Raw genomic sequence first — 55,856 nt, 5'->3', positions numbered from 1 at the left:
ATCCTAATTTAAGTTTAAAAAGTGGCATATCTTCAACCGGAATCCGTACCTCTTTTTTACTGGAAAGAGTGGCACATCATCAACTGGTTTATCCATTTCATAATTTAGTTCATAAAGTTAAGCTTTTATCATCTCCAATTATTGAAATTAAAGACTATAAATTTCAAGAAATTAATTTTGAATTATAAAGAAATTAAACAAGTGATATTTTCTACTCTTTAATTTACTTCTTAAAATTCTCTGCTTGTTCAAAAATCTCTTTGTAGATTTCATCAAGATCCACAGGTGGATAGCCGCTCTAAGTAAGTAAAATAATTAAATCCACTTTTAACTATGCTTTCATATCCTCTCTTTTACTCCAATCGAAATAGTTGGTTTTGTCGTCTAATACAAGCTTCACCTTTTGGGCTAAAACGATTAATATATCTTCAAATTAACTAAGTCGTATTAAACTACTAGATTCTTTAAAATGTCGTAAAAGGCTTTTTTACAAAATCAATACTAATATGCTTAAAGGATTTTTTTTCCTTTTTCAAAGAATAATACAAATCAATAATTTCATCTGTTGCCCTTATCTACTGATTTATTGACAATTCTTTCGTAGATGTTTTTAATATTTTTTGGTAAATCCTTTTCTTTAAACCAATCATCGTTTGTTGGTTGTTGATTAGAAGCAATCATGAATCTAAGGCATTCAACAATTATATACCAAGCCATATTTTTGTTATCAAAATCACAAACTGGCTTTGCTGTATAGGGTAAAGCTGTAAATTTGCTTAAATCATTATTTAAGGTACTCCAACTACAAAAATCTAAAATAATTGGAACTATCTTAAAGCTATCGTCCTTTTTCTTCTTTTCGAAAGCTTTGGTTATTTCATATTTATGAATATAATCAGTTCGCATTAGATTAGAACTTACCATAAAACAAACAATATCTGCCTCTTCAAAATGTTTTGTAATATCTTTATCCCACTCACCACCAGCAATTAATTCTGTGCAATACCAAGTTGAAATAATACCATCTCTTTTTAAAGATGATAGATGATCTTGAAATTCATTGACTAACCATAAGTCATCTTTTGAATACGATATAAATATTTTTTTCAATTTTCTTAAATTTTGATTGGTGAAATTTTGGAATTTATAAATGGGTAATTCTTTTGAATGAATATTTGATAGTGTTCTAATGATATAACTTTCGCCAGTTTCGGGACTTTTTTGTGTTGGCTCTGCTTTTGTTGATATAGAAGAGATTCTAAATTCATCTTTGACAGAATTCAACATAGTGCCCTTTACAAAATATTCATTGTCAAGTGATATATATAAATCATCTGGAAGTTTGTTAATAATACCAATGAAATTAACGGTTAACGAATTTCTAACTAATGGCTTTTTCTTTAATAAAACATTATCACTTTCAGTATTTGTTGTTATACTCATTTGGTCATTCTGATAATCTCTGAATGCTAGCAATGGAACATCATGGTAAATTGCAATTAAGCAATTAAAAATATATCTTTCGACAATTTGTAAATCTCTGTTTGCTAGGTTTTTATTACTTAAAAAAACGAATATCTCTAAATTATTAAAGTCTAATTTGATCAAAACTTTAACTGAATTATTCAAAGTAAATATTAATTGATCTCTCCAGAAATTTTTACTGTCTGGATTATTTCCGAAATGGCAAATTAACTGATTTACAATACCAAAGGGTATAAAGTTTTCAAATTTTAATGTGAAGGCGGGTTCATCAAGTCCAAAAGTCAAAATGTCGTAATTGTTTTTCACTTTAATATCATTTGCTAGTGGTAAAAAACTAGGAATAATATATTTTTTATTTTCCTTATTGTGAAATATGACCTTTTGCAGTTGAAGTAATTTAATGATTTTAAGATCGTTATTAGCGATATCAAGGAATTTTTCTTCACTTATTTCACCTCTATTTATAATTAAATCCTCTTTAGTTAAAATTTTAGAATGTATGAAAGTGGTAAGTAATGAAGGGTTTAACCATACCACATCTTTTAATTCGTTAAAATTTTTATAGTATAAAATCAAACCTTGCTTGTGCAATTGATCTAGATCTTCAATTAAAAAGTTCAAAATATCTGCGTAGGTTTCATTCTTTTCTGGCTTGCGTTTGTAGTTTTTTAATAATTCATTAAGATGAATACATTTTTCGGATGGAAAGCTAAAAATAAAATTTAAAAAAACTCCATACCATTTCGGTTGAAGTATATTATAATTACTCTGACTTTTCTTTTCCTCTATTTCATTATTAAGATTTGACTCAAGAAAATCTAAATTAATTTTATGAATGTTTTTTGCATCTATAGAATCTTGATTCAAAGAGATATGGAATTCATTCTTTATATTGATGCCTTTAATATTTGTGTTTTCTGTAATTCTAAGATCTTCATCAGCATGAGTTTGTGCAATTAACACCACCTCATCTTTTAATATTTCATCATTGCTTATAACATTTGCTTTATCACTATATTGATGCTTTAATTGATGCAACCAATAATTTTTTGTAAAATCCCTGGTAAGAATATTGTTTATCTTGTCTATTCGAATTTTATTTTCATTTGTTTTTGAATTCCATAATAAAATATTAATAGCGTCATTTGTTAAAAATGCTTTATAAATTCCATGATAATAATCTTGACCTCCAAAATCAAAGTATATTATCTCAGGCAGTTTTTTAGTTTTTGTTCTAGGATATTTTTCAATCCTCACAATATGTGTGCTATCACTTTGTTCTATTATTTTTCTGACTCTTTTATTGGGTGCTATTAAGTAATTTAGTAAAGTAGACTTTCCAGCACCATGATTCCCCAATAATAAAACTTTCACTGGAAGTTTATAGTTTATAGTTTCTTTAGCATTCTTTTTACTAAAATAATTCTCAACAGTACTAAGATGGTTTTCATATTTTGAAAGCTTCCAGTTTTGTTCACTTAAAAAAGGATTATGATCAATGACTAGCTTTTTGAGTAAGGATAAAATAGTTTCTAAATCATTAATGTTTTTTATTTTATTGGAATGTAAATCCAACATTTCTATCGATTTTAAATCTTTTAAAAAGCTAATATTTGTTAAAATATTATTGCTAGCATTTAATGACTTTAAAGTCTTAAAATGCGCTAAAAAAAAGATTGAACTTATTTTATTATTATTAATATGAAAATGTTTGAGTTTGTCTAATTTTTTAAGACTTGTAATAGAACAAATTTTATTATTACTAATATTTAAGTATTCGAGATTAGTTAACTTATCAAGGTTTTTAACGTCACGAATTCTCCAACTATTTTTTCTTTTGTCATTTTTCCAATCACCACCAATCACTAGCCTTTTTAATTTTTTTAATTTCGATATTTGAGCTGGTATTTCGTATAAATTATTCTCCAAAGCATAATCTTGGCTACTTACTTTTATCCAGTCATTATCAATATATTCGGCCCAATCATTACTTAATATTAATTCTTCGAGCTGAATACATTTAAATAAATTAGGTAATAAAGTGAGATCTGTGATTCCACAATTACTTAGGCATAATGTTGTCTCATTAGTTTTTAAACATTCTGTGATTCGTATGTTTGCTTTTTCACACATTACCTCAAACCACTTGGATATTGGATAATCACCTCTTAAATAAACTTCTGTAGGAGGATATATTAATGGATTTTCAAAAAAATTATATGTTCTTGTAAAATCTTCATTATTAATTAAATTAAGTATGGGGCTTAAGTCAAAAATAAGGTTATTGGAAAATATAAATTCTTGTAAATATTTTAGTTTTTTTAAACTTGAAATATCGGTAATTTTATTTTTTGCTAAATATATTCGCTCTAAATTTATAAGATTCGATATACAATTTACATCTAAAATAGAGTTATTATCAGCGTATAAAACTTTTAAACTTTTAAAGTTCTTAATTATAGAAATATCAGTAATGTAGTTGCTACCAATATTTAAGTGTTCAATTTTTGCTAGTTTACTTAGCGTAGAAATGTTTAAAATTTTATTTTCACTTAAATTTAATATTTCTAAATTAATCAAACCCGATAAAGGATTCACCTCTGAAATACTATTTCCATTTAAACTTAAATTTTTTAAATTTTTTAAATTTTTAATAAAACTTAAATCACCAATTATGTTACGATCTAAAAAAAGAGATTGCAAATTTTTAAGGTCAGGTAGAAATTTTAAATCTGAGATTTGCAGATCTGAAAGGTTTAGAGCTATAATATTATTGTTTTCATCTAAACTTACTGATCTGTTTATGTTTAAAAACCTTCCGTCTATGTAGTCAGTAAGGTACAATTCAGTATTTAAAATCTCTTGCAACTTTAAAACTACATTTGGTTTTTCCATCTATTGTAATTTAAATTTAGTACTTAATTAACTATTGTATTTCTTAAAATTCTCCGCCTGTTCAAAAATCTCTTTATAAATTTCATCTCTATCTACGGGAGGATAACCATTTTCAGCAAGGAGAACTATAAGGTCTGCTTTAAGCTCTGCTTTGATGTCTTCCCGCTTACTCCAGTCGGTGTATTTTGTTAAATCGTCAACAACGTCTTTTACTCTTTGTGCAAGTACGATTAGTTTGTCCTCTGCATATACAAAATCGTATTTTTTGGCTAAGGCTTTTAAGATGTCATAAAAAGCTTTTTCTTCAATGTCGATACCCAAATCTTTGAAAGATTCTTTCTCTTTTTTAAGAGCGTAGTAAAGATCAATAATTTCATCGGTGAATTCTTCTAGTACTTCACTATTTAATACATCGCTCTCTTTGCGTTCGTTATAACGGTCAACTATTGCTTGTAATCTTTTAGAAAAATCAATGCCTGTGATTTTATTAATTTTTTTAATATCATCAATTGCTTTGGCGAGTAGTTTTTGAAGTAGTTTGATTTTGGTATTTGGCAATTTGATTTTGTTAATCTTAGCCATGTAATCATCCGAAAAAATATCTACTTCCGTTTGATTGTCTTCACCCAATTTAAAAATTTCTTCTACACCATTACTTTCAATAGCTTCCTGTAGCATTTGGCGTACTCGGCTGTTCATTTGAGCTGTGTCTGGTGCTACGCCTTTGGTTAATTTGAATACAATGGAACGCACGGCCAAATAGAAATGAATCGTATCACGTTCAATTTCTTGAAAAGCGCCACTTCCGCAACAAATATCGTAAGCTGATTTTAGTCGTTTTACGATGTACATGAATCGTTTTTCTAAATCTTGTGTAAGCTGTACGAACTCAACGGCTTTATTAAGCGTGTGTAATTGTTCTAATGGAGAACCAACAAAGTATTTTGCTTTGTCTAACTTGTGAAACAATTTATTTAGTAAATCTAATTGATCTTTGACAACCACAATAGATTGTTCAATGTCTTCAATATTATTTGAATCCCCATTGCTGTAAAGTGCCAAGGCTAAATTTAACTGTTTTTTAATCCCGATATAATCCACTACAAGTCCTTTTTCTTTTCCTGCAAATTTTCTATTCACACGTGAAATAGTTTGAATAAGATTATGTCTTTGTATCGGTTTGTCAATGTACATCGTGTCTAAAAAAGGAACATCAAAACCTGTTAACCACATATCAACTACAATGGCGATTTTAAAATTGGACTTCTCATTCTTGAACTGGCGATCCATTTCTTTACGGTCGTCTTTAGTGCCAAGAAGTTGATACATTTCCTCTTCATCATCTTTCCCTCTGGTCATGACCATTTTGATGCGTTCAGAAGGTTTAATTTCTTTCTTTTCTTTTTCGGTTAATTCAGCTGAGCCATCAGAGATTTTAATTTCTGCCCATTCAGGTCTAAGAGCAATAATATTTTTATAAAGTTCATAGGCAATCGGACGACTGCTACAAACAAACATCGCTTTACCCTTTACAGTTGCACCTTCTGCAATCCTGTTTTCGTAGTGGTTTACAAAATCTTCTGCAACACTTTTTAATCGAGTAGGATCACCAATGATCGCATTCATTTGGGTCATGGCTTTTTTACTCTCTTCAATCTGGTTTTCGTTACTTCCGCTTTCTGCACATTGACTATAATAATTTTCAATGTCCTGGAGTTTATGATTGTTCAATAATACTTTGGCTGCACGTCCTTCATAAACAATACGCACTGTAATTTCATCTGCTACTGATTCTGTCATGGTGTACGCATCGACAATTTCACCAAAAACATCTATTGTAGCATCAATAGGTGTTCCCGTAAAACCAACGTAGGTTGCATTGGGCAAGGAGTCGTGTAAATATTTAGCAAAACCAAAGGTTTTAGATACCCCTTTTTCGGTTACTTTTATTTTCTGATCTAAATTGGTTTGACTTCGGTGCGCTTCGTCCGAAATACAAATAACATTCGTTCGATTTGTTAAGAGCTTAGTGTCTTCTGTAAATTTGTGAATGGTAGTCAAAAACACACCACCACTATTTCTACCCTGTAACAATTCACGTAAATTAGATCGGCTTTCCACGCTCACAATCGTATCATCTCCAACAAAACCTTTGGCGTTGGTAAATTGTCCAGATAACTGATCGTCTAAATCAGTTCTATCTGTAATTAGAATAATGGTAGGACTGCCAAAATAAGTGCTTTTCATTAATAAGCGACTTAAAAATAACATCGTATAGCTTTTACCGCACCCTGTGGTTCCAAAATAAGTTCCGCCTTTTCCGTCGCCTTCTGGACGTTGGTGTTTTTTTATGTTCTCAAACAGTTTAGTTGCTGCATAATATTGGGGATAGCGACAGACAATTTTTTCGTTTTTCTTGGAACTATCGGGGATATAAATAAAATTTTGAATAATGTCTCGCAGTCTATTGTGCTGAAACATTCCTTGAATCATGGTGAACATAGCATCAATACCGTCAACTTCTTTTTGCATGCCCTCAATTTTTCGCCAAGCATAAAAGAATTCATAGGGAGCGAAGAAAGAGCCCGCTTTGGTGTTTACCCCATCACTAATAACACAAAAAGCATTGTACTTAAATAATTCAGGAATATCTCTTTTGTACCGTGTCGTTAACTGTACGTATGCGTCGTGTATAGTGGTGTTCTCCTGAATAGCGGTTTTGAATTCGAAAACGACTAATGGCAAGCCATTGATGTACAAAATCAAATCAGGAATGCGCATTTCATAGCCTTTGATCGCTAGTTGATTGACAATTTTATAAATGTTCTTATCTTCCTCAGAATAGTCGATGAGTTGCACATAAAAATCTTTTTGGTTGCGGTCTTCCCGTTTTAATAAAAAACCATCACATACCATTTTCATGATAACTTTGTTCGTTTCATATAAGTCAGAAGAGGGGAGACGTTCTAAGTCTCTAACGATGGACTCGATTTCATTTTCGGTAATACTTTCGGTAGCATAGTTAGTTCTTAAGTAGGATTTTAAATCTTCGATAATAAGCACTTTTTCACTTACGATATGCCCGTACGCAGTTTCAGGCTCTGACGTGCCTTGATATTCTGTTTGTCGTATTTGCGCACCCACAAGATGAATTATTTTTTCTTCTTTTAGTAAACTTATAAACGCTTCCTCTAATTTTGATTCGGTAAATTTCATAATTTAAAATTGATCCAACTTGCGATGCCTTAGTTTGTTTTGAAATTTTGCATTACTTCTTTCATCTTTTCTAAAAGATTAGGAAAGGACTTAGATTCACCTATAATCATGTTTTCCTGCATCGTTTTATAATCTTGTTCCCAATTATTATAAACTTCAACAGGCGGGATTATTTGTAAAGTATCTCTTTTGTGGAATTCATAACTTATATTTCTTAGTGGTGTTACGGCTTTTCTGTGTGCTACAATTTGATCAAAAAGTGAATGATCTGAATATGCCCTTTGTGCAAATTCAGAATCCGCTAACCTATCTATATCATACAAATGACGAGACAACCGCTCGCTTCTTATTTGATCAATTGGTTTCAAAAATTCCTCATGCAGCAACAATACTTTTTCAATAAAAGTCCTTGTTGGCACAACCACATTCACCTTTGTTGCTTTTTGTGCAAAAGGAAGATGAGCGTATTCGGTATCTATAAATGAAATTATTTCCCTTTCCTCAACAGGTTCTGTTAAAGAACGGGCTCCCATTTCGATTAATACTCTAGGCTGAATATAGCTGTTATTACTTTCTATCAGTGGATCATAATAAAACTCCAAAGTGTTGGGATCGCTGGTATCATCTACTTTGTCATTGTATTTGATAGTATAAGTATTGGCTGCGATATTTAGTTGTGTTAATTGATTAATCAACTCTTCACGAAACTCATTTATAATGAAAGAACCCGAAGCTGTTCTTAGCCTCTTGATCGCCATTTTTGAAGGTAATGCTTCAAAACCTAGAAAACTTTTATCAATTATTAGATCAATATCTTCAGAGAACCGATTGATAATTTGATATGCCTTGCTAAGCGAAGTTCCTCCCTTAAAAATAATATGAGAGGCATACTTTGACTGAAAAACAGCTTGCAAAACAATACAAACCCACGCATCTTTCTCAACTGCATAGTCAGGCAAGCCTGTTTTTACTGCTGTTTGTTTAATTATATTTTGTTTTTGCTCTTTAGTAAGGTGTACCCACATAGCTTAATTTCTTAGTTTACTAATTATTTTTTGCACCCAAACTGGCGCAAACTTAAATTGAGATTTTAGGGACTCAGGATCTAGTTGTAAAATAAAGGGCTTTAGTTTTTCTAAATGAGTATCGGTTGTTTTATGCTGACCAATTTCTTTTAAGGCTTGAACAATTAGCATCAGTAAATGATCTTTGATGGCTAGATTGCGGGGGGCTGTATTTTTAAATTGAATAGAACGATTGCCAATATTGATGGTTCTTTGCGCTCCATCTGTTAAATAAACTGCTTTAAGCGGAATTTGAGTTGATAATCCCAATTGGTATAAAGCCAATGTACCTGTTGGGGCAATACGTGCTTTGTCTCGCTTGGCAATCTCTATCGCAATTTCCTCTGTGGTAGGATACAATGTACCTAGCAGTTCATCTTTTTTAGGTAGCAAATAAATACCGTGGGACAAACGCTCCAGTAAACCATCCTTTTCTAAACGCGACAATACCTTACGGATATTCTCTGACGAGCCGAATTTTACAAAATCATCTGCGAAAAATATTTTACCCTTAGATGACTTTTTAATCTTTAATTCTACCTGATTATGTGAGGATTGCACGGTATTTTATTTAGTTATGTGTCACAAATTTAGTGAATATTTGTGACAAAATATATTTGTTGCTTTGTCATTTTTTTTAGAACACCTTATAATAAGCAGATTCAAATCTATCTATTCGCTATATATTTGTATAAATAAGGTTTTGTTGTGTTTTAAAATTGCTTATTTGTTCTTTTTATACCATTTTCCGGACGCTAGGAAAATGGTATGATTTAATTTGTATCGTTTTACCAACGTCGGCAGAATGATGCTCAATACCTTCTCCAGAAATTTCACAAGCTGTTTTGCTTTAAAATTACCGCTAAAAAATTATCTCATTTGGTATAATATAGTAAGTATTGAATATCTCTTGCCATTCAAAACTCAATTCCTTCTTCAGTTTGATGTGATTGGAATTCAAAATTTGCGGTAAGCGTATTTATAATCTCTTTTTTTATCTTGTTTTATTCCTATCCTATTTCGCTTAAAGTTACTTGATGATTTATATGTTTTTTTTATAATATTTCTATGTTTTAGATTGTCTTCTTAAGGCTTCAACAGACAAATCTAAATTGACACTAGTTTTATCTTTAGACCATTCATCCCAAAAATCAATAGTAGCACTTTTTGGTTTGATAGTTGGTTTGTCAATTTGAACCCTACTAGGAAGTAATGATGCATCACCAACAATTAAGGCTTCTCCAATATCTAGAATTGGCAATAAATTTGCGAAGTCTCCTAAATTATCTGGAAATAATCTTTTGATTACATTTTGATCATCAGGGTTTGTTAGTCGCATAGCTATGAAATTCCCACACTGACTTAAAATTGTTTTACTTACATCTGAAGGTCGTTGACTAATCACAACTAATGATACCCCATACTTCCTTCCTTCTTTACTAATCCTCTCAAAACTTTGTAAGCCTTTTTCTTCAATTGACCCTTTTGCATTCGCTGGAAGATATAAATGTGCTTCATCACAAAAAATGGAAATTGGATGTCTATTGTCTTCATCTGTCCATTGCTGAATTGAAAAAACTAACCTTGCTAGCAATCCTGTTATAAGCGGTAAAATATCAGAAGGAACTTCTGAAAAATCTATAATTTTAATTCCACTTCCTTTGCCAAAATCAAGTAATTTCTTAATTAATTCACTAAACCAATCATACTTTAAAAGAATTGGGTCTTCATTGAAAAGAAAATTTAATCGTTTATCATCTTTTTTACTTGATAATCGCTGAACAAATCTGGTAAGTTTTCCAAAAAGAGGACCTTGTTTTTCTGTATTTGCTCGTGCTCCTTCAATCATTTTTTGATCTTCTTCATCCAATTCTTGAAGCAGTTGGGATATTGAGAAAGGAATAGGACTTTCAACCGTGAAATTATTTAGAACGTCCTGTTTATTCTCAACCTCTAATTTTTCTTTTTTCAATTTAATGATTAAATCAAAAAGAGCTCTTGATTGATTTGGAGCATTACTATCACTTCTATCCAATAATAAAGATTCAATTTCTTCATAAGATAAAAGCCAATAAGGCAGAAAAATATTATTTGGATTTGAACAATCATCTGATGGCCCTGCAATTTTTAAAAGAGAAACATTATCCAAAGCACTTAATGGAGAATATTCTCCATGTAAATCAAGGACTATACTATTTACAGATTTTAGCTTAGATGCACTTTCAAGAACATTTGCTACTGTCCAAGATTTACCAGAACCAGTTCCTCCAACTATTACAGCATGCCTTTGAAAAAATTTGTTTCCATCAAGATTTACATCTGATTCTTCTGCAATTGTGTAAGTACCAACTTTAAGTGGGTTTTCGCTACTTGAAGAGATCGTTCTCATAAACTCTGTTAATTCAGCTCCGATAAGTAAAAAACAATCAGCATTAATACTCGGGACAGTATTCAATGTTCTTTTAAAAAGGTTTTTAGCAGTTCCTTGTGTTTCTATAAAAGTACCTACTAAATTTACTTTAATAACATTTTCAATAACAAAATCAGCATCAGCACTTTCATCAATTTTATCTGATAAAGCTTTTCTAAGTATTTTAGAAATTAATCCTATAATTTTTTCACCAGTTTTTGTCGAACGAATTTGGATTATCTGATTTACTTGTACACTATTTAATAATTCTTCACTTTCAACCTTAACAGTGATATTTCCTGTATCAACACTTTGAACTTTACCTAATTGCATAATTTTTATTTTTTTTATATTATTTCAATAAAATTATTTAAAGACCAATAGTTGCCTTCCAGAATAATTATTTGCTTCTCTAAATTTCTCTCTTTAACTGTTACTCTAGTACTATCCTTGTCATGTTCTTCAATAAGTAAATATTTTTCAGCTCCTTCAATTTCTTGTAAACAAGTTTCTGAAATTATTTTTGTTATCACAACAATTGGAACTCCTTTCCTAATTTTTGTTTTAATTCTGGGTGTAAGATGTTCATCATTAAATCCAAAACCAACAACTAAAAAACTATTAGCAGAATTAATGTACAAATCAGACTTTTGAATTAATTCTCTATATGGGCTTTTATATGTTTCTTGGTATTTATTTTTCCCTGGACAGATAATTTGCGGAACTGAATTTTTAATATTATTTTGTAAATAACGAATATCCCCATCTAAATCAAACCAGTTAAGAGAGCCATGAACTTTAACAATATTAACGATGTTTTTATCCGAAAATAAATTTTCATCGAACATAGAAAGGTCTTTTCCTAAAAAACCATCCGTAAAAGGTATGCCATAAAATGAAAGTACATTTTCAATTATTCTATCATAATTTGTCGTAATAATGTTTGTGACTTTTGGATGTGCATCACTAATTTTTTCTACTAATTTTTTTATGCCATGAAATTCTACATTGTTTGAAATTAAAACTTTTTGTAGAACTTCTTGATCAACTTCAGAAATAGCATCCCAAATTATATTTCTAATTTGAGGCATTATTTCTATATACTTTTCCTTTCCAAGCTCAATTTCTAGGTTATCACAATCTTGATCAAACTCTCGAATATCAGTTTTAATAATTTCATTTAATTTCCACATACTCGGTAATCCAAATGGAACCGTAGCACCTGAACCCCAAATAACAACAGGAGGCATTTTTAAATAATTCTGAATTATTGTAAATACTTTTTCTTTTTCATCTTCCATATTCAGGATATTTATCTAAAATATTATTTTATCACAATATTTAGTTGCTTCAGGACAATGAACAAGTATTCCATTTTGGATTTCAACCTCTGAAAACCATAATAATCTGTGTTCATCTTGATGTTCATATTTCTTATGTTTCATAAACATTTCAACTCCCAAAGTTAATTGAGTGATTTCCTCCCTTATCATTGTTGGATTTTGAAAATCAATATTTTGAAAAATTTTATTTTGTTCCTCTTTTAATGTTTGTGTTTTAGAATCTCCATATATACAATCTCCTTCAATTCCTGTAGTAACATAAGGCATTTTTCTTGCAATTTCTTTACCAAAATTAACAGGATCATTTATTTTGATTGCTCCAACACCTTTAAAATCCTTTTTCACATTTTCATTGAGAGAATTTGTTGCGCATAAAACATAGGCTTTAAAACCCCCTTCATAAGAGATATAATGAGAAGCATTATTTCCGTTAAATCCTCCAACTAAATTATGGCCTTCAGTTTTATCTCCTTGCATCTCATCTTCATACTTCTTGAAATTATTAAAACTAGACAGATAAATATTTCCATTTTCAAAGAAATCTTCAATGTATTTTATATCACTTAATAATCGGTAAACTGGATTGATCTTTCTTAACCAAGTTACGTGAAAAGCTGATGTACTTTGAATATAATTCATAATGTTTAAATTGTATTTTAACTCTTTGTCATTTTTGCTAATGGCAAATTATTAAAAGGTAAAATTGTATGTTTTTTTTGACCTTTAACTGTAGATGCAGACCTCTTAGGCGCTGCATCAATAATTACTATGTTTTCTTGATTTAATAAATTTAATCTTGTCAAAGCTCTATTGACACTCTTTATGTCTCCTTCTGTATAACATAAAATCACCTTTATATCATTGGCAGATTTTGATGCTTTTTTATAAATATTCGTTTGATTTTCTAGGTTTCTAGTTAATGATGACGATTTACCAAGCTTGAATTCAACTATCGTTGAATCTTCTCCACCGAAAGAAACTTTATAGTCAGCTGGGCCACGTCCATTATTTACTTCAGCATTTACATCAAATGGAGTAGCATACCATGTTAATCTAAATATTCTTTGAATTGTATCTTCCTTGCTAATTGCTTTTCCATCATTATAAAAAATCCTATACCCATCATTATCTTCAATTACACTTTTTAAGAACATGACCCTCTTCAAGGATTCATCATAACTATTGGTAGGGACAATTGAATAAAAATCACTGTGTTTTAAGAGATAATCACATAACGGGGTTAATGAATCTATTAATTCATCTAAGATTTCTTGAATTTTTTCTTTGGATAATTTAGTAGCTGCTTCTTTATTTTCCTCTTTTAATCTAATATAGTAGTCAATAATTTCAGGAAAAAGGAGTGATGTCTTTTTGATAGCATAATTAACATCATCCTTCTTAGGTTTTTTCGGTAGTTGAGATCTGAAATATTGATTAATAGATTCTCTTAAACTATGATTATCGATTGAGTTAGCAACGCTTTTAAAATTGGAAAAAAACTCATTATTATTTATTATGGAATCATCTTTAGTTAATATATCAATAGGAGTTAAAATTATAAAATCACCATTTCCCTCTAAATAAAAAAAAGGTAGTTTGAATTTTTTGGGTAACCAAACTTTTAATTTTTCATCAAATACACATCTAATATTGAATTCTTTGATTTGATTTGGTTCTAAATATTTTAAAGCAAATTCTTCGGTGTAGCTTAATAAATATTCAAGTATCAAATTTGTTGTAAAATCACTAATAAAGTCTTTCCCTACACCTGAATTAAGGATGGTTAGTTTCTCAATATGAGATTCTTCAGTGATTACTTCATTACCAAAGGAATTATAAAATCCATTAAAAGCTTCAACTACATTTTTGGCAAATTTGGCTCCTAATCCTTTTCCTTCATTTCCGTATTTTGACATCCCTAGCCAATTCTGTTTAATTTCACGAAACTTAAAAAGATTATTTTTACCAGCCGTCGTGCCGTTCTCAACTGCTATGTTTTTTAAAATAACTAAATGTTCAACAATATTTTTGTGAAGTAGTTTATATTCTTGTTTTTTTGAAGCAAATAAAAGAAAAGGATCTACAAACAATGGCAAATCAGAGGACAAACATAAATTCAAGGCACCATAAAGATCTAAAACTGATTTGTCAATATTGAAATAATCGCTAAATAATATTTTAAAACTTGCCATATAAATTAATTTAGAATATGTGTTTCAGTTTTTACTTTTGTCATTTTTGTCAACAATAAATCCTTCAATTCAATTAATCTTAAATTTTCAACTTCATACAAACCCATTAGATCATATATTTTATTAAAATGTAATAAATTTTCTTTCGGAAAGCTTTCTTTTGGAAAACATAAAGTAAATGAAAACAAATGCTGTATGGTAACGCTTGCTTGATTTGCACTTCCTTGAGCACCAATAATAACAAAATCAGAAAATTCTTTAGTTGACAATGAAGTATAAAGTAATAATTGCAAAGTGCTTTTCTTTGCTCTGATTCTAATCATATTTTGATTTATAAAACCAATTTGCTTGATAGCAGGAGCTTTTACTACTTTACCAACTACTGATTCAGGATTTTGAGGCCATGAACCCACAGATGTAATAATTATATCATTAGTTAAAATTGCGAAATCTAAATATTTAAACGAATTTTTCTCACTTAAATAATGACATTTTGACAAGTCAATTGATTTTTTTGATAAATCTGAAACTCTAATTATTGGTATACCTGATTTTTCATATTCTAAAGATTTAAAAGGATTTCCTTTTTTATAATCAATGAGTTCTTTTAAAGTAATAGTTTCAAAGTTAATCGGAATCTCCTTATCCAATTCCTCACACCAAACCATCGCTCCACCAGTACTTTTATACGGTTTTCCATTTTCATCTGGAAACTCAAAATCTATAAACCATTGTTTGTAAATCGCTTGTGCGGTTTCTTCGAGTTTAATAATCAGTTGGTTGTTGAGCTTAATTCGATTTTGAATGGTCTTGTATTCATTTACAATCTCAAGTTGTTTTTTTAGAGAAGGAATTGGTAACATACAATCACATAGCGCGTCCCAATCAAAGCCTCCTCGAATAGCACTGTCGCATTTGAAATCTGCATATCGATCAAATTCGGATCTTCTAAACCACATCATTAAATATTCTGGATTTAGCTGTTCTAAGTTCTTAACTTCAAAAACTGGATAAGCGGGAGAAACTAAATTAGGCTCATCATCTATTTTTAACACTACAGGAAATTTATGAACTCGAATAACCGACATAAAATCACAAGCAAACTGCCATTTAAGCATTACCTTATACACAGACATGTCAGTTCCTACAATATTTGAGGTCGATTGTCTAAATTCTTTAGTCATACTTAAACCTCTTAAATCAGTAATGCGAGAATCTTTGTTTCTTTTTTCTACTTTGGTAATGTAATCACCTAAACGGTTATAATTCAATTTCATAACCTAATTCTTTGAAAACGGTTAATAAATCAATCTTGGATTTAGCTTCTTCCTTCAATAATTTTGAAAATTCAGTTTGTAAAGAATTCATTTTGTCATCAAAATCAATGTTCTCATCACGGTTTACAAATTCAATATACTTACTCGGGACTAATGAGAAATCTTTAGCTACTACTTCTTCAAGCGAAGCAGAATAGCAAAACTCAGGGACATTGGTGTATTTCTCTAAATCAGTTTGCCAGTTGTGGTAGGCTTGTGTGATTTCTAGAATGTTTTCTTCTGAAAATTGCGTGTATTTCTTTTCGAATGGAATTCCTTTTTCTCTTAAATCAAGAAATAAGATTTCGTTTTCTCTATTGCGATAGTTTCTAGTTTCATCGGGTAAAGTAACTGTTCGTTCTTTTTTATTTTTATTTAAAATCCATAGTGTTACACTAATGTCAGTGGTATAAAACATAGATCGTGGCAAAATTACAATACTTTCTACTACATCATTTTCAATCAGTTTTCTACGAATTTTGTATTCATCACCACTGCCAGACAGCGCCCCATTCGCCAAGATAAATCCAGCCACACCATTTTCAGAGAGTTTGCTTACCATATTTAAAATCCAAGCATAATTAGCATTAGAGGTAGGAGGAACATCGTACCCTCTCCAACGTGGATCATCTACTAATTCATCACTCGCTCTCCAATCTTTTTGGTTAAAAGGAGGATTCGCCATAATGTAATCGGCTTTTAAGTCAGGATGTTGGTCACGCCCAAAAGTATCTGCAGGAACATCGCCCAAATTAGCCGCAATACCACGAATGGCGAGGTTCATTTTGGCTAGTTTATAAGTCGTAGCCGTATATTCTTGTCCGTAGATGGAAATTTCTTTTTTGTTTCCGTGGTGGTTTTCGATAAACTTAATCGATTGTACAAACATACCACCAGAGCCACAAGCTGGATCATAGATTACGCCTTTGTAAGGCTCGATCATTTCGGCAATTAGATTCACAATGCTTTTTGGGGTGTAAAATTCGCCTTTTCCTTTTCCCTCGGCAAGCGCAAACTTACTTAGGAAATATTCATACACACGACCTACAATGTCTTGTTGCTTGTCTTTTATGGTGTCAATATTATTGATGGTATCTAATAAGGCGGCGAGCTTACTCACATCCATGTTCAATCGGGAAAAGTAATTGTCTGGCAATGCGCCTTTCAGAGCAGGATTGTTTTTCTCTACGGTATGTAGAGCGGTGTCAATCTTTAATGCAATATCGTTTTGTTTGGAATTTTGTATAATGAATGACCAACGAGATTCCTCAGGTAGAAAAAAGATGTTTTTCATGTTGTAAAACTCCTTCATCTCGATGAACTTGTCTTTGCCTTCTTCAATAAGTTCTTTGCGACGTTCTTCAAATTTATCGCTGGCAAATTTTAAAAAGATCAACCCCAGTACTACGTGCTTGTATTCTGATGATTCTACTGTTCCACGGAGTTTATTTGCTGAATCCCAAAGGGTTTCTTCTATTGATTTTTCTTTTTTTGCTTTTACTTGTTTTGCCATTATGAAATATGATGCTGTGAATTTTTATACTATTTTAATCTCTTTGTAAAAATAGGATTTTAAACACAACAAGTAATATAAATAGACTTTGTGTTTTAAAAAACTTTTTTTCCTTTCGAAACGCCTTATTGAATTAGACTTTGATTTGAACATCAAAAATAGACTATCTCATTTGTATAATTTTACGGTTTTCCACAAGTACTAATTAAAATAAATTTCGTTGATTCTAGTTTGCATTCACTTTTGTTTTAACCTTGTTCCTTGATTTGTAAATAGACGTTGATTCATTTTATAAAACAATACCCACTTTTGGTGATATTGAATGGTGCATCGGTTATGTTAATTCAACGCTTAATCTATTTAGGATCTGAGTTGCATTTCTCGTTAACGTGAAAATAATTTTCTTGGTAACGAGAAAAATATTTCTCGGGAACGGGACTAATTTTTCACGTCGACGGGAAAGTAACGTGAATTGACGTGAATTTTGAGTTTTCTGTATTCATAAAATCGATTCTTTTGATTCATGAACAAGTATGGAGCGTTTTCACGTTAACGAGAAAGTAAGTCTTGATGACGTCAATTTATAATTTAAGAAATTATGAAAAACTCATTATGATCCTAATTAGTTTTACTTTGCACAGGTGATAATATATGAAATTCAATAAAGTAAACTTATTTTGAGCTTCAGATCGAAGCAAATAAAAAAGGTTTTAATCACACACTTTTCAACTTGGTTGACTAAATGTTGACTAAAACCTCTGTTAAGTCCCTAGATTAGGGGTTAAATGTGACCACGGTGGGATTTGAACCCACACGCCCTTGCGAGCACCAGCCCCTCAAGCTGGCAAGTCTACCGTTTCTCCACGTGGCCTAAAAAAATAAAAGGCCAAGTAATAAATTACTCGACCTTTAGTGACCCGACTGGGGCTCGAACCCAGGACCCCATCATTAAAAGTGATGTGCTCTACCAACTGAGCTATCGAGTCAATGCTTTCAAGAAAATTATGTGTTGATCACTAAAATTGTGACCCGACTGGGGCTCGAACCCAGGACCCCATCATTAAAAGTGATGTGCTCTACCAACTGAGCTATCGAGTCATATTCTTTCCTTGAATGCGGGTGCAAATATAAGGACTTATTTTGGAGTTTTCCAAGCAATTTTATTATAAATTTGTCTTTTTTAAACAATAAATCTTAACGCCTTAATTTATAAGGTTTTATTCTATGAGAAAAATTATATTATTAGGTTACATGGGGTGTGGTAAGTCTACAATTGCCAACAGTCTATCAAAAAATATCAAAATCCCTTTTGTAGATTTGGATAAAAAGATAGAAGAGAAAACGAATTTATCGATAAATGCTATTTTTGAAAAGCATGGAGAAATTTATTTCAGAAAGTTAGAACATGAAATTTTTGTCGAATTGTTGCATTCTCCTGAATCGTTAATTATTGGTTTAGGGGGAGGAACACCATGTTATGCCAATAATCATGAATTGCTAAAAGGGGAAGGTGTTGTTTCTATTTATCTGAAAGCTTCCATTGAAACTTTGTTTCAAAGATTGGCAGTTAATAAAAGTAAACGCCCTCTAATTGCTAATAAAAGTGAGGGCGAAATGAAAGAGTTTATTGCAATCCATCTTTTTGAACGAAGTTTTTATTACAATCAAGCACAATATAAGGTGGTGGTTGATGATAAAACAATTCATCAGACGGTGGTGGATATTATGGACCTTTTAGCTTAAATACGCGCAATTATCATTGTCTTCATCAAATACCACTTGAACGTGCTCTAATAATGAGGTTGAGAGAGAAATTCCTTTGAAATCTGCTTTTACAGGGTATTTTTTATGATTCCTGTCTACTAGAACGGCGGTTTTAAATTTTTTCAAAGGAACGTCTATAAAGTGTCGTACGGCATAGATCAATGTGGTTCCTGAATTCAATACATCGTCCACAAGAATAAGGCCTTTGTTGGCATATTGCTCTTTTGATAAGGAAGTGTGGATCGGTAAGTCCGGATTCTGTTTGTTAATTTGTACTTCGCAAAGAGAAACTTTAATTGGCGAAATGGTTTCTAGCACCTGCGCTATTTTTTTTGCAAATATAAAACCGTTGGCTGCAATTCCGGCAATGACAATTTCTTCTTCCTCCACAAAGGTCTCGTAGATTTGGTATGCAATTCTTTTTATTTTGTGTTCTATTTCCTGATTTGTTAAAATTATATTTTTGCTCATTGTTTTTTGTTTTTTTTGCTTGTTTAAGGTTTCAAGATGCTTTTGCAAATGTTTTTAAAATTTAGGTTTTGCACGAGCATTAAACCTATGCCTCTTCGTTTTTGAAACTAATCTTCTTCTTCAGTTTTGATTTCATTTCCAAATTCGTCAATGTCTCTACGGTCTTTTTTAGTAGGCCGTCCAGTTCCATTTTTCCGATAATGTTCTTTGGATAATTTTAAAAGTTCCAAATGTTGATACGCTTCAGCCGGTGTATCATTTCTTCTATAAATATCGACCAGTTTAGCACTTACGCGATTTTCAGGAATGTCTAAAACCGTAATGGTTTGGGTAATTTGATCTTTTCTAAAAGTGATTTTATCGGTAGGAAAAACTTCCTTAGAGGGTTTGGCAACAAGGCCATTTACCGTTACATGATTCTTTTTACAGGCCTCGGTAACCATGTTTCTGGTTTTGTAATACCGCACACACCATAAATATTTATCTATTCTCATAAATTTTCTAAAATCGGAGTTAAATAGTTTACAAAAATCAATCAATATTGTATCTTGCGCACTTAAAAAATTAGCTATAATGAACAAATTTAAGTATTATTTTATTCTATTTATTACAACTATCACTTTATTTTCATGCTCAAAGGATGATGTAGCACCAATAACTCCACCAAGAGATTATGCGGTGCAATATGCTACTGATTTAAATGATATTGAAGAATATTTAAAAAATTATTATATCGAAGATGTTTCGCCAGATGTTGATACTAAAATAACAAAAATTCCTACAGGAGGGTCTCAGTCTTCTATTTGGTCTTATCTAAACAGCACTACTTTTCCTAAACTTTTGAGCAAAGAAGTTAAACTTCACGATATCACTTATAAATTATACTATGTAGTTTTGCGAGAAGGAGTAGGCCAGTCTCCTTCAAATACAGATAGGGTATTGACTGCATATAAAGGAGAGTACTTAGGGCGCACTAAAGTTGCTGAAGTAGAAACACTAACGCCTACTTTTTTTGAAGAAGCTAGGAGTCCTCAACAATTTTTTAATCTAACTTCAACGATAGTTGGATGGGGAGAATCGTTCCCTCAATTTAAAACAGGAACGTACTCTTCAAATGCTGACGGTACAGTTTCATACCAGAATTTTGGTGCTGGAATTCTTTTTATTCCTTCAGGATTGGGATATTTTAATTCAGGAAGTGCTAATATCCCTTCTTATGCGCCTCTAGTTTTTAGTATAAAATTATACGAAATTAACAGAGTTGATTCTGATAATGATGGTATTCCTAATTATCTCGAAGATGTTAACGGTGATGGATACATGCGCGTTTTAGCTACAGGAGTTGCAAATCCAGATGATACAGATGGAGATGGAATTCCTAATTATTTAGATACAGATGATGATGGGGACGGCGTAAGCACAAGAACTGAAATTACAGCAGCAAATGGTACTATTATTCCTTTTGAATCTATTCCGAGCTGTGATGGTAACACAACTAATCCTGACAGAATCAAAAGACATTTAGTGAAGTGTAATTAGAAGCATTCAAAGCATAAAAAAACCAGTTCGTTTATAAATTCGAACTGGTTTTTTTTTGGAATCAAATAAAAAGATTATTTTCTTTTCATAACTCTTTCTACAGCCTCAACAATTGCTTGATTGTTCAATTTGTATTTATCCATTAATTGTTCTGGTGTTCCAGATTCTCCAAAACTGTCATTTACTGCCACAAACTCTTGTGGTAAGGGGCTGTTTAAAGCTAGAACTCTAGAAATACTTTCTCCTAGACCTCCCAAAATGTTATGCTCTTCAGCAGTAACAATACATTTTGTTTTTTCCAATGATTTCAAAATCGCTTCTTCATCTAAAGGTTTGATCGTATGAATATTAATTACTTCTGCAGATATTCCTTGCGCTTCTAATGCTTCAGCTGCAATAAGTGCTTCCCAAACTAAATGTCCTGTGGCAACAATCGTTACATCAGAACCTTCTGTTAAAACAATTGCTTTTCCTATCACGAAAGGTTCGTCTGCAGGCATAAAGTTAGGCACTACTGGACGACCAAAACGCAAATAAGCTGGACCATGATGATCTGCTAATGCTAATGTAGCCGCTTTCGTTTGGTTGTAGTCACACGTATTAATTACAGTCATTCCTGGTAGCATTTTCATCAAACCAATGTCTTCTAAGATTTGGTGTGTTGCACCGTCTTCTCCTAAAGTTAAACCTGCGTGCGAAGCACAGATTTTTACGTTTTTCTCCGAATACGCTACTGATTGACGAATTTGATCGTATACTCTTCCTGTAGAAAAGTTAGCAAAAGTTCCTGTAAATGGGATTTTACCACCTATAGTTAATCCAGCTGCAATTCCAATCATGTTGGCTTCCGCAATTCCAATTTGGAAAAAACGCTCCGGGTGATTTTTCTTAAAATCATCAAATTTTAAAGAACCTATCAAATCCGCACAAAGTGCCACAACATTTTCATTTTTTTGACCTAATTCAGTCATTCCCGCTCCAAAACCCGAACGTGTATCTTTACTTCCTGTATTTGTATATTTTTTCATTATTCTTTTTAAATTGAAAGATTAAAAAATTCTGAAATGTTTCGCCATTTGGCCATCGCATGGATCAGAAATTGTTACTCAATAATCTTAATACTTAATAATCTGAATTACCTCCAGTATTATAATTTTGACCTAAAGCAACGTCAAGTTGCGTATCATTAGGCGCTTTACCGTGCCAAGCATGACTGTACATCATAAAATCAACACCATTACCCATTTCAGTATGCAACAATACACAAACTGGTTTTCCTTTTCCAGTTCTTGATTTGGCATCATTCATACCAGCAATAATCGCTTCGATGTCGTTTCCTTTTTCAATTTCTAAAACATCCCAATCAAAAGCTTCAAACTTAGCACGAATACTTCCCATAGCCAAAACTTCGTCAGTAGAACCATCAATTTGTTTTCCGTTTAAATCGATTGTAGCGATAAGATTGTCTACTTTTTTTGCAGAAGCATACATGATGGCTTCCCAGTTTTGACCTTCTTGCAATTCACCATCGCCGTGAAGCGTGTAAATAATATGGTTGTCCCCATTTAGTTTTTTAGCTTGTGCAGCACCAATTCCTACTGATAATCCTTGTCCAAGAGAACCAGATGCAATGCGTACTCCCGGTAAACTGTCATGTGTAGTTGGGTGACCTTGTAATCTGGAATTGATCAAACGGAAAGTCGCTAATTCCGATACTGGGAAATAACCGCTTCTTGCTAAAATGCTGTAAAATACAGGAGAAATATGTCCGTTTGAAAGGAAGAAAAGATCTTCTCCAATACCGTCCATATCAAAACCTTCCTTGCGGTCCATGATATTTTGATATAAAGCGACAAGAAATTCAGTACAACCTAAAGAACCACCTGGATGACCTGAGTTGACTGCGTGTACCATTCGAAGAATATCTCTTCTGACTTGGATTGTTAAATCGTTTAATTGTTGTGTGTTCGGTTTCATTTGTGTGTTAAAATTAGACTGTGCAAAGATAATCAGATTATTGGATTTATGTCTAGTTCCATTTTTAGATTTATCAATAGTTATTAAGGATTGTGTTTTTTTAATGGACTACTTTTTTTATGAAGTATCAAGTATTTAGTACCTTGCAACCATGTTTCAACAATTATTCAAAAGCATTCAGGAAAAAGTGATAGTGACCCAAGAGGAAATGGAGTTATGTAAAACTTTTTTTATTCCAAAAAAGTTACGTAAAAAACAAACGTTGTTACAAGAGGGAGACATTTGTATCTACAACGCATTTATTGAAAAAGGCATACTTCGCTCTTTTTATATAGATGAAAAAGGAAATGAACATCTTGTGCAATTTGCCATCGAAGGTTGGTGGATTACTGATTTGTCTAGTTTTTTGACCAATAGCCATTCCATTTATACCATTGAAGCCCTCGAGGATTCTGAATTACTTTTGCTGACAACAGCAGCCAGAGAAGCTTTGATGGATCAAATCCCCATGTTCGAAAGATACCAACGCTTGCTGTTGCAAAATGCCTATATTGCGAATCAAGCCAGAATAAATTCGGCCTTAACCGAAACTGCCGAAGAAAAATACATCAATTTAGGAAATGCTTATCCTGGAATTGTCAAACGAGTTCCCCAACACATGATTGCTTCTTATCTTGGACTTACACCAGAAACATTGAGTCGCGTTCGCAAACAAATTAGCAACAAGAGTTAATTTTAATTGATTTAAATCAAGAGAATTTCTTGTGGTACATCAACAGAAACTTTTATGCTGCAGCCTTAAATTTGTACCCTAAATAAAAGTTGATGTCCAATAAAAAAACAGTTGCACTACTTGGAGTTTCAGATGCTAAAAGTATTCAAATAGCCAAAAAAATAGCTGAAACCAATGCTGTTCTGGTTTTTGATGCTGATGCTATGGTTCTTACAAAAGTGTATTCGCAGTTGCTTTTAGAAAATCCTAAGGCAAATCTAGAGATGATGGACTGTCCCACTAATGCAAGTTGGGAAGCCGATGTTATTATTTTTTCATGTGATGCTGTTGCTAATGCAAATCTGGTGGAGAAAATCATAAATGTGGCTACAGGTAAAATGATACTTATTTTGGGAAACCAAAACAGTACGATTACCCTAAAAAATTCCAGTTCCGATTTTCAGTACTTATTCCCTTTTTCGAAAGTGATGCAGGGTATCGAATCAACAGATCAGAATAAGGACACTCTTATAATGAAAGGAAATGACATCCAAGCTTTGACAACTCTGGCAACTTTTTTTACAAGTGTTGGTTTGAAAACCAATACCCAGTTGCCAAATACTAATTCTTAAAAAAAAAAATCAAATGAGCAAATCAATTTTATTCCAACCCTATACTTTGGGAACTCGCACGTTAAAAAACCGAATGGTGATGGCACCAATGACAAGAAGCCGTTCCAATAATGACGGAAATGTTCCTACTGCTTTAACGGCTTTATATTACGAACAAAGAGCTACAGCGGGTTTAATTATTACCGAAGGTACATTTGTAAGTACAAAGGCAGTGGGTTTTATTAATGTACCCGGAATTTATAGCGAAGCACAAACCGAAGGTTGGAAACTCGTTACCAAAGCAGTGCATGATAAAGGAGGAACAATTTTTGCACAATTGTGGCATACTGGACGACTATCGCATCCAGATTTGCATAATGGCGAATTGCCATACGCACCTTCAGCTTTAAATCCATTTGCAAAAGCATACACCAATGATGGTTTTGTAGATACAGTTGTACCAAAAGAAATGACGATTGAAGACATCAAGCAAACCGTTTTAGATTTTAAAAACGGAGCGAAGAATGCAATCGCAGCCGGTTTTGATGGAGTAGAGTTGCATGCCGCCAACGGCTATTTATTGCAACAATTTTTTAATGGTTATTCCAATCATCGTACGGATGAATACGGCGGTTCCATAGAAAATAAATCTCGCATTTTATTTGATATTCTAGACGCTTTTGATGGCGTTATTGACTACGCTAAAGTTGGTGTTCGATTGAATCCTTCGTTGCATAATGCACAAGGAATGATGCTAGATGAAAGCACGATTCCAACGCATGAATATATTATAAACCGATTGAATGATTATGGTTTAGCTTACGTACATTTAACGGAGCCTTTTACCGATGTCACTGAGGTACCTTTTGCCGTTACTGAAGTGGCTAAACATTTCAGACCGTTTTACAAAGGAACCTTAATTATCAATAAAGGTTTTACGAAAGAAACGGGTGTCAAAGTTATTGAAGACGGAGATGCAGATCTTGTTGCTTATGGAGTTCCCTTTATTGCTAATCCTGATTTAGTGGCTCGTTTTGAAGCGGATGCAGCATTAAACACGCCAGACCAAACAACATTTTACACTGATACTGAGAAAGGATATATTGATTATCCCGCTCTGGCTGAGTAACGCCTGTCATTTTTATTTTTTTTTAAAAGATTTTCTTTCAAGGAGAAATTATAATTCATTAGAGAGCCCGCTACATGCGGGCTCTCTTTTTTATATAGGAAAATAAATTTTCATGCTCTTGTACAATCCTACTCCTATGTGTTGGTAATTGCAGTAGCCTTATGGGCTTGTCTGTTGATCTGTGACATCGCAATTTCACTTAACGCTGCATCTGTTTTTTTCTCTTCATCAAGACTCATCGCTAGCAAGTTTGCCGCTTTATTTTCTCCTAATGTTTTTGCATAGGCATGCAACGTACCATAGGTGGCAATTTCATAATGCTTTACTTTTTGGTCTGCTGCAATAATTCCTGCATCGCGAACTACTCCGTGACTGGTTTGTTTGATAAGGCTATTTGTTTCTTTTAATATGCCGCCCATGGCTTCACATTTTTTAGCTGTAGCTGCAACTCCAGTAGTTTCGAAAATTTTCTCGAGGCGAGCTACATGCTCCTGCGTTTCATTCAGCTGATTTTTCAAAGAGTTAACTAGTTCTGGTGATGACGCATTTTTCATCATTCTAGGTAAGGTTTTAGTCAATACTTTTTCCGCCCAGTAAATATCTTTTAGTCCAACTTCAAATAAATCTCGTAATCCATGTGTCGAATTGGTTTCTCCTTTTGCGGTACCTTTAATGCTTTCGTTTTTACTAATTGCGGTTCTCATAACGGTAGTTTTTAAGATTAATTTTAAAGGAGAAACGACCGAATTCATAGGTTCTCCTATCCAATGCTTACTTAACTTTTAAGTGCAATAAAATTAAACATATTAATTTTTAAACAACTGTTAATTAACTAATTATAAATAAGATTTGTATTATTTAGAGTGCTGAAACGAACATTTTTGTCAACTAATTTTGTCTTCTAGATTAATGCTGCTGGTATCAAAACAGGCTATTGCACAGCCCATTGCATGCAAAATACTTTTTGCCAAATTACTTGAATTTCCTGAATACATCTAAAACGAGTACCTATGTTAGTTCGTTCTAGACCGCGTAGATTACTGTACAATGAATTTAAAGCATTAGTAATCAAACCGATAGTTTGGCCTGACTAACTGCTGATTCTAAGGAGAAAAATAATTTATTTTGGTACTGCTACCGCCTAATTGTTTTACCTACTTTTCCCGTTATTCAGATTGAGCTTGAAGGTAATTCACATCCAGCCACGAACCGCCATTGTAAGATTCAATTCCATGTGCCGTCAGAAAAACTTGTGCCTGTCCGCTTCTATTTCCAGAGGCGCAACAGACCACTAATGGTGCTTTTAATTCTTGTATTTCCTGCATTCTATGGGGTATTTCATTCAATGGAATATTAATGGAACCTACCACATGGCCACCCATGAATTCATCATAAGTACGCACATCGACAATAGTTCCTCTTTTTTCTTTAATTATTTTGGCTACTTCCATTTTTTTTTGTTTTAAGATTAGAACTCGTTTTATTTAAATCCTACTGTTACAAAAATACAATTAGAAAGCTGAATTAGCGTCGGTTTTAAAAATTAAAACCAGTAAGGATAATGGTTTTAATTTTTGATGAATTAATAATGTATTACAATCAATTACCTCGATAAGTTGCATATCCATAGCTGGAAAGCGTAATGGGAACATGATAGTGATTGGCATCCTTAATTTGGAATACAACTTCTATAAAAGGATAAAAACTGTCTGTTTTTTTGTTTTTGAAATAATCTGCAACTAGAAATCTAAGTTTGTAAATACCGTTTTTAGCTTCTTTATAATTCAGAAAATCGGTAATTCGACCATTTTTATCGGTTGTTTTTTCATCAACGAAAGACCATATTTTAGTGCTTTCATCATATTTTTCTAAGGTAACCGGTACGCCAACTGCGGCTGTTCCACTTGATATGTCTAGAATATGACTAGACAATTGATAGTTGTTGTTGTTTTGCGCATAAGATGCTGTTGCGAAAGCTGTAAAAAGTAAGCTAAAAAGTAAATTTTTCATTATTATTTGTTTTTAAAATTAATGAGTTGTGATTTGAGCATCGATGATTGCTCCAGATTTAGCGATAGAATCATCATTTTCAGGACTTCCTCCGCCTGCGACTCCAATACTTCCAATTACTTGATCGTTATGCCACAACGGATAACCTCCAGACAAGAGTAAAAGTTCGGGTAGGATGGCTAAATTTTGTGTATCTGGGTTCAATCGCGCATTTCTGGATAGGAGCAATGTTGGCGTTTTAGTCGATAATGCCGTGTAGGCTTTTCTTCGAGCTGCTTCGGTGTTGTGTGGGCCAACCGTTTCGCCTCGCGTAAGCATGATGATTTGTCCTGAGGCATCGAGCACAGCAATGGTGACATTTTTGCCTAGTGCTGTAGCTGCTAATCGTGCTTGCTTTGTTATTTGAAAGGCTGCTTTTAGTGATAACTGTTCGGAAGTTATAGTGTAATTTTCTGCCGTATTTATAATTAAAGGGGTGTCGCGCGTACTTTTTTTAGTACTGATTTGTGCCATTGTAACTAGCGGAAGAAGTAGTACGAAGAGATAAGAGTTTGTTTTCATGATCAATTTTTTTACAAAATTAAAAAGGATCAGGATCTAAAACATTGTCCTATGTCAACGTTTTACAGTTTCGATTTTATTCTGCTTAAGGTAGAAGGAGAAATTCCTAAATACGAAGCGGCCATTTTATTTGACACACGTAGTAAAAAATGAGGTTGGTTGGTTATAATCCATTTAACTTTTTCCAAGGCATCAAAGCCCTGAAAACCATAAATGCGTTTTTGAGCCGTTATAAAACCTAATTCAAGAATTTCTCTGTACAGAAGTGCAAATTCAGGTAGTGTTGCTACAAGATGGTAGAAGTCAGTTCTTGAAATTACCAACAACTCAGATTTTTCTATAGTTTGTAAATATTCAAAAGCGGGTTGCTGATCGATAAAACTGGGTAAAGCCGTTCCAAAACCGCCTTCAAAAGCAAAAAAACGAGAGGTTTCCGTTCCTTCTTTGTTAATTGTAAAAAGTCTAATACAGCCCTTGTTTACAAAATAATACTGCTGGCATATTTCCTCATAACGAACCAAGATTTCATTTCGCTTTGTTTTTAAAGGTGTAAAAAAGGAACAAATCAAGTCCATTTCCTTCTCACTAATGACGGTTCTGCTAGTTATATACTTTTTTAGCCCTTCGTACATTTTACTCTCATTTGGTGGTTTGTTTTTTGAAAGTAAAGGTACAAACAATAAAGGCAATGCAAAACTCCAAATTGAAATCGTGTTGAAAAGTATGAATTAGGTAGTTATCGTGGAGTCCAGAAGAAATTTGATTTGGTGGATTTTAACTGCTTTTTTAGCCGAGATGTTATACTACATCGGAATAAATTTAAACATATTTGGGAAGTTTTTTTGGAACAAAAAATAATGAATCGAGGCCGTTTAACAATTAATTGTTTGTTAATATTTATTTTGTTTTAGATTAATTATGGTATCTTTAAAATATAATAGATTGAAGTATTAGTAGTACTCTTTATAATCCGATAACAATAAAATTTTTAATAAATAAACAATTAATTATGTCAGAGAAAAATAAAAAACAGTTTGGAGTTTGGATGGATACACATCATGCAACCATTGTTGGAAGAGAAAATGTAGATTCGGGTGATTTTGTAATATTAGGACACGAAACCGTAGACGGACAGGGTTACAACACCAGCGAAAATGCTGCCAATAATGCCGAGAGAGATTTGCTTCGCAAACTATTCAAAAACATCACAGCTCACATGCAAAATGTGGATGAATTGCATGTAACAGGAACGGGTACTGCTCAAGAACAGTTTATTAACTATTTAAAGGACACTGCGCAATATAAAAATGTGGAGACGAAAGAAAGCACTTCTAATAAGATGAGTGATGAAAGTCTAGTGGAATATGTGACAACACAATTCAACTAATTGATTTATAAATAAGGTAAACGAGGCTGTCTTTTAAAGGATAGCCTTTTTTATGGGTTCTCTTGTTTTTAATGAAAAGGCAAACAAAATGAATTCTTATTGTGCTATTTTGGTTTTTATTGGAACAACCAATACAGCCAGTATTTTTTTTAATCTTATATTAGTAAAAAAATTAAATATGCGTTTTCCAGTAGTTATCCTCGTTGTATTGAATGCAATTCTCTTCGTAAATTGCGGTGCTAAAAAAAATACTGATGTTTCATTCTTAGAATCTCAGAAAGAAAATAGCTTGAAAGCACCAAAGTTAAATGTGTTTGTTCCCCGAAAATCAAGTGCAGAACAAGTGCCTGTGTTAATTTTTGTGCATGGCGGAAACTGGAATAGCGGTCGAAAAGGAACCTATGATTTGTTAGGTAGAAATTTTGCAAGTAAAGGAGTGGTCACTGTTATCCCAGATTATACGTTGAGCCCTAACGCCACTTATGACGATATGGCAAAGCAAATTGTGTCTGTAATACAGTGGACTAAAAATAATATCAGTCAATACAATGGTAATCCCAATCAAATCTTTATTACAGGACATTCTGCTGGTGGACATTTAGGCGCATTAGCAGTAATGAATCCTAAATATGGCATTGATTCGAACAGTATTTCCGGTATTATACTCAACGATGCAGCCGGATTGGATATGAAAAATTATTTAGAAGGAAATCCACCCACCTCAAAAGACGATTATTTAACCACTTGGACTTCAAATCCCGAGCAATGGAAAGCCGCTTCTCCCATTTATTTTTTAAATAAAAATACACCGCCTTTTTTAATTTATGTTGGAGATAAAACTTACAATTTTATTAAAGTAGCGAATAGTCGTTTTTTATCGGCCATGAAGCCCTTTCAGCCAGATGTAACACCAATACGATTAAATAAAAAGCATGTCCCTATGGTAGTTCAATATTTCTATCCTTGGAGCGATAGGTTTGATGAGGTGATAGACTTTATGAAAAGCAATATAAAATAAATTTATACAATTAATGCGTAGTGAGGTAGGGTAAATTAGTTTAGAGTTGTCTTATTAGTGTAGTTATTAATCAAGACTATTGTAATAACACTAATTTAAAAATTATGAAAACAGTTAAAAGCATTTTAGTTCTAATGATTTTTTGTTTTTTACCCAAGGTGAATGCGCAAGAATCAGGATTTAATCAAGATACCAAGGTCCAAACAAAAAATGAATTATCGTATTATCAGCAAAGAGGTTTAGAGGACGCTCAACACGAGCAGCGGTTTAAAGTCAAAAGTAAAAATGAAGAACGTGTCTTTTGGAAGGAGCAAAAACAATACGAAAAGGAATTACGGAAAAATAATAGAAGAGCCTACAACGCATATCTTCAAGGTAAAAAAGAAGGTTATGCAGCGCATCACGATCATTGTGACAATCATTGCGATCACAGTGCCTACTGGTATCAAAATGCAGGGTATTACTATTATGGATACCGCCAACCACAATACGAGAATAGAACACCCAGAACTAGTGTAAATACGCAAATAGGAGTGGGAGTACCAACGGTGAAGTTGGGTATCTTTTAAAGTATACACTTAAAAGCAAATAAAAATAAATTCTAAAAAGACCGCTTTAAAAGAAATTTAAAGCGGTCTTTTTGTTATTAAAACCCAATAGACTCCTGAATTGACAAGCCACTTTGCGCTTTAATCTCTTTAGGTTTAATTCCTCGAAGCTTTGCTTCGATTTTTTTTAGCCACAGATTCAGAGATATTAAAAAAGATTATTGAAAATCTGTGAATCTGTGGCTGTTATTTCGCTAATACAACTGGGGCTCTGCCCTGAGGTAATTTATTTAATTAGTATCTAAAGCTATTTTGTTTAATGTAAAAGTCATATTCGAAATATCGGGGGTCACTTCATTAATTCTAGAGTTGGTAAAATACAAGTAGTTGTTGTAGATGCTAAAGGTATCTGCCCATCTGATTTTTTTACCTTCAACCAGCGTGTGAATACTTCCGTCTTTTTTTCGGTACATGATTTTGTTATTTTCTAAATCAGCAAAGTATAAAGTGCCATTATGATCCAAAATCATTCCATCTGAAGCTCCTGTTTTTGCTACTAATTTCACTGATTTTTCAACTTCTTTAGTAGCTCCATTGGCTAATACTTTCGTGGGTACAGAATACAAACTGTAACCCGTTAAGGCATGATAATAGAGTAATTCGTTTTTAGTATCTAATGCAATTCCGTCAGAATTAATAGTATTTACCCACTTTTTGTTGTCGAAAGTCAAATAGGATTGCTCCGCTTTTGTAGAGAAATGATTGTCTAAAACTCTACTAGATTTTCCGGAAGTCATATCCAATACAATTAAACCGGCTCTACCAGAATCTGTACAATAGATTTTATTGTTTTTTTTATCCACTCGTAAATCGTTGATGTAAGAATTAGGATAATAACTGCCTTTTTGTAATATATAAGTTTTCTCTAATTTGTTGTCAATTAAATTAAATACAAAAAGTCGAGGTGCGTCTAAAACGGCACCAAACAATGGGCTGCGCGTGTCTAATACATAAAGCATGTTTTCAAAAGCCACTACTGATTGTACACCTACAAATTTTTGATCTTCAACTGCAGTTCCAATTTCCCATGAATTCCATTCTTCATTAGGATAAGCTATTTTTTGATTGTCTTTGGTAATTTCAACCACTGAATTTTCAACGCCTTTTCTCCATCGAGGAAAGTTGACGAAAATCCGTCCTGTTGTGCTCACGGTCACACCTGTTACCTGTTGTCCTTTAAATTCAGCCACTTGTTGAACTTCTTTTGTGCGGCTTTGTATTTGCTTTGTTGTTTCAATGTCGCTTTTGTCGTGTGCTGGTTCTTTACAAGAAACAAACACTATTAAAAGGGCGAGTAGATGAAGACTTTTTTTCATTTTTTTTTAATTTTAAAAGTTGAATAGTAGCTATGAACTAGTTGATTTTATTTTGAATAGGCGCCGGATGAATAGGTCAGTTCATAACTGTGCGTGTAGATTTCGAAAACAATTCCGAAAGGATCTTGTACATAACACATTTTAAAAGGTTTCTCATTTGGATAATATTCTCGAATAGGCATTCTTTGTTTACCACCGTAAGATACAATTTTAGCGATAAGATCTTCAATGTTTGGATCTTGTATGCAAAAATGAAAAAGTCCCGTATTGAAAGGATTGAATTCTGGTGCTTCTTTAATTCCGTGAGGGAACGAGAATAATTCGATTCCTGTGCCATCAGAAGTTGCTAAATGTGCAATTTCAAATTCTTCCCAATCTTCGCCAAAAACGTCAATACACATTTGGCCGATGGCTGTTTCTTTTTCTTTTTTTACTATAGACGGTTCCATAATAATGTACCAGCCCATTACCTCTGAGTAAAACGTAACTGCTTCTTTAATAGTAGGAACTGTAATTCCGATATGAGAAAATGCTTTTGGGTAATTTGTTTGAGTCGTCATGCGTTATTGGATAAGATTACAAATTTAGGCTATATTGGCATAAATAGCAATAACCTACTGTAAAGTAGTATAGTTAGTTAAAAGAGTAAAATATTTATTATTAATTGATTAAAATTTAAAATGAGCTAAAAAATTATTGTCCTCTTCATTATACAATGGGTTTAATTGGGACTAAGTGGAAACCTTTGATTTTATTTCATTTACTGGATGGCAGTTTACGTTCCGGATTACTGCAAAAGAAAATCTCTGGTATTTCTAATAAAATGTTTACCCAAACCGTAAGAGAATTAGAAAAAGATGGCCTTGTTTCCAGAAAAGTTTTTGCAGTGGTTCCTCCCAAAGTAGAATACAAATTGAGCGAGAGAGGAAGATCGCTAGAAAATATTTTACGTAGTTTGGATACCTAGGGCGTGGAAAATACTACTAATGAATTTTAGCGTCTTTTTGGATGGTATGATTGGATTAGCAATAAAGCATTGAGGGTAGGAATCGAAAATAAGCTTTTAGAAAAGAAATACACACAGATGAATAATCAATTTTCGTGATGTTCCCTCATTCAAATGACAGCTATAGTTTGATAAAATACCCATTTTAGGTTTATAAAAGGAAAGTGTGAATTATGGAACTTAACAGTATTGTTATGTAACATCAAACGTTTAAGGCAGCCCTACATTTGTAATGTGATAATTTATAACTTCACAAACACAAATAAACATGAAAATTAAAAACCTACTATCAGTCGCTGCGATCGCAATGGTTGTTTTATTTACGAGTTGTTCAAATGACGAGAGTACCCAATCTACTCCTGCACCGGTGCCTACTGTAGCTTTAACTAGTCCGCTAAATAGTGATACAAATGTTGCCAGAAATAAAGTTGTTTCTGTAAACTTTAGTGTCCAAATGGATGCTTCCTCCATTAATACTACCACGTTTACATTAAAACAATCAGGAAATCCAGTATTAGGAACAGTTTCGTATTCAGGTACAACTGCACAGTTTGTTCCTTTAACGGTACTTTCAGCGAACACACTTTACACCGCTACATTAACTACGGGAGTAAAAAGTGCAGAAGGAGTAGCTATTAGTGCAAATAAGCAATGGAACTTTACGACTACCGCTAATGTGACTGCTGGCTTAAAAGCCGTTAGTCTTGGTTCAGCAGGGAATTATGTAATTCTTGCAAAGACTACAATTACTAATGTACCCACGTCTGTGATTACAGGTGACCTAGGGTTAAGTCCTGCAGCTACATCATATATCACAGGATTTTCCTTGACAGATTTTACAGGTTATGCAAAGGCTGCTCAAGTTACAGGAAAAGTATTTGCTGCTGACATGGTTTCTCCAACATCAACAAATCTTACCACAGCGGTTGAAAATATGATTACAGCTTACAATGATGCGGCCGGACGTCCATCTCCTAATTTTCTTGAATTGGGTGCAGGGAACATTGGTGGAAAAACATTGACTCCAGGACTTTATAAATGGACTAGTGCTGTAACAGTACCATCTAATATTACCATTTCAGGATCTGCAGATGATGTTTGGATTTTCCAGATTTCAGGTGATCTAGCAATGAGTGCCGCAACAAGAGTGATTTTACAAGGAGGAGCCAAAGCCTCAAACATTTTCTGGCAAGTAGCGGGTCAAGCCTCTTTTGGGACTACTTCTCATTTTGAAGGTATTATCTTGTCAAAGACAGGAGTAACTTTTAGAACAGGAGCGTCTTTTAATGGAAGAGCCTTAGCACAAACTGCCGTAATTCTTGATGGAAACACAGTGGTACAACCGCAATAAATTATAGTAAAAAATAATGTTAAAAAGAGGTGTTCCTTTGGAGCACCTCTTTTCATATTTAGTCACCTCTCGAGGTGTAGTTTGCGGCTCTTTTGAGATGCCTCCAAAATAGGTTGTTTTCTTTCTTGATAGACATACTGTTGTTCAATTATAAGCTAAACATCGTGAAAGTAGTCGTTTAGTTTAGATGCCTCTTTATGTTTTTTGATTGGGAGATTCTACAGGCATGCGTGAGGATACTCTTATCGGCTGAGGGATCAAGTTTTGCAGTTGCTGTTGGGAAGCCCAATGATAAGAAAAATGCACAGAGGAACGTGTAATCCCTCACGACGAACACTTCCACATTATTTTAGGGCGATTAATTGTCACTTATAAATTTAGATTTGACCCTAATAATCCCTTGTAGATACAGGAAAGTTTTGTGTTGCAACCACCTTTTAATAGGAAATTCTAAATCTTAATTTATTTTTGTAATTATCTAATTTTCAAATTGTCGAATTAACCTATCTTTGCGCTCCCGAATGGTCGGGAGTAAAACGTTACTATGAAGTTTGATTTATTAAAAAAAGATCCGCTGTCTAAAGCAAGAGCGGGAAGCATAACTACTGATCACGGGGTAATTGAAACCCCAATTTTTATGCCTGTAGGTACTGTAGCCTCCGTAAAAGGGGTGCATCAACGGGAATTGAAAGAAGATATAAACCCGGATATTATCTTGGGAAACACGTACCATTTATACTTGCGCCCGCAAACGGAAATCTTGGAGAAAGCGGGTGGATTGCATAAATTCATGAATTGGGACCGTAATATTTTGACGGATTCTGGCGGATACCAGGTGTATTCCCTTTCGGCCAACCGAAAAATTAAGGAAGAAGGCGTGAAGTTTAAATCGCATATCGACGGTTCATACCACTTTTTCACACCAGAGAATGTGATGGAAATTCAACGCACCATTGGCGCTGATATTATCATGGCTTTTGATGAGTGTACCCCATATCCTTGTGATTACCGTTATGCGCAACGCTCGATGCACATGACACACCGCTGGCTAGACCGCTGTGTCAATCATTTGGAAAAAGTACCAACTAAATACGGTTACAATCAAGCTTTTTTTCCAATTGTACAAGGAAGCTGTTACAAAGATTTACGTCAGCAATCCGCGGAGTATATTGCGAATTCGAACCAGGTAGGAAACGCCATTGGTGGACTTTCAGTGGGAGAGCCAGCAGAGGAAATGTATGCAATGACCGAAGTAGTGTGTGAAATTTTACCTGAAGACAAGCCCCGTTACTTAATGGGCGTGGGAACTCCAATTAATATTCTAGAAAATATTGCCTTGGGAATCGACATGTTTGACTGTGTAATGCCGACGCGAAATGCCAGAAATGGAATGTTGTTTACCGCAAATGGAACGATTAACATTAAAAATAAAAAATGGGCTGATGATTTTTCGCCTATTGACGAAATGGCCATCACTTATGTGGATACAGAATATACTAAGGCTTATTTAAGACACCTTTTTGCAGCCAATGAATATTTGGGAAAACAAATTGCTACAATCCATAATCTTGGTTTTTATATGTGGTTGGTTCGTGAAGCCAGAAAACATATCTTAGCCGGGGATTTTAGAACTTGGAAAGAGATGATGGTGAAAAATATGAGCCAAAGATTGTAAGTGAATAGTTAAAAGTAATTAGTAAATAGTTAAAATGATTAATTACATAGGAGAGATTTTGTTGCTCGTAATCTAATAATCACTTCACTATATAACCATTTGCTAAAGAGACTATTCACTAAGGACTACTAACTAATCACTAAAAAATATGCTAACAATAATAGATAAATACATCCTAAAAAGATATTTAGCCACGTTTGCCGTGATGTTGTTGTTGTTTATACCTATTGGAATTGTTGTTGACGTATCCGAGAAGATCAACAAAATGCTGGAAAATAAAGTTCCGTTTTTAGAGATTGCACTCTATTATTACAACTTTACAGTTTATTTTGCAAATTCTCTTTTTCCTATATTTTTATTTTTATCAGTCATCTGGTTTACATCTAAACTGGCAAATGATACAGAGATTATTGCTATCTTAAGTTCGGGAATTTCATTCACCCGCTTCTTAAGACCCTACATTATTGGTGCTTCAATTGTTTCTGTCTTTGTCTTGTTAATGGGTTTTTTCGTTGTTCCTGCAGCCAGTGAAGGTTTCAACAACTTTAGATATACCTATTTAAAAGGTGGTGGAAAGGAAGCTATGCGTGGTGATAATACGGATGTGTACCGCCAAATTAGTGATGATGAATTTATTTATGTAAATAGTTTTAACACCGAATCGAAAACGGCTTTTAATTTTTCATTGGAAAAGTTTAAAGACCAAAAGTTAGTCCATAAAATTACTGCCTCAAGAATAAAATATAACATAAAGGACAGCACCTACACGATGTATGATTATACTAAAAGGACAGTAGGTGAATTGAATGATAAAATTGAAAAATTACCACAAAAAGACGCCGTTTTTACTTTTGATTTAGAGGATTTAACACCTGTTGTTTACATTGCGGAAACGTTAAGTTTGGGGAAATTGAATGCATTTATCGAAAAAGAAAAAGAACGAGGCTCGTCTAATATAAATGTATATCTCGTGGTTTTGTATAAGAAATACAGTGTTCCAGTATCGGCATTTATCCTTACTATTATTGCTGTTGCCGTATCTTCGATGAAAAGAAGAGGAGGAATGGGAACGAATCTCGCCATAGGAATTGCGCTTGCTTTTGCCTTTGTCTTTTTTGATAAGATCTTTGGAGTTTTAGCCGAAAAATCCAGTATTCCCCCTATGTTGGCCGTTTGGTTGCCTAACATTGCCTTTGGGATTCTAGCCATATATTTATTACGAAATGCAAAACGATAATTTAAAAAGTTATTTAAACCTCCATTTAATTGTTTTTATTTGGGGTTTTACGGCCATTTTAGGTGCCTTAATAAGCATCACCGCAGACGCTTTAGTTTGGTATCGCATGTTTTTTGCTGGTATTTTTCTAGCTTTGTTTTTGATCTTCAAGAAAAAATCATTTAAAATTCCGTTAAAATCTTTCTTGAAATTAATTTTTGTGGGCTTGCTTATTGCGCTGCATTGGATCTTATTTTTCAAAGCCATTCATGTATCTAACGTGTCCATTACACTTTCTGTTTTTTCACTGGGCGCTTTTTTTGCTTCTATTTTAGAACCGATTTTTTATGGTCGAAAAGTGCTCTGGTACGAAGTGTTCTTTGGATTGATTATCATCGCAGGTTTGGCCTTGATTATGAAAGTCGAAATAAATTATTTGGACGGAATGATATATGCTTTGGCGTCCATCATATTAGGCGTTTTATTTACTTTGATGAACGGAAAACTGATCGCTGATCATGATCCTTCTGTGATTTCCTTCTATGAATTTTTGGCTGGCGTGGGCTTCATTACAATTTACTTTTTATTCGAAGGTAAGTTTACTGCAGACTTTTTTATTTTGACAACTAACAATTGGATTCTAATTTTGGTGTTGGCTTCAATTTGTACCGCTTATGCCTTCACGGCCTCGGTAAAAGTAATGCAGAAATTGACCCCGTATACTGTGATGTTAACCACTAATTTGGAACCTGTTTACGGCATTGTTTTAGCCTATTTCATCCTAGGGGGAAAAGAGAAAATGAGTTTCGAGTTTTACATTGGAGCACTAATTATAGTGCTTACCGTAATCCTAAATGGTGTAATTAAACACTATCAGAAGAGTAAAACGAAAGAAGATACTCCAACTTTGTCAAAGTGAATTTTTACACATAAATAGAATATTTACCTTTTCGAACGATTTAAAATTTTATATTTGTGGTTCGAAATAAAAACAAAAACGCAAAAATCCTATGGAATATTTAGATTTTGAGCTTCCAATAAAAGAACTAGAAGAGCAGTTAGACAAATGTCTTATTATTGGTCAGGAATCAGATGTTGATGTAACGAATACTTGCAAGCAAATCAACAAAAAACTAGAAGAGACTAAAAGAAATATTTATAAAAACTTGACTGCTTGGCAACGTGTTCAACTTTCCAGACATCCAAGTCGTCCGTATACAATGGATCACGTTCGCGCTCTGTGCGGGGATACTTTTTTGGAACTTTTTGGAGACAGAGGTTTTAAAGATGACAAAGCCATGATAGGTGGTTTAGGAAAAATTGATGGACAATCGTTTATGATTGTGGGGCAACAAAAGGGATTTAATACTAAAACGCGTCAGTTCCGTAATTTTGGTATGGCCAATCCAGAAGGATATAGAAAAGCGTTGCGATTGATGAAAATGGCAGAGAAATTTGGCATTCCTGTTTTGACTTTGATTGACACTCCTGGTGCTTACCCAGGATTAGAAGCCGAAGAGCGCGGACAAGGAGAAGCCATTGCCAGAAACATATTTGAAATGATTCGCTTAAAAGTGCCTATTATTACTGTAATTGTTGGTGAAGGAGCTTCTGGAGGTGCATTAGGAATAGGGGTAGGTGACAAAGTATATATGATGGAAAATACTTGGTATTCTGTTATATCACCAGAATCATGTTCTTCTATTCTTTGGAAAAGCTGGGAATACAAAGAACAGGCTGCTGAGTCGTTGAAATTGACTTCGGCTGACATGAAAAAACAAAAATTAGTAGATGATATTATTCCAGAACCTTTAGGAGGAGCTCATTATGATAGAGAAACTGCCTTTAAAACGGTAGAGCAATATATTATGAAAGGATTTAATGAGCTGAAAGAGTTATCAACAGAACAATTAATTGCCCAAAGAATGGATAAGTACAGTAAAATGGGCGAGTACAAGGAATAAATTTTTATGAAATGAAATTTAATCCGTCTCGTTGACAAACGAGACGGATTTTTTTTGGTTATAAACAAAAAATAGTTAGTTATGAACAATTATTTGTAACAACTCAAAGACTATCTTTTTTTAATTTTCGCTACTTTCGCTTTATGGAAAACTTCAGAAATATTAATCCTGTTAAGGTTGATAAAACTACAATAATAAGCCTTGAAAAAGGAAAATTGCAACCGCAGGTTCTCGATTTAGAGGAGGCTGTGCTGGGTGCCATGATGATTGATAAAAAAGGAGTTGATGATGTAATTGACATTTTACAGCCCGATGCTTTTTATAAAGAAGCACACAAACATATATTTGAAGCTATTGTTCAGCTGTTTACAGAAACACAGCCTATTGACTTATTAACCGTTTCTGCGCAACTCAAGAAAAATGCCAAATTAGAATTGGCAGGGGGTGATTTTTACCTCATTCAGCTTACGCAAAAGATATCGTCTTCCGCACATATTGAATTTCACTCTAGAATCATTTTACAAAAATTTATTCAACGCAGTTTGATTCGGATTTCAACAGAAATTATTGAAGATTCTTATGACGAAACAACGGATGTTTTTGATTTATTAGACAGAGCCGAGTCTAAATTATACGAGGTTACACAAGGAAATATCAAACGAAGTTCAGAAACGGCCCAAAGTTTAGTTTTGCAAGCCAAAAAACGAATTGAAGAAATCGCTGGACAAGAAGGATTGAGTGGAGTAGCTACCGGATTTGATAAATTAGATAAGATTACTTCTGGTTGGCAACCAAGTGATTTAATTATCATAGCGGCAAGACCTGCAATGGGTAAAACTGCATTTGTACTTTCTATGGCTAGAAATATGGCTATTGATTTTGGAATGCCCGTTGCTTTATTCTCGCTGGAAATGGCATCGGTTCAGTTAATCACCCGTTTGATTTCTTCGGAAACTGGTTTGTCTTCGGAAAAATTGCGTACCGGAAAACTGGAAAAACACGAATGGGAACAATTGAGTACCAAAGTTAAAAATTTAGAAAAAGCCCCATTGTTTATTGATGATACGCCTTCGTTATCGATTTTTGATTTAAGAGCTAAAGCCAGACGTTTAGTTTCGCAACACGGAATCCGAATTATCATTGTCGATTATTTACAATTGATGACTGCCGGAGGAAATGGTAAAGGAGGAGGAAATAGAGAGCAGGAGATTTCTACAATATCCCGAAACTTAAAGGCATTAGCAAAGGAGTTAAATGTTCCTGTGATTGCCCTATCTCAATTATCGCGTGCGGTTGAAACGCGTGGATCCAGCAAAAGACCGTTATTATCTGATTTACGTGAATCTGGAGCGATTGAGCAAGATGCGGATATTGTATCTTTCTTATACCGTCCCGAATACTACAAAATTGACGAATGGGATGATGATGAAGCATCTCCAACTGCTGGTCAAGCAGAAATAATGATTGCAAAACACCGTAACGGTAGTATTGAAAATGTTCGATTGAAGTTTATTGGACATTTAGGAAAGTTTGATAATCTGGAAGATTACAGCGGTGGCTATGATGATTTACCATCCAGTATGAATCAGGATGACAATCCTTTTATAACTAAAAATTTACCTTCTGCTAATGATGCTTTTGGAAGTAATTTGAATGACCCAGATGATGACAGCGACGTTCCTTTTTAGAAAGTGATCTCGTTTTAAAATAAAGTATTAAAAAGCCTAAATTAGTAATCTAGTTTAGGCTTTTTAATTTTGTAATGTTAGGATGTATTTTGTTAAAACAATAAAAAATAGTAGTTTAGCTGATGATTTTTTAATTAATAAATAGAGTTAACCAAAACCAAAAAATAGATGTCACTAGAAACTGCTTCTGAAAACCAAAAACAAACAAAAACGGTAAATGCTATTCCATTAAAAACGGCACAAAAATGGGCCAAACGTTGGACTAAACGAGAAGGGAATTACAACAAACACCATCATGTGAATGCTTTTTTGATTCCAAAAGTTGATTTACTGGAAGTATTAGTAGAAGGAGTAGATGCCGTGAGAGCTTATATTGGAGTAGATGATGCAGGCGTTGAAAAATTAATGATTGTAGGAACAAAATTTAATCCAGAAACAGGAATTTATGTAGATATGATTACTGTTGGGGTTGGAAATTCAGCAGGAGCCGAAGATGACATTTATGATTTTACAGCTCCATGTCCAACCGCATGTGATCCTTCTAGTCCTATGATTCAATAAATTTTAAATGATAAATCTGTTTATAAATATTGGGTATGTTTTTTTATTAATAAATTTAATATTATTTATTAAAGGCTTTTCAATAAGAGGGAAAGCTTTTCGTGTTTTTACGTCTTATTTATTATTTGTTTTCGTGATTCAAATTACATCGGGTGTTTTTTTTAATTTTGCAATAAATAATCTTTTCCTATCTCATTTTTATTTTGTTGGGCAGTTTGTTTTTTTAAGTTTTTTTTATTTAACAATTATAAAAAATAGTTTTCAAAAAAGAGTAATAGAAAGAGGATTGGTTTTTGGCTTATGCCTTTTAGGCATTCAATATGGTTATAATCCCAGTGTGTTTTTTAGATTCAATTTGTTTGAAATTTTTGTCACTTCATTTTTACTTATCATTTTTGCAACATTTCATTTGTATAATTTATTAGGTAAAAATAAGGAGTTTTATTATGTCAATTTAGGGATTTTGATTTACTTGTCAGGAAGTACAGTTTTATTTTTAGTTGGAAATTTAATGACCTCCTTAAGCCCTAAGCTAAATAAAATCCCCTGGATCTTAAACGCAGTTTTATATATCGTATATCAAATTTTTATTCTTGTAGAATGGAAAAAAAGTTTTTCTAAAAAAGAAATCAATACTACTCTATGAAAGTAAATACGCTACAAGAAAGTGAAATAATTGAAATACTAATTTATAGTTTTAGCGTTTTTCTTTTAATGGGATTGGTTTTAGTCCTATTTTTCTATTTTTCGAGAAAGAAAATTATTCAAAAGGAATTAGAAAAAAAGGATTTAGAAATCCAGTATCAAAAAGAACTTTTAAGTGCCGTCATTATTACTCAAGAAGAGGAACGTAAGCGTATTGCACAAGATTTGCATGATGACATCAGCTCAAAACTGAATATTGTTTCACTGAACTCTCATTTATTGACCACGCCTAATTTATCTTCAAACGAGATTCATGAAATTACAGCAAACATTATCAATCTCACTGGGAAAGCTTTAGATAACTCAAGAAAAATTGCGCACGGCTTATTGCCTCCCGTTTTAGAAAAATTTGGACTTCATGCCGGTGTCGAAGAATTATGTTTGGAGTTTAGCAGTTCTAAAGCTGTAAAAGTAAATTATGAAAACAAAACTACATTTGATATCAGAGACATTGATAGACAATTGCACGTTTTTAGAATTTTGCAAGAGCTAATGAATAATTCACTTCGACATGGAAAAGCCACTAGTATCGCTGTTCTTTTTGAAGAAAGTAATGGTGTCAAAAAATGTTCTTATTCAGATAATGGAATTGGTTTTGAAATGAAATCCGACGCAAATAAAAAGGGCTTAGGAATGAAAAATATAGAAAGCAGAATTACTTTTTTAAATGGTAAAATGACCTTGGAGTCAGCAATAAATAAAGGAGTTTCGGTAGTTTTTAATTTTTAAAAAATGAGTAAAACTATAAAAATAATACTGGTGGATGATGAGATTCTTTTTAGAAAGGGAATTTCATTTTTGTTGAGTCGTGAAAAAAATATTGATATTATTTTTGAAGCTGCTGATGGAGAAGAACTAATTGATTTTCTTCAAAACAACAGAAATAATCATCCAGACATTATAATCATGGACTTAAAAATGCCAGGAATAAATGGTGTTGAAGCGACAAAGATTATACATGCGGAATTTCCAAAGCTTAAAATTATTGCTTTAACGAGTTATAATTCTAAATCTTTCGTTGCAAATATGATAGATGTAGGTGCTGTTTCCTATCTAATAAAGAACGCGACACCTTTGGAATTGATAACTACTATAAATGAGGTTGCCTTAAAAGGATTTTATTACACAGATGATGTCATGAAAATTATCCAAGATGATGTCCTGACCTCCAAAAAGACAAAAAGTATTTTTGATAATAACTTTCTAACTACTCGAGAGATGGATGTGCTTAAACTCATTTGCTCTCAAAAAAGTACAATTGAAATTGCAGAAGACCTTTTTATAAGCCCACGGACCGTAGAAGGACATCGGAATAATCTACTATTGAAAACCGAATCCAGAAATATAGCCGGATTAGTAGTCTATGCGGTTCAAAATGAAATTATGGTATTTGATCTTTAATAGTAGGAGTTAAAAAATAGTGTTGTTCCAGAAAGATAAGTTAAGATACATTGCCGATTTTTTCTATTTTTTCTGTGTTTTTGAACTGTATTGTATATCCTTTAAAGTCCGTTTTTAAAGTCCTTCTTAATAAGTTTTTAACTGCGCTCATTCCACCAAAATCACGAAAATATAACAATAAAAATTTTGATGTTCTAACTAATTTCAAGGTAGAATCCATTTGAGTTTCTGAGTGAATGAAATCGTGGGTAACCTGTTTTAACTGTTTTTCTATATTTTCACAATCATAATAGTCAATTAAAGTATTTTCTAATGTAATACTCCGTAATGCAAAGTGAATTCGGTAGTCTAACTGATTTACAGATAGCATTTTTATTGCATTAGAGTAAAATGGATTGGTAAAAAATCCAAATCCTAGTTTAAATTTTAATTTCCGTAAAATACCATGCTCAATATCATCTAATGAAAATTGAGATCGTGCAATTTTTATTCTTTTCCATTTGTAGATAGAGAGATGATCTGGCGTATCTTTTGAAATAATAAGGTAAAACGCATTATAAATATTAATCCAAAAAGTCTTTTTCAAATCATCAGTGTCTAAACTCTTCTCTAGTTTGGATTGCCGAATATAAAAGAGTTGTCTTCTCAGCGAACTTGTATCTTCCTGAGATTTAGCAATCAGTAGAATTTCCTGTGACAGAGAAGTATGATAATTTTTCAAAATATTTTTTTTTAAATCAACTATAAACTAAGTTGTTGATAGCAAAGAGTGTAAAAGAGGATGATGAGAATTACTAAAAAACATAATCCTATTTTTTTTAATACATTCATAAGATTTAACGGGTCGTTGTTTTCGTTTGAATTCATTGTTAAATATTTCATGGTGGATGATTAAGGGATATCTGCAAATTTATATTTTAGATATAGTTTGGCTATGCGTATTTTTACGTGTTTTTACTTTTAAAGTCGCTTTAATAGTTGATTTAAAAGTTAAATTTTGATTATTTGAAGCACGTACTTTCTATCTTTGATTTATATAAACTATTCTACTATGTTCAAAAAAATTATATGTCTTTTAGTTTTTCTATCGGTAATAGCTGCTAAAGCCTCTTTTCTTTTGGTTCCAATGGATGAAAGTACGCAGCAAAATCACTTAAAAGCATATGGGATTACCTTTTGGTGTTTGGAGAAGAATTACAAAGCGAGCTGGTTACTAAATTACCGCGGTGGATCTTTTTTGCTTCCTGATGCCATGGAAATTCGAAAGGAATGCCAGATTCGGGGAGTTAGTTTTGAGATTATCTCAGATGCAGAACAAGTTTCAATATCAAATGAAATCGCTAGTCCTTCACAGAATATGGAATCCGTAGTATTGGAAAAAGCACCTAAAATTGCTGTGTATACACCCAAGGGAAAACAACCTTGGGATGATGCAGTCACATTAGTTTTGACCTTTGCCGAAATTCCTTTTACCCCTATATATGATGAGGAAGTGTTGAGCGATCAGCTGCTACTTTACGATTGGTTGCATTTGCATCACGAAGATTTTACAGGACAATATGGAAAGTTTTATGGGGCTTATAAAAATGTGCCATGGTATATCGAGCAAAAGAAAGAGGCCGAATCATTGGCTACGAAATTAGGCTACTCAAAAGTATCGCACGAAAAAGGAGCTGTAGTCAAGAAAATTAGAGATTTTGTAATTGGAGGAGGATTCATGTTTGCTATGTGTTCTGCAACGGATAGTTTTGATATCTCTTTAGCTGCAGATGGTGTTGATATTTGTGAAGCCATGTTTGATGGAGATCCAAGTGAGGGAAATTACCAAGCTAAAATGAACTATGGTAGTTCTTTTGCCTTCAAAGATTTTACTTTGGAAAGAAGGCCTGAGCAATATGAATTTTCGGATATTGATATGACTTCAAAAAGGCGAGTACCAATGGAGAAGGATTATTTTACTTTGATGGAATTTTCTGCAAAGTGGGACCCAATTCCAAGTATGTTGTGTCAGAATCACACCCAGTTGGTGAAAGGATTCATGGGACAAACTACTGCATTTGATGCTTCTTTAATAAAGTCCAATGTGCTGTTGATGGGTACTTGCGAGCTGAATGGTGAGGCACGTTACATTCATGGCCAAAAAGGGAAAGGCATGTTCACCTTTTATGGAGGACATGATCCAGAGGATTTTCAACACCAAGTTGGCGATGCACCCACAGTTTTAGATCTGCATGCTAACTCACCGGGTTATCGCTTGATTTTAAATAATGTTCTGTTTCCAGCTGCTAGAAAGAAAAAGTTGAAAACATAGTATGTAAAATAAAATAGTAATGTTGCGTTTTTAATTTTGGTGAAAGCGAAATGTTCCGCCAGTAAAATTGGCAAAAATGCCAGCAGGTTAGTTTCAGAATGAAAGCATTAAATAATAGTTTACCATGCTAATTTTAAAAATAAAAGCGACTTTTCACAGTCGCTTTTATTGGTAATAAGGAATTCTTTTAAATAATTCCGTGCTCGTTTTCTTTGTCTAAATATTCTTGTACGATTTCAATTGCGTTGGCAACTACGTCGCTCAAAGCGGTAATAAAACTTCCTTCCTCAGCACTATTTATGGCGTGTTTAATGGCTTCCGTCTCTTTGGGAATTATCTCATAGGTTACTGATTTTCCAGAACTCTTTATTCCTTCTAAAATTAATTCTATAATCTCGTCTTCCGTTCTTCCTCGCAGGTATTTTTCTTGTCGGATGATAATGTGGTCAAACATTCGGGCTGCGATATTGGCACATTCTCTGATGTCCTCGTCACGTCGATCCCCAACACCAGCTATGATTCCAATTTTTTTGGTCGCATCTACACTTTGCAGGTATTCTTCAACACCTTTGTAGCCTGATGCATTGTGAGCAAAATCGATAAGGACTTTAAACTTTTTGAATTCAAAAATATTCATCCTTCCTGGAGTTTGTGCGGCACTTGGAATAAAAGTTTGTAGCGATAAACTAATATCTTCTGTTTTAAAACCCCATAAATAACTGGCTAAAGTTGCCGCAAGCACATTAGCGATCATGAATTTTGCCTTTCCACCTAAAGTTAGTGGAACGTGAGTGGCGCGCTCAATTCGAATTTTCCATTCTCCTTTTTTGATAGTAATGTATCCGTTTTCATAAACGGCAACGGTTTTTCCTTCAGCACAAAGCTTTTTGATGAATTCACTGTCCTCATCCAAACTAAAATAAGCGACATTGCAGTTCAGGTCATTGCCTAATTTCACACAATGGGGATCATCACCGTTTAAAACAGCCCATCCATTTTTTCTGATACTTTTTACTACAGTGGCTTTTACTTTTGCCAAATCCTCTAAAGTATGGATGTCACTGATACCTAAATGATCTTCCTGAATATTAGTGATAACTCCAATGTCACAAAGACTAAAGCCCAAACCAGAACGCAGAATTCCGCCTCTCGCTGTTTCCAAAACGGCAAATTCTACTGTTGGATCTCGTAATATATATTCAGCACTAAGAGGTCCTGTAGTATCTCCTTTTTCCATCATGTGGTTTTGAACATAAATCCCATCTGAGGTAGTGAATCCTACTTTAAAACCATTATTTTTCACAATATGGGCTAAAAGTCGGGTGGTGGTGGTTTTACCATTCGTTCCTGTAACAGCAATAATAGGAATTCGACATGATTTTCCGGGGGGATACAGCATGTCAATTACTGGGGCGGCAACATTTCTAGGTAATCCTTCAGAAGGTGCGAGATGCATCCTAAACCCTGGAGCTGCATTGACTTCCAGAATTACACCACCATTTTCTTTTAAAGGTTGTGTTAGATTTTCAGCCATTATATCGACTCCACAAACATCGAGTCCAATTACTCTTGAAATTCTTTCAGCAAGAAAGATATTTTCCGGGTGCATCATATCAGTAACATCTACAGAAGTTCCACCAGTACTTAAATTGGCAGTAGATTTTAGGAAAACAATTTCACCAATTCTTGGAATGGTTTCCAATGTATAGTTTAGTTTTTCCAATAAATCTTCAGTATCCCTGTCAACATCGATTTGAGTCAATACATTTTCATGTCCATATCCTCTTCTTGGATCTAAATTAGTAGTCTCAATTAATTGCTGAATAGTATCCGTTCCATTTCCTATTACATGAGCAGGAACTCTTTTTGCGGCAGCCACGAGTTTATTATCGATAACCAATATTCTAAAATCGAAACCGGTTATGAACTTTTCGACAATAACACGTTTGCCATACACTTGTGCAAAAGACAACCCTGAAACAGCATCTTCCCAATTGGTAACATTTATAGATGCTCCTTTTCCATGATTACCATCCAAAGGTTTTAATACAATGGGATAACCAATCTTTTTTATAGTTTCAGCCAGTCCTTCTTCGTCAGTACAAATGCTTCCATTGGCAACAGGAATAGAAGCCATGTCTAACATTTTTTTTGTTTGCTCTTTGTTACAAGCAATATCAACGGCAATGCTGCTGGTTTTACAGGTGATTGTTGCCTGAAAACGCATTTGATTAACTCCATATCCAAGTTGTACTAAAGAATTTGTTCCAAGACGTATCCAAGGTATATCTCTGGAAACAGCTTCTTCTACAATACTTCCCGTACTGGGTCCAAGTCGCACACGTTCGCGAATTTCACGCATTTTCTGCAAGTCGGCATTCAAATCATATTCTGTTCCTGCAATTAGGGCTTCGGCAATGGCAACTGATGATTCTGCAGCAAAGAGACCCACATTTTCTTCGGTATAACTAAAAACGACGTTGTATGTTCCAAGAGTTTTCGTTTCTCTAGTCCTTCCAAAACCGGTTTCCATTCCTGCAAGAGATTGAATTTCAAGGGCAATATGTTCGATTACATGTCCCATCCAAGTCCCGCGTTCTACTCTTGAAAAGAAACCGCCACGGCAACCTTCAGAACAACGGTGTTCAATCATTGAAGGAAACATAGCTTCAATTCGTTCTTTGAAACCGTCTATTTTATTGGTTGGAAATTGTTCCATTTCCTCCAAATCCAAACGCATTTGGATTAATTTTTTTCTTTGAATACTCCAGATATTCGGGCCACGAAGGGCTTGTACTTTGATTATTTTCATAAAATGGAAAAATTATTACTTATATAAAAAATGGTTGAATTTAGAAGTGTAGTTCCAAAGTATCAACCTGTATTGATTTGAAAAAAAGTAAAGTACATTCTATTCAATCCATCTAAATGCACTACACTGCTCCTAAATTAAAGTTTTTTAGAATAGGAATCAAAATTTATTTTTAAAATCAAGTGAAACGCTTCGCGTGATTTGTTTAGCGTACCCCAATTGTTTTTTTTGAATGAATTTTATGATTCAGGACTAATTCATAAAAAGTAAAATTTTACACGAGGTTAAATGCCTTTAAATTCAATGTCAAATCAAGTAATATAGGGCAGTAAATAACGTAAAGACTGTCTAAGATATAATCTTTTGTAAGTGCTATCATTGCTAAATAATTAAAAAAAAACGCAACTTCAAAGGCTCTTTTTATCTTTTTGGTTATTTTTACCAAATGAATATATTAGGAAAACTTATAATAATAGGTGGTGCGGTAGATAAAGGGAGTTTTACAGAAACCAATTTAGATAAAAATGCAGCAAACAACTTAAACTTCTTTGAGGCTGGCATTTTAAAAAGAATCATAAATGAATCTAAACACAAAGAGAAATCACGGATAGAAATTATCACCACAGCTTCAGTTATACCAAAGGAAATCGGTCCTGAATATGTGAAAGCATTCGAGTACTTGAATGCTAAGAACGTAGATATACTTACGATCGAGAGACGAGAGCAAGCTGCTGATGAAGAGGTTTTGGCTCGGTTAAAAGCAGCAGATATTGTGATGTTTACAGGAGGAGATCAATTGCGATTATCATCCATTCTTGGAGGGACTCCTTTTCATGATATTTTATTGGATAAATACCATAATGAGGAATTTATTTATGCAGGAACTTCGGCTGGAGCTGCGGCAGCATCTAATAACATGATTTATCAAGGAAGTAGTTCAGAAGCTTTATTGAAAGGAGAAGTGAAAATCTCTAGTGGACTGGGATTAATAGATGGTGTGATTATCGACACCCATTTCGTTCAACGTGGCAGAATTGGCAGACTTTTTCAAGCTGTTGTTGGCAACCCTAGAATACTTGGAATAGGTCTTGGAGAAGATACGGGTTTGTTGATTACTAATAATCGAGAAATGGAAGCAATAGGTTCTGGCTTGGTCATTTTAGTTGATGGTCGCGAAATAAAAGATACTAATTTAACAAAAGTTGAATTAGGGCAGCCTATATCCATTTCACATTTAGTGACTCATGTTATGAGCAAATTTGATACTTATAACCTTGAAACGCATAAAATGCACATTCAATCCTCCCATTATTTGTAATAGTTAAAAAGTACCGATTTAAAATTTTCAATCAATTATGAAGCTAATTATTCATGGTGGTTTTTTTTCAGAATCATCAACCAACCCCGAAACTAAAGTTGCTAAACAAACAGCATTAGAACGAATTGTTAAAGATTCCTATGAATTTTTAAAATCACATTCAGCTTTAGAAACCGTAGTGCATGCTGTCACACTTCTCGAGGATGATGAGTTGTTTAATGCGGGAACGGGTTCTCAAATACAAAGCGATGGGGAAATTAGGATGAGTGCCGCCATTATGAATGGCGATACGCAGAGAATGAGTGGTGTAATTAATATTGAAAAGGTTAAAAATCCAGTTCAGGTTGCTCAAATATTAATGCAATATGATGATAGAGTTTTGGGTGGAAGTGGCGCTACCAGTTTTGCAAGAGTACATGGTTTTCCTGCTTTTTCAACTGAAATTACACAACGTCGAGTGGAATATGAGGCGAAGCGTAAAGCAAATGGAATAGGAACGGTTGGATGTGTGGCTTTAGATTCAAATAATAAAATTGCAGCAGCTACTTCAACAGGAGGTAAAGGTTTTGAAATTCCAGGTAGAATCTCCGACTCGGCAACTGTAGCAGGGAATTATGCGAATGCATTTTGTGGCGTAAGTTTAACAGGCGTAGGCGAAAATATCGTTAGTAATGCTACCGCAGCAAAAATTGTAACGCGCGTTTCAGATGGTTTTTCGTTACAGGAAGCCTTTACTAAAACTTTTAGCGAACTTAAACCCTATGATGGTTTTGCCGGAGCGATTGCAATTGATGGTCAGGGAAATATGTGGCATCAGGATTCTCATCCTAGTATGGTTTTTGCCAGTTTTGATGGAGAAAATTTTGAAGTTTTCGACTAATACTCTTTGTTTAAAGAGCGTTTTACGTAGTGTGTCAATTCAAAGAAAATTCAAACCAAATTGGTATATGATCCGAAATTATTCTGGCCTCCTTTAACGTTGAAAAATTCTCGTAAAAGTGAATAATCCCCGAATTTAACGTATTGATTTTTGAAGATTTGAAATAGATATTGTCAAATTCCGAAGCGAGGCAATTGTCTTTTTTACATTCTTGTTTCAGTGACGTTTTCTGGTCAATTAGAAGTGACTCATAGCCCATTTTCTTCAAAGGAATAAAAACCGTATGCGATTGTGGACAATTAAAATCGCCGGTAAAAATTAAATTTAAAGTGGCGTATTCCTCCGGCAAAAATTTAAAGTATTTAATCTCCGTTTCAGGCTGTCTCTTTTGAGTAATGGCATGATAGTTAACTATTGTAAATTGTTTGCTGTCATATTGAAAGGTACAAAAATAGGGTTCACGGTCGATTTCCAATTGGTATTTTTTTTCCAGCCACGCTTTACCTATCTTTTTTACCTTACTCGTTTTCCATAGAAAAGCATAGCGTTCCGTTTTATAGGCGGTACTGCTAGTTGGATCACTAATTACGTAATCCCATTTGGCTCCTTTACGATTGAGTTCGTCTGCGAGCCTTGCTACTGCTTGTGGACCACCATGACCCGCTACCACTTCTTGAATAGCGATAATGTCATAATTTTTCATTGTATTGGCAATGTAGTTTATGCTTGCTTCTGATTTTGATTTGCCAAAGTTTTCAATGTTCCAAGAAAGAAGTTTGGTTTGCGAAAATCCAGAACAATACATTAGGAAAAGCAGGAGAGAAAGGAGCGATTTCATTTAATTGGAGGTACATATAGTAATATTCAAATTAACGCTTATTGTTTGATAAAAAGAAAATCTAAAGCCTTTAGTTTTTATGAAAATTTGTTTGAGCATTTTTGCCAAGACGGTAAAGCAAGTGAATGCGGTTGCTAAAAACTATGTTATAAAAATAACTGGAACTTGCTGTTTTTAATTGTCGATTCGGTAGTTATAAATTTGCTTCCGAATGTCGCTTATAATATCTAAAGTTTCGTGTTTTAGCTTTAGCGGGACTTTTTTTGTAAAGAAAACACCGTTTTTTAAACGTATTTTTAATGCATAACTTTTATAGTCATTCATTTTTACAATAAAGGTAACAATAAGTAGTGGTGGAAGAAAAAGCATTATTTCAAGGGATAAGTATAAAAGGCACAAAGTCGCAATTATAATTAAAAATAAAAATGGTACAAGTTCAAGTAGCGAGGGAAATTTATGAACAGAAATATAGATCTCATCTAATTCAGAAAATAAGATTGCTTTTTGGTCCTTATTCCTAGAACTTAAAATAAGTTTATTTTTTTCTAAACTTAGTTCATCGAATGTGTACTTTAAATTCATTTTTAGTATTGGAGTTGTTGAGTAATTTTGGTATTTTTTGATTTGCGGAAAATCCTTATTTTAAAGTTTTTAAAATCTCTTTTTTTATCGGCTCTTCCAGATGTTATAGACTAAATAAATAATGCATGTTGCACCCAAAATCATTACTGCTATTTGTATAGAAAAGAATAGGTTAATAGTTAAAAACGGGAATGTATTCATGTTTATTTTTTCACTTTATTTAAACGTTAGGTGTTGTTAATTTTCTTATTTTACCTAGCTGTATTATTTTAATATACTCTCACTAGTATTTTTGCGATACATCATTTTGCCTTTTTTGTTTCTAGAATATATAATGCTTTTTATAGTATCAGTTTCGTGCTGAATGAAAGCAGGTTTTGGAGTTTGATAAAATATACTGGAATCCTTAAATTTTTTATCTTTTTCTTCAAGCACATCATTTTCGTTAGTATTGTTCATAATCAAATCTGGTGCATCTACTTTAATATTAGTTTTGATATAGGTGGATTCCTTTTTGGGGATATATTTTTTTTTTAGTGGAAGAGCAAATAATGCAATAAATATTAATACAGTTACAACAATAATTTTTCTCATGTCTTTGTTATTCACAGCAGGCGTTAACTATTTTCAATTGAATTCTCAAGATTTTTTGTAATTGCTTTTCCTTTAGTAATCCTTTTTTTTGTGCTTTACTCAGCCTCTTACTCAAGCTTTCGGATTTGGCTTTTAAATAAGGATATCTTGTTGTGGAATTAGAATTTCCTTTCAGTGCTTTTTTATAGTGCTTGATGTACTCTTTTATGTAATTATCATAATCGTTTATTGTATTAGTCCATTTGTCAGGTATACTTTCCTCTTTTCTTATTTTTGACAGGTGCAAGGGTGATTTTGTTTCGTTTTGCTTCATGTTCTATTTTTGTTAGAATATTGGAACACATCAAAATTAGTAGTACTAAATCGGTTTAGTTTACGGGTAACCGTATTGCAGTAAAAATAAAACACATTGATTTAGTATAAATAATATAAAACACTGTAAATAAGTGTTTTATATTTATAATTATTTAAAGTACTCTTTTTATCCAGTTGCTAGCAATCCAATCTGACAAGTGAGCGCTGCAAACGGCGTGTTCTAAATATGGATGTTGTAAAAATGTTTCTACTTTTTGAAAATTAGCCTTAGTTTGAGCAACATTATAATTTTCTAAAAACGCATTGCAAAAATCAGTTACATTCTTTTCATCTGTTTTATTGACGTAATTTAAATCAGGGGTTTCATGATTTTTGTTACTATCAACAGTTGTGGAATATCCTGAAAATGCTAAGTCATTTGTAGTAAAACGTGTCATTTGTATTTGATTTGGGTTTGAAGTCGTAAACCTAATACCTTTTAAATCTAGTTCTTTACGGAATGCCGTAAAGCATTTTTTTTATTGTACCATCAGATGTAATGGTATTTGAAGCAACAACAGAGCTGTTCCTAAACAGTAATGAAATAAAACCAAAACCAGGATAGCATTGCATAATTTATCTTCTAAAGATTTTAAACTAACCCTAAATCCTTAGTAATGGCTATTAAATGAACATTATTGTTGGCTTTAAAATAAACTTTTAGTTTGTTTATGCGTTTTTCTAAACTGCTATTGCCATTAGGAATAATTCCAGAATCTTTGAATTCAGTAGAAATATCCTCTACAGTTAATCCTTTGGATAAAGATTTTAACAGAGAAATATCATAGGATTCAATTTCAAAAAGGGTTTTGTCTCTTAAAGTTAGTGCTAGCTCGTTTGAAATTTTAACTTCTTCATTGTCATAGATGCGTTGAATTGCTGTTTGAAGTTCCTCGATGCTATCTCTCCCTTTGCAGACGTAGGCGTTAATTCCTAAATTATTAAAGAGTGATTTTATACGGAAAGACTTGTCTTCAATGGAAAATATGATGGTCTTGATATCGGGTTGTATTTTCTTTACCGCTTCTATAAGTTCTTCGCCGGAGGTCAATTTATCCTCCCGATGATCACTTTTAAATGATAAATCACTAATCATGAGGTCGTAAGGTGCATTATCATGAATGGCTTTTTTGATTTTCAAAAAGGCATCATCACAGTATTTTGTGCTATGAATTTCTGCTATAGAAAGTTTTTCTAACGCTTGAACTACTGCGACACTGATTGTATCTAAATCTTCGGCAACTAAAACTTTGTTAAACATAATAATGTCAGTTATTTAGGGAATGTGATTTTTGTTTTAAATCTTTTGTTGGATTCAGTATCAAAAGTAATCGTTCCTTTTATAACTAGAATACGGTTTCCCACATTGTGTAGTCTATTTTTTAAATTTATTACTTCAAATGGGAGTCCGACCCCGTTATTACTGGACTTTATTTGTGATTTATTTTTTCAGTTTTTTTGAAAGTGAGGGCAATTAAACTACACTTACGGTGTTTTTTATGTTGAATAATAGCTATTGGAGGATACGAAATAGTATGTTTTTTTTAGTTTCTTGAAGAATGGAGCAATTGATAACATCTAATCCCTACGATCGTTAGTTTTGGAATCTGTTTTAAACCACGACAGCATTTCTTTTAGATTCGATACAAACAAAATTCCGGTTTCTATGCTACTGTCTTCTTTGGAATTATTTCGTTTTTTATTGTAGATGGTATCCAGATTGATGACTATGATTTCTTTATTGTTAGCTGTCGGTAAATCCTGTGTTTCAACAAAATCCATAGTCTTATTTACCTCATTTGCCAATGTTCCATGAGGTTACTTCACAATTCTGATTTTAGTAGTGTAGGCAGTTTTAATTTTTCTATTTTGTTTTTGGCAATAAGATAGATGTAAACAAAAAGTCCGATCACATTTATTCAAGCTACAGCAGAGTATAATTGTAAATTTCGATTTTTTTCCTATTTGTGTATATTCCAGTCATGATGTGCCACTAATTCCGGTCATGATGTGCCACAAAATAATGAGCTAATTTCTGTTCAAATTTACATTTTTTTATTGAT

The 55,856-nt window shown here is 33.3% G+C and carries 52 protein-coding genes and 3 tRNA genes; 22 read left to right on the top strand and 33 right to left on the bottom strand.

Annotated features, from left to right (window positions below; translation table 11 throughout):
* On the top strand, nucleotides 1-188 hold a 188-nt coding region (locus IWX83_RS17280; RefSeq protein ID WP_231380013.1), incomplete at its 5' end, for a hypothetical protein.
* Between the two features lie 370 nt (nucleotides 189-558).
* Here IWX83_RS17280 and IWX83_RS13135 read toward each other — a convergent pair.
* From IWX83_RS13135 to IWX83_RS13075, 13 genes are all read right to left on the bottom strand, one after another.
* On the bottom strand, nucleotides 559-4,380 hold the full coding sequence (locus IWX83_RS13135) for a COR domain-containing protein (protein WP_196830236.1): 3,822 nt from the start codon (nucleotides 4,378-4,380) through the stop codon (nucleotides 559-561).
* Nucleotides 4,381-4,407: 27 nt separating this feature from the next.
* Nucleotides 4,408-7,599, bottom strand: a complete 3,192-nt coding sequence (locus IWX83_RS13130; protein ID WP_370568420.1) for a type I restriction endonuclease subunit R — start codon at nucleotides 7,597-7,599, stop codon at nucleotides 4,408-4,410.
* A gap of 26 nt (nucleotides 7,600-7,625) precedes the next feature.
* Nucleotides 7,626-8,621, bottom strand: coding sequence for a nucleotidyl transferase AbiEii/AbiGii toxin family protein (locus IWX83_RS13125; RefSeq protein ID WP_196830232.1), 996 nt, complete (start codon nucleotides 8,619-8,621; stop codon nucleotides 7,626-7,628).
* Between the two features lie 3 nt (nucleotides 8,622-8,624).
* Entirely contained in the window at nucleotides 8,625-9,221 is a 597-nt protein-coding gene (locus tag IWX83_RS13120; RefSeq protein WP_196830231.1) for a DUF6088 family protein, read from the bottom strand.
* Between the two features lie 505 nt (nucleotides 9,222-9,726).
* Nucleotides 9,727-11,403, bottom strand: coding sequence for an ATP-binding protein (locus tag IWX83_RS13115; protein ID WP_196830229.1), 1,677 nt, complete (start codon nucleotides 11,401-11,403; stop codon nucleotides 9,727-9,729).
* 14 nt (nucleotides 11,404-11,417) lie between these two features.
* Nucleotides 11,418-12,371, bottom strand: coding sequence for an SIR2 family protein (locus IWX83_RS13110; RefSeq protein ID WP_196830227.1), 954 nt, complete (start codon nucleotides 12,369-12,371; stop codon nucleotides 11,418-11,420).
* Between the two features lie 15 nt (nucleotides 12,372-12,386).
* Nucleotides 12,387-13,052: a hypothetical protein gene (locus tag IWX83_RS13105; protein WP_196830225.1), complete on the bottom strand. Its 666-nt coding sequence runs from the start codon at nucleotides 13,050-13,052 to the stop codon at nucleotides 12,387-12,389.
* Nucleotides 13,053-13,069: 17 nt separating this feature from the next.
* Complete coding sequence (locus IWX83_RS13100; protein WP_196830223.1) at nucleotides 13,070-14,605, bottom strand: hypothetical protein; 1,536 nt, start codon at nucleotides 14,603-14,605, stop codon at nucleotides 13,070-13,072.
* A 5-nt stretch (nucleotides 14,606-14,610) separates the two neighbouring features.
* Complete coding sequence (locus IWX83_RS13095; RefSeq protein WP_196830221.1) at nucleotides 14,611-15,882, bottom strand: restriction endonuclease subunit S; 1,272 nt, start codon at nucleotides 15,880-15,882, stop codon at nucleotides 14,611-14,613.
* Nucleotides 15,866-17,434 carry a class I SAM-dependent DNA methyltransferase gene (locus tag IWX83_RS13090; RefSeq protein WP_196830219.1) on the bottom strand — a complete coding sequence of 523 codons (1,569 nt, stop codon included), beginning with the start codon at nucleotides 17,432-17,434 and terminating at the stop codon, nucleotides 15,866-15,868. The genes IWX83_RS13095 and IWX83_RS13090 overlap by 17 nt, the downstream gene beginning before the upstream one ends.
* 788 nt (nucleotides 17,435-18,222) lie before the next feature.
* Nucleotides 18,223-18,305 (bottom strand) — tRNA-Leu (locus tag IWX83_RS13085).
* A 42-nt stretch (nucleotides 18,306-18,347) separates the two neighbouring features.
* Nucleotides 18,348-18,420: transfer RNA gene (locus IWX83_RS13080), tRNA-Lys, on the bottom strand.
* Nucleotides 18,421-18,459: 39 nt separating this feature from the next.
* Nucleotides 18,460-18,532, bottom strand: a tRNA-Lys gene (locus IWX83_RS13075).
* Between the two features lie 126 nt (nucleotides 18,533-18,658).
* On the opposite strand from IWX83_RS13075, the gene IWX83_RS13070 reads away from it, so the two are divergent.
* On the top strand, nucleotides 18,659-19,177 hold the full coding sequence (locus IWX83_RS13070; RefSeq protein WP_196830217.1) for a shikimate kinase: 519 nt from the start codon (nucleotides 18,659-18,661) through the stop codon (nucleotides 19,175-19,177).
* Here IWX83_RS13070 and IWX83_RS13065 read toward each other — a convergent pair.
* Both IWX83_RS13065 and IWX83_RS13060 read right to left on the bottom strand, forming a co-directional pair.
* The gene (locus IWX83_RS13065) at nucleotides 19,169-19,669 is read right to left on the bottom strand and encodes a phosphoribosyltransferase domain-containing protein (RefSeq protein ID WP_196830215.1); all 501 of its coding nucleotides are present in this window, start codon (nucleotides 19,667-19,669) and stop codon (nucleotides 19,169-19,171) included. The two genes, IWX83_RS13070 and IWX83_RS13065, sit on opposite strands and share 9 nt — an antisense overlap.
* Nucleotides 19,670-19,776: 107 nt before the next feature.
* Complete coding sequence (locus tag IWX83_RS13060; RefSeq protein WP_196830213.1) at nucleotides 19,777-20,163, bottom strand: RNA-binding S4 domain-containing protein; 387 nt, start codon at nucleotides 20,161-20,163, stop codon at nucleotides 19,777-19,779.
* A 79-nt stretch (nucleotides 20,164-20,242) separates the two neighbouring features.
* On the opposite strand from IWX83_RS13060, the gene IWX83_RS13055 reads away from it, so the two are divergent.
* Nucleotides 20,243-21,208, top strand: coding sequence for an FKBP-type peptidyl-prolyl cis-trans isomerase (locus tag IWX83_RS13055; RefSeq protein ID WP_196830211.1), 966 nt, complete (start codon nucleotides 20,243-20,245; stop codon nucleotides 21,206-21,208).
* A 74-nt stretch (nucleotides 21,209-21,282) separates the two neighbouring features.
* Here IWX83_RS13055 and IWX83_RS13050 read toward each other — a convergent pair whose 3' ends face one another.
* Together IWX83_RS13050 and IWX83_RS13045 are read right to left on the bottom strand one after the other, a co-directional pair.
* A complete protein-coding gene (locus tag IWX83_RS13050) occupies nucleotides 21,283-22,236 on the bottom strand; it encodes a transketolase family protein (RefSeq protein ID WP_196830209.1) in 954 nt (317 codons plus the stop codon).
* A 94-nt stretch (nucleotides 22,237-22,330) separates the two neighbouring features.
* Entirely contained in the window at nucleotides 22,331-23,185 is an 855-nt protein-coding gene (locus IWX83_RS13045; RefSeq protein ID WP_073350959.1) for a transketolase, read from the bottom strand.
* A 151-nt stretch (nucleotides 23,186-23,336) separates the two neighbouring features.
* On the opposite strand from IWX83_RS13045, the gene IWX83_RS13040 reads away from it, so the two are divergent.
* The 3 genes from IWX83_RS13040 (at nucleotide 23,337) to IWX83_RS13030 (ending at nucleotide 25,637) form a co-directional block, all read left to right on the top strand.
* The gene (locus IWX83_RS13040) at nucleotides 23,337-23,918 is read left to right on the top strand and encodes a Crp/Fnr family transcriptional regulator (protein ID WP_073350961.1); all 582 of its coding nucleotides are present in this window, start codon (nucleotides 23,337-23,339) and stop codon (nucleotides 23,916-23,918) included.
* Between the two features lie 92 nt (nucleotides 23,919-24,010).
* Nucleotides 24,011-24,529, top strand: coding sequence for a hypothetical protein (locus IWX83_RS13035; RefSeq protein WP_196830207.1), 519 nt, complete (start codon nucleotides 24,011-24,013; stop codon nucleotides 24,527-24,529).
* Between the two features lie 13 nt (nucleotides 24,530-24,542).
* Entirely contained in the window at nucleotides 24,543-25,637 is a 1,095-nt protein-coding gene (locus tag IWX83_RS13030; protein ID WP_196830205.1) for an alkene reductase, read from the top strand.
* 134 nt (nucleotides 25,638-25,771) lie between these two features.
* Here the strand turns inward: IWX83_RS13030 and IWX83_RS13025 are convergent, their stop codons facing one another.
* The 5 genes from IWX83_RS13025 to IWX83_RS13005 all read right to left on the bottom strand — a co-directional run bounded on the left by IWX83_RS13025 (nucleotide 25,772) and on the right by IWX83_RS13005 (nucleotide 28,840).
* Nucleotides 25,772-26,341, bottom strand: a complete 570-nt coding sequence (locus IWX83_RS13025; RefSeq protein ID WP_196830203.1) for a ferritin-like domain-containing protein — start codon at nucleotides 26,339-26,341, stop codon at nucleotides 25,772-25,774.
* 462 nt (nucleotides 26,342-26,803) lie between these two features.
* Nucleotides 26,804-27,088 (bottom strand): rhodanese-like domain-containing protein, encoded by a 285-nt coding sequence (locus IWX83_RS13020; RefSeq protein ID WP_073350968.1) that lies wholly within the window; start codon nucleotides 27,086-27,088, stop codon nucleotides 26,804-26,806.
* 148 nt (nucleotides 27,089-27,236) lie between these two features.
* Nucleotides 27,237-27,647, bottom strand: coding sequence for a hydroxyisourate hydrolase (uraH, locus tag IWX83_RS13015; RefSeq protein ID WP_073350969.1), 411 nt, complete (start codon nucleotides 27,645-27,647; stop codon nucleotides 27,237-27,239).
* An 18-nt stretch (nucleotides 27,648-27,665) separates the two neighbouring features.
* Nucleotides 27,666-28,208 carry a heme-binding protein gene (locus tag IWX83_RS13010; RefSeq protein ID WP_196830201.1) on the bottom strand — a complete coding sequence of 181 codons (543 nt, stop codon included), beginning with the start codon at nucleotides 28,206-28,208 and terminating at the stop codon, nucleotides 27,666-27,668.
* 62 nt (nucleotides 28,209-28,270) lie between these two features.
* Entirely contained in the window at nucleotides 28,271-28,840 is a 570-nt protein-coding gene (locus tag IWX83_RS13005; RefSeq protein ID WP_073351066.1) for a Crp/Fnr family transcriptional regulator, read from the bottom strand.
* A 377-nt stretch (nucleotides 28,841-29,217) separates the two neighbouring features.
* On the opposite strand from IWX83_RS13005, the gene IWX83_RS13000 reads away from it, so the two are divergent.
* The 3 genes from IWX83_RS13000 (at nucleotide 29,218) to IWX83_RS12990 (ending at nucleotide 31,182) form a co-directional block, all read left to right on the top strand.
* Nucleotides 29,218-29,595 carry a hypothetical protein gene (locus tag IWX83_RS13000; protein WP_073350973.1) on the top strand — a complete coding sequence of 126 codons (378 nt, stop codon included), beginning with the start codon at nucleotides 29,218-29,220 and terminating at the stop codon, nucleotides 29,593-29,595.
* Between the two features lie 88 nt (nucleotides 29,596-29,683).
* Entirely contained in the window at nucleotides 29,684-30,613 is a 930-nt protein-coding gene (locus IWX83_RS12995) for an alpha/beta hydrolase (protein WP_370568419.1), read from the top strand.
* Nucleotides 30,614-30,717: 104 nt separating this feature from the next.
* Complete coding sequence (locus tag IWX83_RS12990; RefSeq protein ID WP_073350975.1) at nucleotides 30,718-31,182, top strand: hypothetical protein; 465 nt, start codon at nucleotides 30,718-30,720, stop codon at nucleotides 31,180-31,182.
* A gap of 269 nt (nucleotides 31,183-31,451) precedes the next feature.
* Here the strand turns inward: IWX83_RS12990 and IWX83_RS12985 are convergent, their stop codons facing one another.
* Complete coding sequence (locus IWX83_RS12985; RefSeq protein WP_196830199.1) at nucleotides 31,452-32,537, bottom strand: L-dopachrome tautomerase-related protein; 1,086 nt, start codon at nucleotides 32,535-32,537, stop codon at nucleotides 31,452-31,454.
* A 47-nt stretch (nucleotides 32,538-32,584) separates the two neighbouring features.
* A complete protein-coding gene (locus tag IWX83_RS12980) occupies nucleotides 32,585-33,097 on the bottom strand; it encodes a VOC family protein (RefSeq protein ID WP_073350981.1) in 513 nt (170 codons plus the stop codon).
* A 155-nt stretch (nucleotides 33,098-33,252) separates the two neighbouring features.
* Here IWX83_RS12980 and IWX83_RS12975 point away from each other — a divergent pair, with 155 nt between their 5' ends.
* The 10 genes from IWX83_RS12975 (at nucleotide 33,253) to IWX83_RS12930 (ending at nucleotide 44,104) form a co-directional block, all read left to right on the top strand.
* Nucleotides 33,253-33,504: a helix-turn-helix domain-containing protein gene (locus IWX83_RS12975; RefSeq protein ID WP_073350983.1), complete on the top strand. Its 252-nt coding sequence runs from the start codon at nucleotides 33,253-33,255 to the stop codon at nucleotides 33,502-33,504.
* A 307-nt stretch (nucleotides 33,505-33,811) separates the two neighbouring features.
* On the top strand, nucleotides 33,812-34,894 hold the full coding sequence (locus IWX83_RS12970) for an ice-binding family protein (RefSeq protein ID WP_196830198.1): 1,083 nt from the start codon (nucleotides 33,812-33,814) through the stop codon (nucleotides 34,892-34,894).
* 544 nt (nucleotides 34,895-35,438) lie between these two features.
* The gene (gene tgt / locus IWX83_RS12965; RefSeq protein ID WP_073350987.1) at nucleotides 35,439-36,569 is read left to right on the top strand and encodes a tRNA guanosine(34) transglycosylase Tgt; all 1,131 of its coding nucleotides are present in this window, start codon (nucleotides 35,439-35,441) and stop codon (nucleotides 36,567-36,569) included.
* A gap of 148 nt (nucleotides 36,570-36,717) precedes the next feature.
* Entirely contained in the window at nucleotides 36,718-37,806 is a 1,089-nt protein-coding gene (locus IWX83_RS12960) for an LptF/LptG family permease (protein WP_073350990.1), read from the top strand.
* Nucleotides 37,793-38,704, top strand: a complete 912-nt coding sequence (locus IWX83_RS12955) for a DMT family transporter (RefSeq protein WP_073350992.1) — start codon at nucleotides 37,793-37,795, stop codon at nucleotides 38,702-38,704. Before IWX83_RS12960 ends, IWX83_RS12955 begins: the two co-directional genes overlap by 14 nt.
* 91 nt (nucleotides 38,705-38,795) lie before the next feature.
* Complete coding sequence (locus IWX83_RS12950; RefSeq protein WP_073350994.1) at nucleotides 38,796-39,749, top strand: acetyl-CoA carboxylase carboxyltransferase subunit alpha; 954 nt, start codon at nucleotides 38,796-38,798, stop codon at nucleotides 39,747-39,749.
* A gap of 143 nt (nucleotides 39,750-39,892) precedes the next feature.
* Nucleotides 39,893-41,437 carry a replicative DNA helicase gene (dnaB, locus tag IWX83_RS12945; RefSeq protein ID WP_073350996.1) on the top strand — a complete coding sequence of 515 codons (1,545 nt, stop codon included), beginning with the start codon at nucleotides 39,893-39,895 and terminating at the stop codon, nucleotides 41,435-41,437.
* A 168-nt stretch (nucleotides 41,438-41,605) separates the two neighbouring features.
* Nucleotides 41,606-41,998, top strand: a complete 393-nt coding sequence (locus IWX83_RS12940) for a hypothetical protein (protein ID WP_073350998.1) — start codon at nucleotides 41,606-41,608, stop codon at nucleotides 41,996-41,998.
* Between the two features lie 642 nt (nucleotides 41,999-42,640).
* The gene (locus tag IWX83_RS12935) at nucleotides 42,641-43,432 is read left to right on the top strand and encodes a sensor histidine kinase (RefSeq protein ID WP_196830196.1); all 792 of its coding nucleotides are present in this window, start codon (nucleotides 42,641-42,643) and stop codon (nucleotides 43,430-43,432) included.
* Between the two features lie 3 nt (nucleotides 43,433-43,435).
* Nucleotides 43,436-44,104 (top strand): response regulator transcription factor, encoded by a 669-nt coding sequence (locus tag IWX83_RS12930; protein ID WP_196830194.1) that lies wholly within the window; start codon nucleotides 43,436-43,438, stop codon nucleotides 44,102-44,104.
* Nucleotides 44,105-44,144: 40 nt separating this feature from the next.
* Here the strand turns inward: IWX83_RS12930 and IWX83_RS12925 are convergent, their stop codons facing one another.
* Entirely contained in the window at nucleotides 44,145-44,825 is a 681-nt protein-coding gene (locus IWX83_RS12925; RefSeq protein WP_196830192.1) for a DUF547 domain-containing protein, read from the bottom strand.
* A gap of 330 nt (nucleotides 44,826-45,155) precedes the next feature.
* Here IWX83_RS12925 and IWX83_RS12920 point away from each other — a divergent pair, with 330 nt between their 5' ends.
* A complete protein-coding gene (locus IWX83_RS12920; RefSeq protein WP_196830190.1) occupies nucleotides 45,156-46,415 on the top strand; it encodes an asparagine synthetase B in 1,260 nt (419 codons plus the stop codon).
* A 187-nt stretch (nucleotides 46,416-46,602) separates the two neighbouring features.
* Here IWX83_RS12920 and cphA read toward each other — a convergent pair whose 3' ends face one another.
* Nucleotides 46,603-49,227 carry a cyanophycin synthetase gene (gene cphA / locus IWX83_RS12915; RefSeq protein WP_073351011.1) on the bottom strand — a complete coding sequence of 875 codons (2,625 nt, stop codon included), beginning with the start codon at nucleotides 49,225-49,227 and terminating at the stop codon, nucleotides 46,603-46,605.
* Between the two features lie 445 nt (nucleotides 49,228-49,672).
* Here cphA and IWX83_RS12910 point away from each other — a divergent pair, with 445 nt between their 5' ends.
* Together IWX83_RS12910 and IWX83_RS12905 are read left to right on the top strand one after the other, a co-directional pair.
* On the top strand, nucleotides 49,673-50,545 hold the full coding sequence (locus tag IWX83_RS12910; protein WP_073351013.1) for a cyanophycinase: 873 nt from the start codon (nucleotides 49,673-49,675) through the stop codon (nucleotides 50,543-50,545).
* A gap of 37 nt (nucleotides 50,546-50,582) precedes the next feature.
* Nucleotides 50,583-51,425, top strand: a complete 843-nt coding sequence (locus tag IWX83_RS12905; RefSeq protein ID WP_196830188.1) for an isoaspartyl peptidase/L-asparaginase — start codon at nucleotides 50,583-50,585, stop codon at nucleotides 51,423-51,425.
* 34 nt (nucleotides 51,426-51,459) lie between these two features.
* Here the strand turns inward: IWX83_RS12905 and IWX83_RS12900 are convergent, their stop codons facing one another.
* From IWX83_RS12900 to IWX83_RS12870, 7 genes are all read right to left on the bottom strand, one after another.
* Nucleotides 51,460-52,263: an endonuclease/exonuclease/phosphatase family protein gene (locus tag IWX83_RS12900; protein WP_073351017.1), complete on the bottom strand. Its 804-nt coding sequence runs from the start codon at nucleotides 52,261-52,263 to the stop codon at nucleotides 51,460-51,462.
* 174 nt (nucleotides 52,264-52,437) lie between these two features.
* On the bottom strand, nucleotides 52,438-52,845 hold the full coding sequence (locus IWX83_RS12895) for a hypothetical protein (protein ID WP_073351019.1): 408 nt from the start codon (nucleotides 52,843-52,845) through the stop codon (nucleotides 52,438-52,440).
* Between the two features lie 264 nt (nucleotides 52,846-53,109).
* Entirely contained in the window at nucleotides 53,110-53,439 is a 330-nt protein-coding gene (locus IWX83_RS12890) for a hypothetical protein (protein WP_196830186.1), read from the bottom strand.
* Nucleotides 53,440-53,446: 7 nt separating this feature from the next.
* On the bottom strand, nucleotides 53,447-53,752 hold the full coding sequence (locus IWX83_RS12885; protein WP_196830184.1) for a hypothetical protein: 306 nt from the start codon (nucleotides 53,750-53,752) through the stop codon (nucleotides 53,447-53,449).
* A 154-nt stretch (nucleotides 53,753-53,906) separates the two neighbouring features.
* On the bottom strand, nucleotides 53,907-54,191 hold the full coding sequence (locus tag IWX83_RS12880; protein WP_196830182.1) for a hypothetical protein: 285 nt from the start codon (nucleotides 54,189-54,191) through the stop codon (nucleotides 53,907-53,909).
* 194 nt (nucleotides 54,192-54,385) lie between these two features.
* A complete protein-coding gene (locus IWX83_RS12875) occupies nucleotides 54,386-55,054 on the bottom strand; it encodes a response regulator (protein WP_196830181.1) in 669 nt (222 codons plus the stop codon).
* A gap of 317 nt (nucleotides 55,055-55,371) precedes the next feature.
* The gene (locus IWX83_RS12870) at nucleotides 55,372-55,575 is read right to left on the bottom strand and encodes a hypothetical protein (RefSeq protein ID WP_073355180.1); all 204 of its coding nucleotides are present in this window, start codon (nucleotides 55,573-55,575) and stop codon (nucleotides 55,372-55,374) included.
* Between the last annotated feature and the right edge of the window lie 281 nt (nucleotides 55,576-55,856).

It is taken from the genome of Flavobacterium sp. CG_9.1 (assembly GCF_015751645.1).
Classification (GTDB): Bacteria; Bacteroidota; Bacteroidia; order Flavobacteriales; family Flavobacteriaceae; genus Flavobacterium; species Flavobacterium xanthum.
This window is presented reverse-complemented; position numbering and strand designations above follow the sequence as displayed.

Bases quoted from the DNA above. Each gene is read 5' to 3' on its own strand.
- IWX83_RS13135 (WP_196830236.1), bottom strand. From the start codon at position 4,380: ATGGAAAAACCAAATGTAGTTTTAAAGTTGCAAGAGATTTTAAATACT.
- IWX83_RS13125 (WP_196830232.1), bottom strand. From the start codon at position 8,621: ATGTGGGTACACCTTACTAAAGAGCAAAAACAAAATATAATTAAACAA.
- IWX83_RS13115 (WP_196830229.1), bottom strand. From the start codon at position 11,403: ATGCAATTAGGTAAAGTTCAAAGTGTTGATACAGGAAATATCACTGTT.
- IWX83_RS13110 (WP_196830227.1), bottom strand. From the start codon at position 12,371: ATGGAAGATGAAAAAGAAAAAGTATTTACAATAATTCAGAATTATTTA.
- IWX83_RS13105 (WP_196830225.1), bottom strand. From the start codon at position 13,052: ATGAATTATATTCAAAGTACATCAGCTTTTCACGTAACTTGGTTAAGA.
- IWX83_RS13100 (WP_196830223.1), bottom strand. From the start codon at position 14,605: ATGGCAAGTTTTAAAATATTATTTAGCGATTATTTCAATATTGACAAA.
- IWX83_RS13095 (WP_196830221.1), bottom strand. From the start codon at position 15,882: ATGAAATTGAATTATAACCGTTTAGGTGATTACATTACCAAAGTAGAA.
- IWX83_RS13090 (WP_196830219.1), bottom strand. From the start codon at position 17,434: ATGGCAAAACAAGTAAAAGCAAAAAAAGAAAAATCAATAGAAGAAACC.
- IWX83_RS13070 (WP_196830217.1), top strand. From the start codon at position 18,659: ATGAGAAAAATTATATTATTAGGTTACATGGGGTGTGGTAAGTCTACA.
- IWX83_RS13065 (WP_196830215.1), bottom strand. From the start codon at position 19,669: ATGAGCAAAAATATAATTTTAACAAATCAGGAAATAGAACACAAAATA.
- IWX83_RS13060 (WP_196830213.1), bottom strand. From the start codon at position 20,163: ATGAGAATAGATAAATATTTATGGTGTGTGCGGTATTACAAAACCAGA.
- IWX83_RS13055 (WP_196830211.1), top strand. From the start codon at position 20,243: ATGAACAAATTTAAGTATTATTTTATTCTATTTATTACAACTATCACT.
- IWX83_RS13050 (WP_196830209.1), bottom strand. From the start codon at position 22,236: ATGAAAAAATATACAAATACAGGAAGTAAAGATACACGTTCGGGTTTT.
- IWX83_RS13045 (WP_073350959.1), bottom strand. From the start codon at position 23,185: ATGAAACCGAACACACAACAATTAAACGATTTAACAATCCAAGTCAGA.
- IWX83_RS13040 (WP_073350961.1), top strand. From the start codon at position 23,337: ATGTTTCAACAATTATTCAAAAGCATTCAGGAAAAAGTGATAGTGACC.
- IWX83_RS13035 (WP_196830207.1), top strand. From the start codon at position 24,011: ATGTCCAATAAAAAAACAGTTGCACTACTTGGAGTTTCAGATGCTAAA.
- IWX83_RS13030 (WP_196830205.1), top strand. From the start codon at position 24,543: ATGAGCAAATCAATTTTATTCCAACCCTATACTTTGGGAACTCGCACG.
- IWX83_RS13025 (WP_196830203.1), bottom strand. From the start codon at position 26,341: ATGAGAACCGCAATTAGTAAAAACGAAAGCATTAAAGGTACCGCAAAA.
- IWX83_RS13020 (WP_073350968.1), bottom strand. From the start codon at position 27,088: ATGGAAGTAGCCAAAATAATTAAAGAAAAAAGAGGAACTATTGTCGAT.
- uraH (WP_073350969.1), bottom strand. From the start codon at position 27,647: ATGAAAAATTTACTTTTTAGCTTACTTTTTACAGCTTTCGCAACAGCA.
- IWX83_RS13010 (WP_196830201.1), bottom strand. From the start codon at position 28,208: ATGAAAACAAACTCTTATCTCTTCGTACTACTTCTTCCGCTAGTTACA.
- IWX83_RS13005 (WP_073351066.1), bottom strand. From the start codon at position 28,840: ATGTACGAAGGGCTAAAAAAGTATATAACTAGCAGAACCGTCATTAGT.
- IWX83_RS13000 (WP_073350973.1), top strand. From the start codon at position 29,218: ATGTCAGAGAAAAATAAAAAACAGTTTGGAGTTTGGATGGATACACAT.
- IWX83_RS12995 (WP_370568419.1), top strand. From the start codon at position 29,684: ATGAATTCTTATTGTGCTATTTTGGTTTTTATTGGAACAACCAATACA.
- IWX83_RS12990 (WP_073350975.1), top strand. From the start codon at position 30,718: ATGAAAACAGTTAAAAGCATTTTAGTTCTAATGATTTTTTGTTTTTTA.
- IWX83_RS12985 (WP_196830199.1), bottom strand. From the start codon at position 32,537: ATGAAAAAAAGTCTTCATCTACTCGCCCTTTTAATAGTGTTTGTTTCT.
- IWX83_RS12980 (WP_073350981.1), bottom strand. From the start codon at position 33,097: ATGACGACTCAAACAAATTACCCAAAAGCATTTTCTCATATCGGAATT.
- IWX83_RS12975 (WP_073350983.1), top strand. From the start codon at position 33,253: ATGGGTTTAATTGGGACTAAGTGGAAACCTTTGATTTTATTTCATTTA.
- IWX83_RS12970 (WP_196830198.1), top strand. From the start codon at position 33,812: ATGAAAATTAAAAACCTACTATCAGTCGCTGCGATCGCAATGGTTGTT.
- tgt (WP_073350987.1), top strand. From the start codon at position 35,439: ATGAAGTTTGATTTATTAAAAAAAGATCCGCTGTCTAAAGCAAGAGCG.
- IWX83_RS12960 (WP_073350990.1), top strand. From the start codon at position 36,718: ATGCTAACAATAATAGATAAATACATCCTAAAAAGATATTTAGCCACG.
- IWX83_RS12955 (WP_073350992.1), top strand. From the start codon at position 37,793: ATGCAAAACGATAATTTAAAAAGTTATTTAAACCTCCATTTAATTGTT.
- IWX83_RS12950 (WP_073350994.1), top strand. From the start codon at position 38,796: ATGGAATATTTAGATTTTGAGCTTCCAATAAAAGAACTAGAAGAGCAG.
- dnaB (WP_073350996.1), top strand. From the start codon at position 39,893: ATGGAAAACTTCAGAAATATTAATCCTGTTAAGGTTGATAAAACTACA.
- IWX83_RS12940 (WP_073350998.1), top strand. From the start codon at position 41,606: ATGTCACTAGAAACTGCTTCTGAAAACCAAAAACAAACAAAAACGGTA.
- IWX83_RS12935 (WP_196830196.1), top strand. From the start codon at position 42,641: ATGAAAGTAAATACGCTACAAGAAAGTGAAATAATTGAAATACTAATT.
- IWX83_RS12930 (WP_196830194.1), top strand. From the start codon at position 43,436: ATGAGTAAAACTATAAAAATAATACTGGTGGATGATGAGATTCTTTTT.
- IWX83_RS12920 (WP_196830190.1), top strand. From the start codon at position 45,156: ATGTTCAAAAAAATTATATGTCTTTTAGTTTTTCTATCGGTAATAGCT.
- cphA (WP_073351011.1), bottom strand. From the start codon at position 49,227: ATGAAAATAATCAAAGTACAAGCCCTTCGTGGCCCGAATATCTGGAGT.
- IWX83_RS12910 (WP_073351013.1), top strand. From the start codon at position 49,673: ATGAATATATTAGGAAAACTTATAATAATAGGTGGTGCGGTAGATAAA.
- IWX83_RS12905 (WP_196830188.1), top strand. From the start codon at position 50,583: ATGAAGCTAATTATTCATGGTGGTTTTTTTTCAGAATCATCAACCAAC.
- IWX83_RS12900 (WP_073351017.1), bottom strand. From the start codon at position 52,263: ATGAAATCGCTCCTTTCTCTCCTGCTTTTCCTAATGTATTGTTCTGGA.
- IWX83_RS12895 (WP_073351019.1), bottom strand. From the start codon at position 52,845: ATGAATTTAAAGTACACATTCGATGAACTAAGTTTAGAAAAAAATAAA.
- IWX83_RS12890 (WP_196830186.1), bottom strand. From the start codon at position 53,439: ATGAGAAAAATTATTGTTGTAACTGTATTAATATTTATTGCATTATTT.
- IWX83_RS12885 (WP_196830184.1), bottom strand. From the start codon at position 53,752: ATGAAGCAAAACGAAACAAAATCACCCTTGCACCTGTCAAAAATAAGA.
- IWX83_RS12880 (WP_196830182.1), bottom strand. From the start codon at position 54,191: ATGACACGTTTTACTACAAATGACTTAGCATTTTCAGGATATTCCACA.
- IWX83_RS12875 (WP_196830181.1), bottom strand. From the start codon at position 55,054: ATGTTTAACAAAGTTTTAGTTGCCGAAGATTTAGATACAATCAGTGTC.
- IWX83_RS12870 (WP_073355180.1), bottom strand. From the start codon at position 55,575: ATGGATTTTGTTGAAACACAGGATTTACCGACAGCTAACAATAAAGAA.